The organism is Paenibacillus sp. FSL L8-0470 (assembly GCF_038008625.1).
Lineage (GTDB): Bacteria > Bacillota > Bacilli > Paenibacillales > Paenibacillaceae > Paenibacillus_AQ.
This window is the reverse complement of the sequence record NZ_JBBOZM010000001.1, coordinates 6,958,997-7,016,667: the sequence shown is the minus strand read 5'-3', so window position 1 is coordinate 7,016,667 and position 57,671 is coordinate 6,958,997. Positions and strand designations below refer to the sequence as shown.

The window sequence follows — 57,671 nt, the reverse complement described above, 5'->3', positions numbered from 1 at the left end:
GATGGCTGCATATGCAGTAGCAAGGGTTGATTTCTACGGGAAACGGCTGTATGTGATCATTCAGTCCTGCACCCTGTTTATCTCCATCGGTGCTGTCGTGCTGCGTCCCCAGTTTGATCTTATGGTATCGCTTCATCTGCAAAAATCGCTCTGGGGCGTCATCATCATTCTGATTAGTGCCCATGCGACTGCATTTTTTATGCTGATCGGTTTTGTGCGGGCGATCCCGAAGGAACTTGACGAGGCGGCGTTTATTGACGGCTGCAACTTTTATAGCGTATACTTTCGTGTTATCTTGCCGCTCCTGACGCCCGCACTGGGGGTGACTGCACTCTGGACCTTCCGCGGCGCATGGAATGAATATATTCTGCCGCTGGTATTTACCATGACGCAGCCTGCCCTGCAGACGCTGACCGTAGGTTTAGCCGGGCTGAAATACGGTATCGGGGATGCGGCGCAGCCCCAGCTAATGCTTGCCGGCGCATGCTTGTCCATGCTGCCGATGATTATTGTCTACATTTTTGCCAACAAATCATTTATGCAGATGACGGCTGGCTCTGTAAAGGGCTGAGGCTAACGCAGCGATTCTCCGGGCGGCCGGTCAACAAAGGATGTGGAACCATGCTGAAGGCCTGGCTTTACCGGACCTCGCTGAAGAAAAGAATATGGCTGTCGTTTACCGCACTGACGGTCTTTTGCATCTCTATTACCGGCCTGTGGGCCTACTCGATTGCTTCGCGGGCTATGGAGCGCAACTCCATCGACCTGAACCGCAATGTGCTGAACCAGTCGGTCAACGTGCTGGACCAGAAGCTGAAGCAGATTATTGTGGCTTCCTCCACCATGATGCTGAGTGAAGCGTACAAGCAGACCATAAGGGACATACAAGCGCATAACACAGACCGGTTTTTCGCCAATTTCTCCTTGCTGCAAGGCCCCTTTACACAGGCGGAGCTAACGGAGAACTCCATTGAATCTATACTGATCAGTACGCCGGACGGGGATTTCTATTCCGCCGGCAATCTGCGCAGAACAGCGACTCCATTTATGGAGTCTTTGCTGTATAAGCGGATCAAGGACAATCCGGAATCCAACTGGGTGGAGAGCCATCAGGACGAGCTGTTCGCCGGAAAACATCAGGTCATTTCCCTGCTGCTTCAGCCGCTTACGGAGAATTATGTGCCGGATGTCTTTTTGACCGTCAATGTAAAGGAGGACATCCTGGAGGATACGGTCAGCGGGGGCGCGAGCCTCGGCAGCGCAAAGTTTCTGCTGATCAACAAGACGGGGGCAAGTGTCTTCGGAGACAAGGAACGGCCGGAATGGTCACGCTCGGCGGCATTTATGGACAAGCTGCTTGAAGCAAAAAGCGGCAATTTCGAGTATTCCGCCGGCGGCGGGCCGATGCTGGTCAGCTATGCCGAATCACGGTATGCAGACGACTGGCTGCTGGTCAGCTACCAGTCGAAGAAGGAGCTGCTCCAGCCTGTGCGCAGCATCCAGTGGCTGGTGCTGATGATCATGGCTGTCTGTATTGTGATCGCGCTGCTGCTGGCGAGATACTTGTCGGCACTGCTGCTTGGGCCGCTGCTGAAGCTGCAGAAGACGATGTCGCGGGTGGAGCAGGAGGATCTCGGCGCCCGTTTCCAGAGTCCGTTTCAGGATGAGATCGGGGAAGCAGGCCGCAAATTCAACCAGATGCTGGACCGGATCGGTGAGCTGATTCTTGAAGTCAAGGATACAGAAAAAGAAAAGCGGAAAGCGGAGATCAAGGCGTTGCAGGCGCAGATTGAGCCCCATTTTTTATATAACACACTGAATACAATCTTCTGGAAATGTGAAATGGATGAATATGAGGATGTGAAGCAGATGGTGATTTCTCTGTCCGCCCTGTTCCGGCTGGGGCTGAACAACGGGCAGGAAATTACGACTCTGGGCAGGGAGCTGGAGCATGTCCGCCAGTACCTGAACCTCCAGCAGCAATGCTACGAGGGACTGTTCGAATATACGATAACCGCAGGGCCGGAGCTGCTGGAGCTTCCCGTGCTGAAGATTATCATTCAGCCCCTCGTGGAGAATTCGATTCTTCATGGGCTGAAGGAGCTGCGGAACGGGGGGAGGATTCGGATCTCCGTGGCAGCGGAGGCGCACAATCTTGTAATCCGGGTAACCGACAACGGGGCGGGCATGGATGCGGAGAAGCTGAATGCCCGGCTGAAGGAGCCTGTCGGCAGCGGAGGGTACGCCCTGTCCAATATTTGCAGCCGGTTGCAGCTGTATTACGGCAAGGAGGCCGGATTAACCTTCTGCAGCCGTCCGCTTATCGAAACCGAAGCGGTTCTCTCATTTCCAATGGAAGGTGGAGTTTATCCTGAACCACACTGAGCCTATTAAAATATGTATTGTTGACGATATCCCGGCCGTTGTCCGGGGCTTGTCGCAGCGAATCCCCTGGGAGGAGCACGGCATTGTAGTTGCAGCAACAGCGGCTAACGGAGAAGAAGGGCTAATGCAGATCCGCAAGCACCGGCCTGATATTGTGTTGACCGACATCCGCATGCCGTTTACCGATGGACTGGAGATGATGCGGATTATTCAGGCGGAGCAGCCGGACATCAAACTGATCTTCCTGACGGGCTACTCCGATTTCACATATGCCCAGGAAGCGGTGAAGCTCGGGGCCTTTGACCTGATCGTCAAGCCTTTTACCAAGCCTCAGGTGCTTGAATCGGTTCTGAAGGCCAAAGAGATGCTGGAGCGGGAACGCTCCCAGGCCGAACAGATGCGGGGGATGGAGCAGAAGCTGCGGGAGAGCATGCCTTATTTGCGCCAGGAGTACATGCGTCTGCTGATCCGCTATGGCAGCAGGCAGCAGCACCTCAGCCAGCAGTGGGATTTCTATGCCATTACAATGAACAGCCGCGACTTTTGTGTGCTGGTGGCGGAAATAGACTTTTTTGCAGAGCGCACGGCCGCCCTGCCAGTATCTGAAGTAGAGCTGATCCGTTTTGCGGTGCAGAATATTCTGGAAGAGACGGTTGCTGCCTATACGCAAGGCCTCGTCTTCCGCGAACATGTCAATCAATTCGTCATCGTCATGAATCCCCCGGCGGAGCTGGATGCGGAGCAGCTCGCGGAGAAATGCCGGGAGAACGTATGCCGTCATACATACCAGACGGTGTCGATCGGACTCGGCGGGGAGGTCGAAGAGGCCGGCCAGCTGTCCGTATCCTACGCCCAGGCGTTGTCTGCGCTGGCAAACACGTTTCTGACCGGCGGGAACAGCGTATACCGTTATGTGGAATCACTGGAGGGGGATGCCGCCCTGCCCCGGTACTCTTACGACAAAGAGAAGGAGCTGCTCTACTGCCTGCGTTCGGCCAATCTGGCCAAAGCGGAGGAGCAGCTAGGCGACATCTGGAATGAATGGCTGAGCGCTCCCGCCCTGCCCGGTCCGGCTATCGTCAAGACGATGTGTCTTGAACTGGCCCATTCCATCCACCGGGTCTTTTCCGACAAGGCTTCGGACTCGGAGGTCAAGACGCTGGAGAAAAAGCTGGCCGACATGAACGGAGCCGCCTCCTTTGAGGAGCTGCGCAGGCAGATCCGGGAATTTTGCCGCCAGGGCTGTGCGTACGTGCAAATCCGCCAGTCCAGCGATGCGCGTGTACTGGTGGAGCGGGCCATCGCCCATATCAATGGAAATCTGCACCGCAACCTTTCCGTAGCTGATTGTGCCAGAGAGGTTCATCTCAGCCCGAGTTATTTCTCCAATCTGTTCAAAAAGGAGATAGGAATGACGCTCGCCCAATACATTATCAGCCGCAGAATGGAAAAGGCCAAGGAACTGGTGCTGGAAGGCATGCAGGTTCAGGATATCGCCGTCTCGCTGGGCTATGAGGACCGCCCCTATTTTACTGAACTCTTCAAAAAATATACCGGCATGACCCCTACCGACTTCCGCTCCAAATACGCTTCGGTCACGCAGCGCGGAAACAGTGATTTCGTCTCCCATGAATAGTTGTTTTCTCCTTCACTTAGAATCGGGCGGACATTCTATAATTTTTATATGAAATGAATGCGATTACAAAAAGAAAAGGGAGGCAATTTAGATGAAAAGAAATAAGTGGATGCTGACTGGAGTTTCGCTGCTGCTGGCCGGTTCGCTGGCCGCGTGCTCCTCGTCCAATACAAATACGGAGGCGGAGGGCAACAATACAGCCGCTGAGAAAACAAAGCTGGTCTACTGGACCATCGACCGTCATGATTCTGACTTTATAGAGCAGAAAATCAGTGAGTATGAGGGCCTCAATCCCGATGTCGATATTGAAATGAAAGTGATGGCCGAGAACTACGCCCAGTCGGTGGATATTGCCTTCTCCAGTAAACAAGCACCGGATATTCTGCGTGTGGATACGGGGAACGTGCCAACCTGGGTGAAGAAAGGCTACCTGGAGTCCTTCGACAGTTATATTACACCGGAAATGAAAAGCCGGTTCGAGAAGGTGCTCATTAATGAGAAGAATACCGTGGACGGCAAAATCTACACCCTGCCGAATATCGGCCAGTTCTGGCGCCTGATCTATAACGTAGATCTGTTCGAGAAGGCCGGCATTACCGAGCCGCCGACCACGCTGGCGGAAATGGTGGAGGATGCCAAGAAGATTACAGAGGTGGGTAAAGCCAGCGGTGCTTATGGCTTCGCCGGAAATTTCAAAAGCGCAAGCGGCTTTGAACGTATCGCTTATCCGATCACGACCCTCAGCAAAACTGCAGGTACAGAGGGCTTCAATTTCCAGACTGGCCAGTTCGACTTCAGCATGTATAAGGAAGCACTTGAAGCCCTGCGGCAGATCACGATGGACGGAAGCATGATGCCGGGTTCGGAATCGCTGGATATTGACCCGCTGCGCGCGCAATTCGCCCAGGGTAAAATCGGGATGTATTTCAACCATTCTGTCGAACCTAGCGTCTACAAAACCCAGTTCCCGACCGATATCCGCTGGGCCGCAGCGCTTCCTCCGACAGTGGACGGCAAGCAAAACGGTGCCAGTCAGGTTATCTCCGGCAGCTACCTGGCGATGAGCAAGGATTCGGAGCAGAAGGAAGCGGCATGGAAATTCATCGAGTGGATGTACAGCGATGAGGTACAGATTGCCTATCAGGAAGGCGGATACGGGGTTTCGGTTATTCCTTCCGTTGCTGCTGCAGCCAAAGCTCCGGATATTCCGGGAATCGAGAACTTCCTGCCAACGAAATTTGATGCCATCTATCCGGCAACTCCGCTGGTAACTACCGAAGGACGCCTGGAAGGAACGAAGAAAGTCGATGTCTTCAACAAATATATTTTTGACGGCGGAGATTTGGACAAGGAGCTTCAGGATCTGAATACCCGCTATAATGCAGCACTGGAAAAAGCCAAAGCAGCGGGTGACACCACGATTGAAGCGCAGCCGGACTTCAGCGCAGCCAGCCTGCAGGGAAGCCTGTCCAGCAAATAAAACGCATACGCAGCATACAGACCGCAGGCCGAGCCTGCGGTCTGTATGCGTACATAGGGAATATGGTCCCGATGCGCCTGCCGGTGATGTGCGGCCCCCGGGTGTTTTGTAGTATGATATTAAAGAACGAAAGGGGGCCGCATACCTTGGCGACGGATATTAAAGACCGTATCAATCTGAAGGAAATCAACTGCGAGAAGGAGCTTACGCTTGCCGTTATCGGCGGTAAATGGAAGCTGATCATCTTATGGCACTTGGGCCTAGAAGGAACCAAACGTTTCAGTGAGCTGAAGAAGCTTATTCCTCATATTACGCAAAAAATGCTGACCAATCAGCTTCGTGAGCTGGAGGAAGACCAGCTTGTGCTGAGAAAGGTGTATGCTGAGGTCCCGCCGAGAGTAGAATACTCTTTGACGGAATACGGGCAAAGCCTGCTGCCTGTACTGCGTATGATGTACGATTGGGGCAAAAACTACGGAAATAATGTCATCTGGAAGGATATACCTGAGGAAGATAGATAACGTTCGTTAGCAATAGATCGCAGACTGCGGTCCAAGCTGCAAGTGTGGAGCCAGTAGCGCTAAGTATATAACGGAGGGAAATCAAAGATGTCTACAGATTATAGTCCACTGCTGGAATCCTACCGGTTCGAAAATGGGATTTCATTAAAAAATCGTGTCATTATGGCACCGATGACCAACTTTTCTTCTAATGAGGACGGTACGGTATCCGGACCGGAATTGCAATATTATGCCCGCCGCTCCAAAGGTGCGGGACTGGTGATTACGGCCTGTGTATATGTGACGCGGGGCGGTAAAGGATTTGCCGGCGAATTCGGTGCAGACCGTGATGAACTGATTCCAAGCCTCCGCGAGTTGGCTGAAGCAATCAAGGGTGCAGGCGCGAAGGCAGTTCTGCAGATCTTCCACGGTGGCCGCCAGTGTCCTCCTGAGCTGCTTCCGGATGGCCAGGCGGTCAGCGCGAGCAATGTTCCGGCTGAGCTGCCTCGGGGCGGTCATGGTCCTGTTCCTCGTGCGCTGAGCGAAGAAGAAATTACCGGTATTATTGCCGACTTCGGCGCGGCTACACGCCGGGCCATCGAGGCCGGCTTCGACGGCGTGGAGATTCATGGCGCGAACGGCTATTTATTGCAGCAATTCTTCTCCCCGCATTCCAACACACGCGAAGACCGCTGGGGCGGCAGCCTGGAGAACCGGCTGGCTTTCCCGCTCGCCGTGCTGCGTGAGGTCAAACATGCGGTGAAGGAGCATGCTTCGTCGCCGTTTCTGGTCGGCTACCGCTTCTCACCCGAGGAGCCGGAAACACCGGGAATTACGATGGCCGAGACCTTTGCGCTGATTGATGCGCTGAAGGAGGAGGGGCTGGACTATCTGCATGTTTCGCAGCAGGATCTGTGGTCCAAGCCTCACCGCGGCACGGACGACAGCCGTCCACGGATTGAGCAGATTGTGGACCGTGCAGGAGATGATGTTCCGGTTATTGGTGTCGGCTCCCTGTATAAGGCCGATGATGCGCTGAAGAGCCTGGAGACCGGAATCAGCCTGGTAGCCCTGGGCCGCCCGCTGCTGATTGATCCGGACTGGGTGCAGAAGGTTGCCGAAGGGCGAGCTGCTGGCATTAAGACGGAGCTTGATCCTTCAGCCCAGGCGGAGCTTGTAATACCGGACCCGCTATGGGGCGCATTAATCCATACGCCGGGCTGGATGCCGATCAAAGCCTAAATCCGATCCAGCGGAGCGTTGGCGCGGTAAAACTTCCGCCTGCGGATTAATTGGGGCAGCCGCCGCTCCGTTTGGTTTGGTTCGTCTCAGACGGAGCCGTTACAGCTAAGTTAGAGGTGTTGCCACGGCCGCGGACCGGGGAGACCTTATTTTCTCTATAGAGTGCATTTTGCGGGACTAACGGACCGTAGCGCACTTATTACCGTTTCGGCAGCCGGATTTCAGGCCAATACCCGTGCATAAGTGCATTGGAGTCCGATAGCTTGCCGGAATGATGCTCCAGTCGAAAATAAGAGCTGCTGGGTCCGTTGCGTGCCCGGGGTCTTTTCTGACAGCGGGGGAACGATTTCCAGAAAATCCGCGTCCCATACTGATTGCTGTCCGGCTGCCGCCGGAAGCTCTCACCAAGCAAAAACCCTCTGACTCCCGTATTGCGGCGGTCAGAGGGTTTTTATTTCTGCACAGTTTGCGCAGATAATAAAATCGGACAAGCCGCAGGAGCTTCACTACCTGCGCAAAGAGGCCTGCCCGGTCAGAGCAATTGCTCTTGACCGGGCAGGCCGAATTGTTGCAGCGGGTTGTGCAGCCGCAAGGGGAAACCCTCGGCTATGCCTTTTGCTCAAACAGCTTGGCAATCTCAACGATAACCTGGACGGACTTCAGCATAACATCTACAGAAGCGTACTCGAATTTGCCGTGGAAATTTTCGCCCCCGGTAAAAATGTTCGGAGTCGGGAGTCCCATGTAGGAGAGCTGTGAACCGTCTGTCCCGCCGCGGATCGGGCGAATGACCGGTGTTATGCCGAGGTTCTCCATCGCTTCGTGGGCAATATCGACGATATGGCGGACCGGCTCGATTTTTTCACGCATATTATAATATTGGTCATTCAATTCCAGCACAATGTTCTCATCGCCATAAGTGGATTTGAATTCATCTACAATCGCAGAAATATTCGCTTTGCGGTTCTCGAACTGGGTGCGGTCAAAGTCGCGGATAATGTAATGCAGCTTGCTGTGCTCCGCCGATCCCTGCATGGAGATTAAATGGTAGAACCCTTCATAGCCGTCCGTAAATTCAGGAGCCTCGCCGGATGGCAGCCGGAGGTGGAAGGCCATGGCGATTTTGGACGAATGGATCATTTTGCCTTTTGCAGTGCCGGGATGCACGTTGACGCCTTTGAAGCTGATTTTGGCGGCAGCAGCATTAAAGCTCTCATATTCCAGTTCTCCCAGAGGCCCTCCATCAACGGTGTAAGCATAGGAAGCGCCGAAGGCGGCGACATCGAATTTATGCGGCCCGCGTCCGATTTCCTCATCGGGGGTGAAGGCGACTCGAATCTTGCCATGCTTAATTTCCGGATGCTCCAGAAGATACGCCATCGCGGTCATAATCTCGGCGATTCCGGCCTTGTTGTCTGCTCCCAGCAGCGTTGTGCCGTCTGTCGTAATCAGGGTATGTCCCTTATACCCGGGCAGCTCAGGGAAACTCTCCGTGGAGAGGACCACATTCAGCGCCTTGTTCAGCACAATGTCGTTCCCGTCATAATTCTCGACAATTTGCGGTTTCACACCGGAGCCGGTGAAATCTGTCGCGGTATCCAAATGCGCGAGGAAGCCGATCGTCGGAACCTCCTTGTCGCTGTTGGCGGGAAGGGTAGCCATGACATAACCATGCTCGTCCACCGTAACCTCGGCAAGTCCTAGTTCGCCGAGCTCATCAACGAGCTTGCGGGCCAGCACCATTTGCCCCGGAGTGGAAGGACAGGTGTCACTGTCTTCATCCGATTGGGTATCCATCTCAGCATAAGACACAAAACGTTTGATCAGCTCTTCTTTCAAAATGGTTCAGCTCCTCTTTTTCTTCCAGTCGTATGTCTATATTATCACTTTCTATACAAGGTCTCATCCTTTGGTGGTGGCGTGCATATGTTATTCCGCTTCATGGGACAGCGGCTCCTGCCGGAGCAATGACGCTGAGAGCAGGTAACGTTCAGGCGCCGAACCGACGTAGGAGAAAGGATAGCAGGTGATCAAGGTGAGCACCGGTGTATCACTCTGCTTAATCGCCCCCCGTTCATCGCCGTCTACAATGAGACTGCCGGTAACTTCATAAATGAATTTTCCTTCGGCGGTCTCCAGCTCGATCAGATCATGGACTTCCAGATTGCCAAGGCCGCGAAACACTGTATCGCGATGGCCGGCCAGCACGCTGTTGCCGATGGCGCCAATCGCTGCGCTCCCTTCATAATGCCCTGCGCCTTTTTTTAATTGGGGGCGCCCGGTTCCTTCCAGAATCGCTACCCGTTTATCGAGCCTCGGAAAATAAATCTCTCCAATAACCTCGCCCCCGGTATAATCGGTTCTGGCAATGTTTTTCTCTCCAGAGAGGTTGACCATTCCTGCGGGCAGCGGAGTTTCTTCTTCCGGCACCTGGAGACTGACGGCTTCCTCCCTCTTTTTGTCCCAATCGTTTAGGGCATGCCGGGCTTCAGCGGGTGCTTTTAAGATCTGCACTACGGAATAGATCAGCACACACAAAGAGAGTATGAAGAATAGCTTCACGGCAATGGATAGCCCGGAACGCTTCTTCATACTCTCACCTCCAACCTTTGGCTTAATCAGCTTATTTTTTCGAATTCAGTCTGCGAAGTACGATAATACTGAGTATGGCAACGGCCAAACTGATCAGAATCAGGTTATACCAAGGTTCTGCTGTATCCGGCAATTTGTCGCCCTCTCCCGGTCCGGAGAGCGGAATCTCATCATCATCTATAATGACGTCGTCGCTTGGTGCCGGAGACGGTGTCGGCGTGGCCGAGACTTGCGGTGTTCCATTGTCGGTGCCGCCCATTGGCACAGGTTCATCCGTTACAGTCACTACAGCGGTTCCCGCTGAAGCTGTCACGGCTGGTGATCCGGTTGGAGCCGACGAAGTTCCCGGTGTGGCAGTAATGCCTGGGGACGTTGTCGGCCCGCTGCTAGGTGCGCTTGTAGGATTACCCGACGGCTCCGTTGAAGCGGAGGCGGCTGGTGTCGCGCCAGGATCAGTGGTTGGACCCGGTGTCACGGTAGCACTTGCTGTCGGACTAGGATTACTGGTTGGACCCGGTGTCGCGGTAGCGGCCGGTGTTGCGCTAGGTTCAGCTGTTGGATCTGGTGAGGCTGAAGCGGAGAAGATGAAGTCGATGCTTGTTGTCTTCCCCTGATATTCATTTCCCGCTCCCAGCGGAAAGGACACATCCATCTGGAGCACTTCCTGTGAGCCTCCGGTAAGTGTACCTATGGCTACCCTGCCTTCTGCCTCGCTCATCACTCCTGAATAGAGGATTACTCCCTCTTTTTGCAGGGTCATTTGCAGTATATTGTACAATTCCTCGTCTCCGGAGGTGAATTTAAAATCAACAAAATAATTAAACCGTTCATGACCCTCATTGATCACCGTATAATCTGAGGTCGTTGCGTCGCCCGGCTGCATATTGCTCATAATCTCGGTGCTCGTCGTATGGGAATTGACCCGGAGCTTAATCGTCTCTTCTGCGCTTACACCCCCGGCATGCCAGATGACACCTGCCAGAATGATCAGAATGTAGGCGCCTATAAAGCCGGCCTGAACTCTCTTCTTCACTTTCCACGCTCCTTTCTACCGGAAAGTAATCCTGCCCTCAGCGTCCTCTCGACAAATCCTTACTTTAACCCTGATGTTTCTTCAACTTTTGTCATAAAAAGTGGTTTTATGGAGAACTACTACATAATAAGGCGACAGTGTCCTGAAAACAGTGATCAGAGTTTTATAGCCATATGTATGTTCGTTATAACGAATATCTACAGTATAATTAAAATTGTAAATAAAGAAAAACGAAATAAAACATATTTATTGGCTAAAATCATTCAATTCAAGGATAAAATAACCGGTTATCGTTTAATTACTTCGATTTACTCATTATTTATCCATATTATTGTTAATGATAGCGTTTTATAAAGAACGATTCGTGATGAGTATACAAAAAAACAAGGCGGTTACAAGGAAGGGAAGCCGATGCTTTCCTTCCTAATAATCGCCTTGCTTAGTTATGTGCCGGATTGCGGGATTTAGTTCTCCTTAAAAAGCTGGGCTATTAGCTCATAGGAATGCAACTGGGCCGAATGGTCGAAAATTTGCGATGCGATGATGAACTCATCGGCATCGGTCTCTTCAACAATCTGCAGAAGCCGTTCTTGCAGAGCAGAGGGATCACCCGCTATAGAGTAATTCTGCTTGTTCTGCAGAATGGCTTTTTCCTGCATGGACCAGAGGCCATCCATGCTGTCTACCGGAGGCTGGAGCATGCCGGTGCGTCCACGGATGATGTTCAGGAATTGCTGCTGCTGAGAGGTGGCAAGTCTTCGGGCTTCCACTAGAGTGTCAGCGGCGGTAGCTCCAAGCCCGACCATAACATGAGGCTTGGATAGGGCAGCCGATGGCTTGAAGCTGCTGCGGTACAGTTGCAGGGCAGGCAGCAGATAATCCGGTGCAAAGTGGCTGGCAAAAGCGAAGGGCAAGCCTAGCTGCCCCGCCAGTTGGGCGCTGAAGCCGCTCGAACCCAGCAGCCAGATCGGAATGTTCAGGCCTTCGCCGGGAACAGCGCGCACTCCGAGTGGCCGCGAGCCTGCGCCGTTTGGATCAAAGTAAGCCCGGAGCTCGCTCAGCTGCTCTGGGAATTCGCTGCCGTCGCTGCCCAGGCCGCGCCGCAGCGCTCTGGAGGCTGCCTGGTCAGAGCCCGGAGCTCTTCCCAGCCCCAGATCTATGCGCCCAGGATACAGGGACTCCAGTGTGCCGAATTGCTCCGCAATCATGAGCGGCGCATGGTTAGAGAGCATGATGCCTCCAGAGCCCACGCGGATACTGCGTGTACCAGCGGCCACATGACTGATAACAAGCGAAGTGGCGGAGCTGGCGATGCCAGTCATATTATGATGTTCCGCCAGCCAGTAGCGTTTATAGCCCCACTCTTCGGCATGACGGGCCAAATCCAGTGTGTTATGAAATGAATCCGCTGCTGTACTGCCCTCTTTGATCGGAGCGAGATCCAGCACGGAGATGGGAATGTCCCGCAGTTGCTTCACTTTAATCCCTCCAGTAATGATGCTTTAAGCATCTTATAGCAGTATTTACAGCTATGAAATGAACTACCCGATAATTATAACATGAAATAATATTATTTACACACTTTAAGTAAGCGTTGAAGCAAGCAAACTAAAGTGAGAATGGATGGTCTGGGCTCTGATGGAACTGCAAAAACGGCTGTAGCCTATGGGCACAGCCGTTTCTGCAGTGTTGTACTGATTCGGGGATGAGCTTAATGAGCCTGCGCCGCTGCTGCGGCCAATTTATCAATGTCTGCAGCAGGGACTTCCATGAATGAAGAGACAATGGTCCGCTGATCCTCAAGCGCCGGTACGCCGGTGAATCCCACTTTGTAGATTATGCCTTCATCCTGCCAGAAATAACTGAGGAAATCCGGCTCGGTAGGCTTGCTGAGCTCTCCGTCGATTTTGTAAGGTTCCGTAACCAGCACCTCTTGTCCATTTACATGAGCGGCGGTAAGGGGAACGGCAAACTTTTCTCCGTCAATCCGGTAAAAAAAGACTTGTCCTTCCTGTTTGAAGGTTTCATATAAGCCTTGATTCTGCATTTGCAAAAAGGTGACATCAGGATTGGAGTATGCTGTCCAAAACACTGTTCGGGACATTCCCAGTCCGTCTAGAGGATAACTGAATTCAATGCTTGAGGTGAGCGTGGCCGTATGCATGGCAAAGCCGGACTCTTCCATAGGGAACTTGGGCACAAAGCCCATAATATCGGCAGCCATCCGTAAATCCTTCACATCAATGACATCTACATTAAAAAACTTTTTATTCACGAAGCTGCGTTTCATTTGTTCATCCGGATATTTGATGGAGGCCAGGAGTGATGCGATTTCTTGCTGTGATAGGGTACCGCTGCCTATATATAGTTTATAAACAATCCCATCCCGCTCCCAAATATAGAATAATTTCTGTACATGCTGATTGACATGCACATTGACATAGATTGTGTCTATTCCGCCAATGGTAGTGGGTTTCCGGTCAACCGGAAGAGGTGTCCCGCCGTCGCCGCGCGAGGATTCACTAAGTTCAACAGCCGTATAAATCTGCTCAACGCTGCTATCCTTGTAAGCTTCCAGCGAAAATTGCCCGGTGTGGGTATCCCCGTCGTACCGTACATAAGTGAGAGTAACTTGTTCAATCTCGTTATCCTCTGAGTTCGCAGTAGCAGCTTGAGGCGGAGTGACCGCAAGGTAAGCCCTCTCCAGAATGAAATCCGGGGGCAGCACGGACGGAGCCTGGAAGGCAAAACCCGCTTCCTCCACGGCTCTGTCCAAGCGATTATAATTTCTATTCTTGTACAGATTGATTAAATCATCGTTAACGGCTGTGTCGTTATTTTTTGAATCGCTGGAGGCATTCGTTAGTGTCACCACGCTCAGCAGAACCAGGAGCAGCACGGCTGCCGCTGATATCCGGTACGAGCCTTTTTTAAATGAGCGGATCATAGAAACCCTCCTTGTAATCTGCTGACGGTGCTGCGATCCGAAGAAATAAAGCACTTCGCGGTCGGTCCGTCCTTTAGAAAACTGCTTGAGAAATTCAACGAGCGTTAATCCGTATGCCGCAGCTTCTTCTTCTCCCAGCACATCCAATACGTGTGCGTCACAGGCCAGCTCCCGGTCGGTTTTCATTTTGTACAGTCCTAGCCAAGCTAAAGGATTGGGCCAATGAATAGCCGCGGCCGCACTGCCCAGCAGATTCCACAGGGTATCGCGGCGTTTATAGTGAGCAAGCTCATGGGCCAGAATGTGCAGCAGCTGCGGTGACGTTAACTCCTGAAGCGCCAGTTCCGGGACGTATATCCAAGGACGGAACACGCCGCTCAGGAAAGGGCTTTTGGCCGAGGAGCCGGTGTAGAGCGGGATCTTTCTTTTCACTCTGAACCGGTTCAGAGCGTCCTCAAGCACCGCAATTGGCCGGGGATCAGTAACCCGTCTCAGCCGCTTCCGCCCGCGGAGCTGCCTGCTCATGATGCCAAGTCCGTTCAGGAAAAGAAAGACTGCACCGCCGAACCAGATTATTGCAGCGGCCTTCAGCCAGGGAGAGTAGATACCTGCCGCACTGGAATGTCGGACTCCCGGCGCCTGCCCGTCTGCTTGTTGTAGGTGTCCTGCATTAATGGTGTCTCCGGTTCCGGTAGTGCCTGATTGCGGATCAGAATCAGAGTCCAGCCCCTGATTGCTTGGAGCAGCAGCTTGCAGATTCGGCAATGGATCAGCGGCCTGTCCCGTGAGCGCGCTCTTTATTCCTTCTCCATACTGAAGCACATGGAACATGCTGAGCGGACTGTCCGGGATCACCGGAAGCAGCATTCGGATAATGACCAGCAGCCACAGCAGGTAACGGACCCTGGCGCTGATGACCTTTTGCAGGATGGCATGAATTGCGATTACAACCAGAATCACCAGGCTCGCGGCTAATGTATCATCCAGGAAATCGACAAACAGGCTGTAGATCACATTCATTCCTGTGTACCTGAATCTTTGTGTGCTCCTTGTGCTTTCTTCTCCTGGAGCAACCGTTCCAACTGCTCAATTTCCTGGGCGGATAACGTAACCTCTTCCAAGAAGTTGGTGACCATCAGGTTGGCGGCTCCCCCGAAGACCCGCTTCAGAAAAGACTGGCTTTCTGCTTGTACACATTCCCGCTCGGAGAGCAGCGGATAATAAAGATAACTACGCCCGGATTTCTCGAAGCCAATGGCTTTCTTCTTAAGCAGCCGTGTGATAAAGGTGCGTACCGTCTGATCGCTCCATTCAATAGACCCCGGCAGGTGCTGGACAATTTGTTCAGCTGTAACCGGATGGTTGCCCCAGATGACTTTCATGATCTCCCATTCAGCCTCTGAAATTTTGGGGATGCTCTTCATATAATCGACTCCTCGCAGTTTCATGAATATTCAATCTACAAATGTAGTTTTAATCTCCTGGTTGATATTACACTTGTAGATCTAAATTGTCAAACGCAGAAAACCCCCGTTCTGCTTGCTTACAGCAGAGCGGGGGTTAGCGTTTGGCAGGTGCCGTAAATTACATTGCATCCTGATCGCGGAAGATTATCCGCGGGGTAGTTGCAATTTGTACAACTAAAAATTCATTGCTTTGGATTTTACGCATACTCAAGTTGTAGCGCCTTCCTCCAGCTCAACCGGCAATATGTATTCTGCGCGGACGGCACCGCCGTGGACCTGCTGAATGATCAAATCAACGGCAAGTTTGCCCATATCTTCAATGGGCTGGCGGATGGTGCTGAGCGGCAGAGCCAGCAGGCTTCGCAGGGCAATGCCGTCATATCCTACAATCCGCACATCCTCAGGCACCCGCAATCCCCGCTCCCGGCAAGCCTTAAGCGCATAAGCTGCAATCAAATCGCTGCCTGCAAAGATGCCGTCCACATCGGGCTGTTCGTTGAACAGCTGCACAAGCAGCCGCTCATAAGCTCCGACATCAAAGCTGTTGTTATCCGTATGCAGCAAGGTGTGCGGGAGGTTATGCTGCCGGGCGGTATCCGCAAAGGCCTCGGATCTTAGCACAGACAGGATATTTAGCTCAGGATGCCCACCGATATGGGCGAGCCTGCGGCAGCCTTTATTAATCAATAAGGTAGTAGCCAGCACCCCGCCCCGATAGTTATCGGAGCAGACATAAGGGATTTCCGGCGATATTCTGCGGTCAAAGGTGACGAGCGGCAGATTCATTTGCCGGTAGGCTTCAACTTCCAGGGTGTGGCTGCCCATAATAATGCCGTCGACCCGGCTTGCGCGAAGCATATCAATATATTCGAGTTCTTTATGTTTGTCCTGCTGCGAGTTGCAGAGCAGCAGCTTATAGCCGTTCCGGTAGGCATGCTCCTCGATATGGCTGGTCAATTCCCCGAAGAACGGATGAGAGACATGAGGGATGATCAGCCCGATAATATTTGATTTGGAGCGGCTGAGCGAGCGGGCGAGTTCGTTTGGCCGGTAATTGAGGTCATTCATCGCGCTGTAGACCTTTTTCTTCAGATCCTCGCTTAAGTACCCCCTGTTGTTCAGCACCCGGGAGACGGTTGTCACCGAAACGCCTGCCCTCAGCGCAACGTCTTTAATTGTAGGCATGTGGAACCTCCTGTCTTGGCGGGTCTTTGCACACTCATTCTAACTTGGATGCAAGGGACTGTCCATGAAGGGATGAACCTTCTATTTATGTTTCAAAAATTAGACTTTCCCCATATAATAAGAAGAAAAACGTCATAAATTGTAATTAATTTTATTTACTATATAGATTGAACTTGAGAATGTACATTTAGGGAAAAGTGGCGGAGGGGAATTTTGGAACTGGAGGAGCGATAGCGTCCGCCTTTAGGTTTGGATTTCTACCGCAGTTTGCGGTTGAATTCAGGAAATCCAAACCTAACAGCGGCCGGAAGTCCAAACATTCTCTGTAGTCACGGCCAATCCCAAAATAGAAGAATTATAAGTTCAGTCTATATATTTACTCTATTAAGCTTATAAGTAAATAGCAAAGCCCAATCATGATGGTTCCATACGCTTTTAATAGAAATTGTCGAATTTACCCGTTTCTGATTTTGGGAACTTTGGGATAGATGAATGGGAGTGTGCTAATGGGCAAGGGGAAAATTCAGCGCAGGTTACGGTATGGCTTGTTTTTGCTTTTATTTATGATGCTCAGCACGGCACTGTATCAGCCGGTGTCCGCCAGCAGCGAAGAACGGCGCCCTCAGAATGTGCTTGTCCTGCATTCCTATCAGAAGGGCTTTGCCTGGACGGATGACCAGGGTGCAGGCATTGAAGAGCAGCTCAAAGGAGCAGCCGATCCGCCGGTTATCTACACCGAGTATTTGGACTGGAAACGATTCCCCAGCAATGACAACCTCGAGCACTTCTACCAGATGATCAAGTTCAAATACCAAGCTCTTCATATCGATGCGATTATCGTTACGGATGATGCCGCTTTGAACTTCGCCATTCAGTACCGCAAGGAAATCCTGAGCGATGCACCCATCATATTCAGCGGCATTAATCAGTTAGGTATGGACAGTATAGCGGACAAGCGCAACATCACCGGAGTCATCGAAGAGATCGATTCTACAGAAACGATACGAATGGCGCTGGAGATCAATCCATCGATCCGTAAGGTGTACATTGTATTCGACAATTCTGAAAGCGGGCTCTCCACTGGTAAAATGGTCAGTGACCAGATTCTGTCTCTGGAGCGGGGACTCCAGATCATCCCGATGAACAGTCTCTCCAATGAACAAATCATAGATCAAGTATCCACCCTTTCATCAGACAGCATGGTTCTCATGACTACATACTACAGTGATACAACGGGAAGAATTACTGAATTTGACCGGTTCTCAAGCGAGCTTAGCGAGAGCAGCAGTGTGCCGGTATATCATATTTATGATTTTAGCCTGAATCACGGGGCCTTTGGCGGAAATCTGATTAGCGGCAAAATCCAGGGACAAACTGCAGCCAGCCTGGCTCTGCGGATTCTGGAAGGAGAAAATGCGGGAGAGATCCCTATTGTCTCGGACAGCTCCGTGCGAAAGGTTGTTGACTATAAGGAATTGCAGCGTTTCAACGTTTCCCTGAAGCAGCTGCCGGAAGGCAGCGAAGTCATCAACAAGCCCTTTTCCTTCTATCAATCCTATAAAAAGCTTGTACTGAGCATTGTCGCGGCATTCGCTGTTCTGCTGGCCTTTATTCTTATCCTCCTATTCTACGTGCAATTGGTCAAGCGAATCCGAAGCAACCTGGAAAAAAGCAATGAACGCTTCAGTTTGGCTGCCTATGGTTCGGATGCGGTAATCTGGGATGTGGACATGACCACGATGATCTACTACTTCTCGGACAGCTGGTATGAGCTGCTCGGCTATGAACTGGAAGAAGTGGACGAGAGCCATGGAGGGTGGAGAACTCTTATCCATCCAGAGGACGCAGAACATGAGAACCGCCTGCGCACTGAGCATCTGCAAGGCAAAAGTTCCTACTATTACTGCGAATACCGGATGCGGAGCAAATCAGGCGAATATAAATGGTTTCAGGCCCGGGGCAAGATGCTGCGCAACGCAGACGGAGGTTTTGTCCGTTTTGCCGGCTCCATGGTTGATGTTACGGACCTCAAAGGCTATGAGAGCAAGCTCCAAATGAGCTACCAGGAACTGGAGTCGACCTATGAGGAGCTTACGGCACTGCAGGATGAGCTGCTGGAGCAATATAACAAATTGGTCGAGAATCAGGCACTGCTGCAGACCAGCGAAGAGAAATACCGGCTGCTGGCCTATAACGATGTCTTAAGCGGTCTGCCGAACCGGCTGTCCCTTTCTGAGGAACTGCAGAAGTTTATCAAAGAACACGCTGGAGGGCACGCAGCCTTGTTCTTTCTGGATATTGATAATTTCAAATATATTAATGATACGATGGGCCACACCTTTGGCGACGAGCTGCTGGTCAAGGTCGGCGAACGGCTGCTGGGCTTATCGGACGGACGCAGCAAGCATTTCCGTTTCGGGGGCGACGAGTTTGTGATTCTGTTCGAGAATATCGAGGGATCGGATGAGGTCATCTCCTATGCACAAGCGCTTGTGCAGGGTTTCAAGGAGCCCTTCCAGCTGAATGCCAGCGTTGTTCACATCTCAACTAGTATTGGTATTGCCCAGTATCCGGAGAATGGGATCAATGCTGAAGAGCTTTTGAAAAATGCCGATATTGCCATGTATAAAGCGAAGGAAGCCGGCAAAGGAACGTATGTATTATACGGACAGGCGATGCAGCAGCATTTTGACGAACGGATGATCATTGAGAAGCATTTGAGAAATGCTATCTCCAATAATGAGCTTTCGCTTCATTATCAGCCCCTGGTGGACACCGCCTCAGGCGGAATCTGGGGCTTCGAGGCTCTGATCCGCTGGAACAGTCCGGTGCTTGGTTTTGTATCGCCGCTTTCGTTCATCAAAATCGCTGAAGACTGCCGGTTGATTGTCCCGATAGGTGAATGGGTGCTGCGGGCGGCCTGCCGGTTCATTAAAGAGCTCCATGCAGAAGGTTATGAGGGCTATCATATCTCGGTGAATATTTCGGTGATCCAGCTGATGCTGGATGATTTCACCGATATGGTGCTGGGCATTCTCAAGGAGACCGGATTGCCGCCGGAATATTTGGAGCTGGAGATTACCGAGTCGATCTTCATGGAATCCTTCGAAGCGATCAGTTCCAAGCTGGAATCGCTGAAAACACGGGGAATCGGCATTGCCCTGGATGACTTCGGAACAGGATATTCCTCGCTTAGCTATTTGAAGCAGCTGCCGATCACTACGCTGAAGATTGATAAGTCGTTTATTGACAGCATTGATACACCGAACAATATGTCACTGGCCCGGTCCATCGTAACCATCGGTCATGATATGGGGCTGAAGGTGACCGCAGAAGGGGTGGAAACCCGGGAGCAGCTGGCCTTTCTGGAGCGTACAAGCTGTGACAAGATCCAGGGCTACTTCATCAGCAGACCCATACCGGAAAAAGAGGTGGCCAGTTGGGTGGAGGGCAGGAGGGCGGGATAATGGAGCGAAGGATACCGGTCCCCGAACAGGGCGGTATCCTTTTCTGCTGTCTTTTGCTAATCGCTGCACTCTATTTCAGCAATCTCCGTGCCAGCTTAACCTTATTGCCGTATGGCGGATAGACAACCCCGAGGTCAAGCTTGGTCCCTCTTTTCACAATGCTCTTGCTGTGGGAAAAGAGATCAAAGCTATGCCTGCCGTGATATCCGCCGATGCCGGAGCCTCCCACTCCTCCAAATGGCAGATGTGCGCTGGCTACATGGGTAATCGTATCATTGATGCAGCCTCCGCCGAATGAAACTCTGGCCAGCACCTCCTGTTCCGCCTGTTTGTCTTCGGTGAACAGATAGAGGGCGAGCGGTTTGGGGCGCTCATTGATGCTGCGGATGGCTTCGTCCAGCCGGGTATATTCCATAATGGGAAGTACAGGCCCAAAAATCTCGTCCTCCATGGCCGCATCCTTCCAATCCGCAGGATAGAGCAGTGTAGGTTCTATGTATAGATCCTCCGGCACAACGGTGCCGCCCATAATGACCTTCGATTGGTCCCGCTGAATCATTCCGGCAATTCTGCGCAGCTGGCGTTCATTCACAATCCGCCCGTAATCCGGATTCTGCTGCGCATCCTGGCCGTAGAACTCTTGAATATAACGTTTCATTAAGGAGATCAGCTGGGATGCCACATCGCTGTGGACAAGCAGATAATCCGGGGCAATACAGGTCTGGCCCACATTGATGAGCTTACCCCAGACAATCCGTTTCGCTGCTATCTCCAGATTGGCGCTTTTATCGACAATGACCGGACTTTTACCGCCCAGCTCCAGTGTTACCGGCACCAGATTTTTGGCCGCGGCTTCCATGACTATTTTGCCGACAGGGACACTTCCGGTGAAGAAAATATAATCGAATTTGGCATGAATCAGCAGATTGGTGGCTTCTTTCTCACCCTGAATTACACGGATATAGGACGATTCGAAGGTTTCCCTGATCATATCCTCAATCACGGCGGTAATGGCCGGGGTACTCTCCGAGGGCTTCAGTACGGCGCAGTTGCCGGCGGCAATTGCCCCGATGAGCGGCTCGATCAGCAGCTGAAACGGATAATTAAAGGGGCCGATAATGAGCACGGTTCCGTATGGCTCGCTGAGGATCCGGCTTTTGGCCGGAAATATATGCAGCGGGGATTTGACCTTCACCGGCTTCATCCAACGCTTCAGATGCTTCATCATATATCCAATGCTGTCCAGTGTGAAGCCGATTTCCGTCGCATAGGCTTCAAATTCGCTCTTGCGCAGATCCTGATGCAAGGCCGCGATAATTTTCGACTCATTGCGGCGGATGGCATCTTTCAGCTTCTGCAGCTGGCGAAGCCGGAAGGCGGGCTCCTTCGTAGCCCCGCTGTGAAACCACTCACTGTGCTCGGCCAGCATCTGTTCAACGCTTTGGGCTGTCAACTCCGACATAAGTGAACCCTCCAATATATGATGTGTAGATATAGATGTGTTCGTGTATCCCCGAGAACAGCTTCCGGCAGGAATTACTTGTCCTGGCCGGGAGCCGAAGGGACGGTGCGGATGTAGTCGTTCATAGCCATCATATTCAGCAGCGTAATGCTGCTGCCTTTGAACTGAATCCAGCCGATATCGCGCAGATAACCCATTTCACGGGATAGTGACGGGCGGGCCGTATTCAAATGCTCCGCCCATTCTTTTCTGCTGAAGGGCAGCCGGATGACCTCGGAGGCTTGCTGAGCCGCTTGTTCCAGTAAAAAGCTGATCACCCGCCGCCGGAGAGGGCCGGCTGACAATATTTCGATCTTCCGGTTGACCAGCACCAGGCGCTCCGACAGATTCTCAATAAAACGTGTGAGCATGTCCGTGTCTGTGGTGAACAACCGGAGCAGCTCCTGCTTGCCGATAAACATGACGGAGCAGGGGCCTGTGGCTGTAACTGTAGCCGGAACTATATTTTCTCTGCGGAACAACACCGCTTCGCCAATGGTCTGTCCCTGATTTAGATGGGCAATGGTTACACTGCTGCCGGTAGGATGGGTTTTCTGAACCTCAATCCGTCCTTCCAGCACAATGCCGAGTTTGTCTGCAGTATCACCTTCCGCCAAGATCAGTGAATTCTTATGAAAGCTGCTTACGGTATATGTTATTTTTTGCAGCACCGCTTCGATTTCCTTTACGGTTTTCCCGCGGAACAGCAGGCAGGATTGCAGTACAGCGGGCTCCGGTTTCATAGCATTTCCTCCAAATTTATAGCATCTGGTAACATCCGTTACCGATTGTATGGCGAAAGTCTACTACAATTAGCCTTAACTGTAAAGGCGGGGCGAACGGAGTCCTGTATTGGTAGCCTATACCTATTAAAGGAGTGAACGTGCAATGAGTAATATGTTTTGTTTTCAATGTCAGGAAGCGGCTAAAGGATCGGGCTGTACGATTCAGGGAGTCTGCGGGAAAACTAGCGATGTGGCAAATCTTCAGGATCTGCTGATCTATACGCTGAAGGGTATTTCCATCTTTGCACGCCGGGGCCGGGAGCTTGGAATGACCGACTCTACCACGGAGAAATTTATTATAGAGGGTATGTTCGCTACAATAACCAATGCTAATTTCATGCCTGAAGCTTTCATTGCCAGAATCAAAGAGGGGTTGATCCTACGCGGCCAGTGGAGCAGTAAATTGCAGGCAGCCGGAGTAGAGGTTCCTTACGCCGGGCATGATGCGGCTCTTTGGACGGCAGACACCGATGAGGCACTGCAGGCGAAGGCGGAGACGGTAGGAGTTCTGTCCACGGAGAACGAGGATATCCGTTCCCTGCGTGAACTGCTGACCTACGGGCTGAAGGGAATGGCAGCGTATATGGAGCATGCCGCAGTGCTGGGCTATTACGAAGAAGGCGCACATGCTTTTATGGAAAAAGGTCTGGTGGCGACTCTGGATGATACACTCACGGCGGATGAACTGACTGCACTTGTGATGGAATGCGGCAAGCTGGGTGTAGATGTGATGGCTTTGCTCGACCGGGCCAATACAACAACTTACGGCAACCCGGAAATCACCAAGGTGAATATCGGTGTAGGGCAGAATCCGGGGATTCTGATCAGCGGGCATGACCTGAAGGATATGGAAGCGCTGCTGAAGCAGACCGAGGGCACCGGAGTGGATGTGTATACACACAGCGAGATGCTGCCGGCGCATTATTATCCTGCTTTTAAGAAATACAGCCATTTCGTGGGCAACTACGGCAATGCCTGGTGGAAGCAGGCGGAGGAATTTGAAAGCTTTAACGGACCGATTCTCATGACGACGAACTGCATTGTGCCGCCGAAGGAGAGTTATATCGGCCGTTTGTATACTACGGGCAATACCGGTTTCCCGGGAGTGCAGCATATTTCGGCGGATGCCAATGGAGCGAAGGACTTCTCGGCTATCATTGAACAGGCCAAAGGCTGTGCGGTTCCGGAAGAGATCGAAACCGGCGAGATTGTCGGCGGATTTGCCCACGCGGCCGTAATGAACGTAGCCGATCAGGTGGTTGAGGCCGTTCAGACCGGAGCTATCAAGCAGTTCTTCGTAATGGCCGGCTGTGACGGCCGGATGAAGAGCCGCAATTATTATACCGATTTCGCTGCCGAACTGCCGGGAGACACAGTGATTCTTACGGCAGGCTGTGCGAAGTACAAATATAATAAGCTTGCGCTTGGCGACATCGGCGGGATTCCGCGTGTGCTGGATGCCGGCCAATGCAATGATTCCTATTCGCTTGTCGTGATTGCCCTGAAGCTCAAGGAAGTATTCGGACTTGAGGATATTAACGATCTGCCTATCTCCTACAATATTGCCTGGTATGAGCAGAAGGCAGTAATTGTACTCTTGGCACTGCTGTATCTGGGTGTGAAGGATATTCACCTAGGACCTACGCTTCCGGCCTTCCTGTCGCCGAATGTTGCCAAGGTGCTGGTCGATACCTTCGGTATCAGCGGTATTACAACCGTACAAGAAGATATGGAGAAATTTATCGCAGCTGTATAACTGAATGGCCATTGTGCCATATAAAATAGGGGTACTTCTCATTGCTATGAGAAGTACCCCTATTCAGTTTATTATTCGAATACCTCCTATGGCAGGCGGTACACCGCGAACGGCTCGCCGCTGCGGAAGGTGCCGCTGGCCTGATCCAGCTTGTCCATGAGCTCAGCATCCGGCTGCAGGGCAACGCTTTGCAGATTCTGCTGCACCTGCTCCACGCGGGTGGCTCCGACAATCACCGTGGATACAGCCGGTTTGTTCATCAGCCAGGCCAGGGACAGCGCAGCCATAGAGGCGCCGGTTTCTTCGGCAATCCGCCCGACCCGGTTCCCCAGCTCAATCCGGCCGGGGGTAAGGAAGCGGCCGAAGTTTGGATCGGTTTCGGCTCTGGAGCCTTCCGGCGGTGCGCCGTCACCAGCATATTTGCCGGTAAGAATACCTCCGGCAAGCGGGAAGTAGGGGATAATCCCGAGCCCTTGATCCAGGCAGAGTGGAACCAGCTCGGCCTCCGGCGTCCGGTCAGCCAGAGAGTAGCTGCACTGAATCGAGGTATACTTGACCAGATTCCGCGCCTCGCTGATGCCCAGCGCCTTCATTAACTCCCAGGCCGCATAATTGGAGGCCCCGATATAGCGGACTTTACCCGCCGATACCATATCATCCAGGGTCCGCAGCGTCTCCTCCAGCGGTGTATAGGGATCAAAGGTATGGATCTGATATAAGTCTACATAATCGGTCTTCAGGCGGCGCAGGCTGCCTTCCAGCTCCAGCATCAGGTGATGGCGGGAAGAGCCGCTGCCGTTAGGGCCTTCGTGTCTCGGAAGACCTGCTTTCGTAGCAAGAACTGCACTTTGGCGTCTGCCCTCCAGCGCCAGTCCGATGATCCGCTCCGATTCGGTGCCGGCATAAATATTAGCGGTATCGATAAAATTAATGCCCTGATCGAGCGCGGCATGGACGATATCAATGGAGGTCTCCTGATCGGCTCTTTTGCCAAAGGAATTGGTCCCCAGACCCAGTGCGGAGACCTGCAGCCCGCTGTTACCCAAACGGTGATATTTCAAGTGGTTCACTCCTCTTGTTCAGCATAGTGGTGTATTTCGTCAAAGCACAGACAGATCTGCCCCGGAGAACAGCTGCAGTGCAGTGTCCATAAATAAGCGGACGGCAATCGAGGTCTCCTCCAGTGTATGGACGGCGAGATGGATATCCCGGTAAGCATCGGGGGCCAGCTCCTTTATGATCACATTCGGCGGTGGAGACAGCAGGGACAGCTGCGACATGACACCAATAGCCAGCCCCTCCTTAACCATATTGAGTGCGGTCATGTAGCTGTTCACTTCGTATTTCACATTTAGCTTGCTGCCTCCCCGATGGAACAAATCAACGACCGGAGGCTCATAACCTGCCCGGCAGATCAGCATCGGCTCGTCTTCCAGATCCTTGACACAGATGACATGCTTCTCACGGAGCGGATGGCCGCCAGGAAGCACTGCGTACAGTTTCTCCCGGTAGAGCGGAATCGTGGCAAATTCTTCTTGCGGCGGAATAATGAAGCCGACATCAATAAGCCGGGTCTCCAGCCATTCTTTAACCTCAGCAACCGAACCTTCATAGAGAACAATCTCAATCTCGGGATATTTCTCGGTAATGGAACGGATGATTTTGGGGACAAAATAAGCAGACGCCACCGGAAAGGCCCCAATGCGGATGAGTCCCTTCTCCAGGCCCTTCTCAGCGGAGATTTCCTGCTCAACCTTGTCAAACCCGTTTAGAATTTCCCGAAAAATAATCAGAACACGCTTACCGATATCAGTGAGCATCAGCCCGCTGCGCCGGTCGCGCAGCAGCAGCTTCACTGCAAGCTCAGACTCTAGCGCGGAGATGGCCCGGCTGACTGCAGGCTGGGTCATGTTCAGCGCCAGACCGGCTTTAGTGAAGCTGCCGCTCTCGGCAATTTTGACGAATAGGCGAATTTGATTGTTGTTCATATCGAATCTGGTATGCCCCTCATGAATATAATTCATTTCAATTATGACTGTGCTTATTGTATCATTTGGAATGAAAATAGAACAAGGGGTGATGAGATGCAGCAGCGGAAGAAAAACATTGCTTTGCTTATATTTCTGGTTATAGTCTGGGGGATCAATTGGCCGCTGTCCAAGATTGCTCTAGCCTACGCTCCGCCCTTGTTGTTTGCCGGAATCCGTACGGTTATTGCCGGAGTGATCCTCATTGTTGCTGCGCTTCCTAAAAGGAAGGCCCTTCAGTTCAGCAAGCTATGGCCGGTCTATCTGACCTCGGCCTTTCTCAGCATCGTTTTCTATTACGGGTTCCAGACGATCGGCCTGCAGTATATGCCCTCAGGGCTGTTCTCGGCCATTGTCTTTCTGCAGCCTGTGCTGCTCGGTATCTTTGCCTGGATCTGGCTGGGAGAGCGTATGTACGGAATGAAGATGTTCGGCTTGCTGCTTGGTTTTCTCGGGGTAGCTGCGCTCAGCATTGGCGGATTTACCGGAAGTATCTCCGCCTTGGGTGTAGGGCTTGCCCTGGCCAGCGCACTCAGCTGGGCCTTGGCGACCGTGTACACGAAACGAAATGCGGTGCGGGTAGATATGCTGTGGATGACGGCAATGCAGATCATGATCGGGGGCGTCATCTTGCTGGCTGCCGGTTCGGCTGTGGAGAGCTGGTCTGATATTACGTGGAACAGCGCCTTTATCGTGAACACGTTGTTCATTGCGGTGTTCGTCATTGCGCTGGGGTGGATGGTTTATTTCAAGCTGATCAATGAGGGAGAGGCCAGCAAGGTCGGTTCATTCACCTTCCTGATTCCGCTGATCTCGATCGGGTCAAGTGTAGTATTATTAAATGAGCGGATTACGCTGAATCTGGTAGTGGGTATGCTGCTGATCGTATGCAGCATTATTCTGGTGAATGTTAAGATAGGCCGGGCCGCACGGCGGCTGACAGGTTAAGACAGGGGGATAAGCATGTATATTCAGACGGATGGGCAAACGGCGCATGATAATTATAAGCTGCTGATCGGCAGCATTGTGCCCAGGCCGATTGCCTTTGTAACCTCGGTGGATGAAGCGGGAATCGTGAATGCCGCTCCGTTCAGCTTTTTTAATATTGTAAATGATGATCCGCCTATGGTCATGTTCTCCTGTGTCCGCAAAGCAGGCGGAGAAATGAAGCATACGCCGCGCAATATAGCGGCGAATAAGGAATTTGTGGTCCATATCGTCGATGAGGATAATATCGCTGCAGTCAACCATACCTCAATCAATGCACCCGGCGGAATCAGCGAACTTGAGCTGGCCGGGCTGACGGCGGTACCCGGACAAGCCGTCAAGGTCCCGCGCGTACAGGAATGTAAGATTGCGATGGAATGCCGGCTGGTGCAGCTTGTGGAGCTCGGACATTGCGATATGGTTATCGGCGAAGTGCTAGGCTTTCATGTAGAGGATGAGCTGGTTCATAACGGCCGAATTGATGTCGGCAAGCTGAAGCCGGTCAGCCGTCTGGCCGGCGCGTCTTATGCAGCAATTGGCCGGACGTTCGAGCTGGACAGACCTCAGTATGAATCTGTCACGGCCAATCCCAAAATAGAAGAATTATAAGTTCAATCTATATAGATCAGATATTTTAGGCAGAGGAAGGCTACTGCGCCTGATTTCTTAACCGCAGGCTTTGGGCAGTGAAGACAAGTTCTTCATCTGTCCCGCTGATCTTGGCGGTGTATTCTCCAATCGTAACTTCGCTGTTGCAGATTTTGCGGACTGTAATATTTTTGCCGGCGGTAAGCACTGATTTCTCGGAGGACTGCTTCCCTACAGTCTGTGCGCTGATGGAGCCTGCCGCCTCGACTGTGGAGTCCGTGCATTCCGCTTCGTTCATTACGAAACGGACATTGCCGGAAGAGAACAGCTGGCTGTGCAGAATACCCTCCTTATGAACATGGAGATCTCCGCCGGATTTAATAATGCTATGCTGTGACGAGGCGATGTCGATCCGTGTATTCTCCTCCTGCATCCCGGATATGGCGTCATGCAAATCCTTCAACAGCTTCAGAAAGGTGCTTAGTACAGCATCCGTGAAAAAATCGGTGAACTGCCCCGGGTGCAGGAATACCTCCAGCATATGTCTCAATTGCTTGGTGTCGATAGGATAATCGGGATTCATCCCGGCAATAACCTCCTGGAGATCACTGATCAGGCCGGGGAGATGGTCATATTTGCTTTCCAGCAGCAGCATAACGACCAGACCGTATTTTACGGTTTGCTGGCGTGATTGGACGGTATTCGCCAACTGCTGCGACGCTTTTCTCAGACTGGTCATTTCCTCCATCAAGAGAGCGGAGTACATGCAGAGGCGGTTATGTCTCGCTCCATAATGACCGGAGTACAATTGGCTGCTGACAACCTTGCCCTGGACAAAAATGCTTCCGGTAGCAGTGATTGTCGCATGTGTAACGTCGCCGTATATGTATACATTTCCCAAAGCCTCAAGGATGGTCTGGTTTCCGATATCATTGGTGGCGACCACATCACCCGGGAACATCATTTTGGCGGCTTCGGGGTCCATGTCCCCGGGAACAAGATATGTCTGGGGAAAATCAAAAACCTTGCGGTTCAGACCAGATCCCGTTAAGCGGGGCCTTCCCTGGCGGAGGGAGGCGATCCCGCCGTCCGCCAGCAGGGTTGTACATTCTTTAGTGACCAGCTGAATATCTTGCGGCGGCGGGGAGGGAATAATTCCGCCATACACGTCGATGCCGGGCACTCCCTCTTCTGCAGGCAGCTTACGGGCAATGACCTCTCCCTCCTGGACAAAGGGAACCCTTGGATGGTTCAGGGAATCTGCAGGATCGGCAGTCCGAATGAATTCATATTCCCTGTCCTCGGCAAATAACAGCTCCAGCCGGGCATTTTTGCCGGGAATAGGGGCTTTACCCTCTGCGATGCAGACCGGGAGATAGGTAGGGTTGTTCAGCTCTGCATAAAGAGCCGGAATATTGAGCTCGCGCATAATGGAGCTTTTCTTGAAGCCGGCGATAATCTGGTCCACCGTGAGGGTGGACAGCAGCAGGCCGCAATTTGGTTCCGCCCGGACCGTGACATCTGCTGCAGCCGGGGAGCTGGCGAGCTTCCAGGCGTACTTTTCTGCACGGTAGAGCGTGAAGTAGGCCTTCAGTCTATCTTCGGATACAGTGATCTGATACTGCGGCTTCTCGCAAATCTCCCAGGTGATACGGTCCGTGGGGGTTACCTCCGTAGGATCTGTCACCGTCTTCCGGTTAATATTCAACACCACAGGGTGAACGGAGGAAATGACAGCGGGTTTGCCGCCGGGCAGAGGAGGAGTAATAAATATTTGGTTGTTCTGTACGATAATACGTCCGTTCTTATCCTCATCTCCCTCACGGAGCGGCTTAACCTGCACTGAGGGCAGAGCCAGAAGATCGGGGTTACCGATTGGCGTTGTGGTATGAAATACATGCCCGAATTTTTTCTCGATGATATGCTGTGGCATTACTCTAACCTCGCTTCTTCGTATAATCAATGGTATCTGTACAGAAAAGAGCATCATGGACTATGATAGATTGTCTTCACCTACCGGTACCCAAGTCACATCTCAATTGGCAGCCTGGCGACCATGAATGGATAGTCTCACATTCTTAGGCCCATCGCTTTGCGTCCTGCCCTTTCGGGAAGTTTGCCTTTAAAAAAATAGATCAATGATATACATTCAGCATGAGGTCATTTAATCGACTCAAATCGACAGGGAATGTTCAATACTGGGTTGGTTGCCAATATAATTCTACAAACAAGCTTAATTCTAGTACTTTAGTATTAATTTTTCAACTTAATAATAATAAATCTCTCTGGTATCCCTTTAAAAGGGACGGCTTTGAGTCCAAGCGATATTACAAGCAAAAACGACCCTGCCTTCATCTCAAAGGACAGGGTCGTTTCTGCAAAAAAAGGACGCTCCCAAGCTTATAGCTTGTGGGAGAGCCCTCTTTTGACAAGATGTACGGCGCGCGCGCTTCCGGACCGGACGGAGGCTGGTGCCGGTATAACTGTAGCTGCATAATCGGCCCGTTCAATTTCCTCCAGCACCCGGTTCAGATGGGAGAAGACGGCTCCGAGATCGCGGACTGCTGTCAGCGAGCATTGACCCTGCAGCTCGGAGAACCAGGCAAACTGCAGATCCCGGGCGCGGCGCAGCGCTTCGGGGAGCGAACGGGTGCATTCGGCATCGGATAAAGTTTTGGTTCCATACAGGGCGATGCAGTCTGCGGTTGCCGTTACGACCTCTGTCATCCAGTCAGCTGCCGCATAATGTGCAGGCAGGAGGGAAATCTCCTCAGCGATCTCCTTGACGTAGCGGTGAACCTTCTGCAGATGCGAGGTTGCCTGTGTCAATGACCGCAATCCGCTGCGGCATTGATAATGGGATAACGTATAGTGCAGCTCTTTCTGCTGCTTGTCGCTCTTCGCCAGCAGTTGTCCGGAACGCACCAGCCTCTCCGGAGCCTGCTTAGAACTGCTGCTCTCTGCGGCGAGTCCGGTCAAGGCATCGGCCAGCAGCAGGGTCCCTTCCAGTGCCAGGCGTTTCACCTTGACGAACCCCCCGGGGGGGACGATAATCATATTTATTATTAAGGCAATCAGTACGCCGATTAAGGTCTCCGCGACTCTCCACACGATATAAGGGTCCTGATAAAAGGTCAATGCCAGCACGGAGGTCACACCGACCTGGGAAACGGCTTGAATGTTAATCCGGCAGGCGGTGGCCACACCGATGCCGATCAACAGCATCAGCAGAATAGACAGTGCCCCCACGTCGAAGAAATGGCCCACGAGCAGGCTGACAATTCCACCGAGCACAACGCCCATCAGACGGTAAATCCCTTTTTCCAGTGAAGCCTTGACGCTTCCTTGGGTGATAAGAATTGCGGCAAGCGGTGCAAAGTATAAATAACTGTCGCCATGCAAGCTGTGAACCGCAAGCCAGGAGAGTGAAGCAGCAATCGTAACGCGTATCATATATAGAGATAATCCGAATTTTTCAAGGCGGTCCTGCAACCCCTCGTTCATGTTAGTCATCTTCTTTCACATCAATAAGAGAACATTTTTAGGTTTTCAGCAATTTTCATTATAGCACTCAAAAACAACAATAACGGGGCATAGTTTTTACGAACTTGTTAAGTTTCTGCGCTGCATTTAACATTGTAAGCTATCGCATATATTGCATTAATCCTATATGCTATATATATTGAAGTGTGTCGAAGGAAGGGAGGAATTGTCGCTTATCAGCGCTGAGCATGCCACTTTAGATTGTTCCCTGCGAGAAGCGGGTAAAATAGGTTGTACTACATAAGGTAAGGGAGGTCGTTAGCCATAACTACCCTGGAAGACACTATTATTTCTTTTGACCAGGTTACCAAACAATACGACGATGAAGAAGCCGTGTTAAAAGGAGTCAGCTTCGAGATCGAACGCGGCAAATTCTATACACTGCTGGGACCCTCGGGCTGCGGAAAGACGACAATCCTGCGTCTGATCGCCGGGTTCGCTGAACCAACGGAAGGTTCCATTTATTTGAACGGCAAAATCATCAACCACATTCCCGCCAACGAACGGCAGGTCAATACGGTATTTCAGGACTATGCCTTGTTTCCGCACCTGAACGTATTTGAGAATGTGGCCTTTGGACTGCGGATCAAGAAGCTTAAGAAAGAGGTCATCACGCAAAAGGTGCAGGAGGCGCTGCGCTTCGTCAACCTTGTAGGCTACGATCAGCGGGCCATTAATGAAATGTCCGGCGGACAGAGGCAGCGTGTAGCGATTGCCCGGGCCATCGTCAATGAACCGCAGGTGCTGCTGCTCGATGAGCCTCTTTCGGCACTTGATCTGAAGCTGCGCACGGAAATGCAGTACATTCTGCGGGAAATGCAGCAGCGGCTGGGCATCACCTTTATCTTCGTTACCCATGACCAGGAGGAAGCGCTGGCCATGTCCGACTGGATTTTTGTCATGAACGGCGGACGTATTGAGCAGAGCGGAACGCCTAACGATATTTATGATGAGCCGATCAACCGCTTCGTGGCTGATTTCATCGGCGAGTCGAACATTGTGCCCGGTATGATGATTGAGGATTATATTGTTGAATTTAACGGCCACCGCTTTGAATGTGTGGATGCGGGGCTGAAGCCGAATGAAGCGGTGGAGATCGTGATCCGTCCGGAGGATCTGGAGATTGCTGCCGTTGAACAAGGCAAACTGCGCGTCCGCGTGGATTCTCAGCTGTTCCGCGGCGTGCATTACGAGATCAGCTGCTACGACGGGTCCGGCCACGAATGGCTGGTCCATTCCACGCGCAAGGCGGAGGTCGGCAGCGAGATCGGGCTGTATTTCGATCCGGAAGCGATTCATGTTATGCGTTTCGGGGAAACGGAGGAAGAATTCGACAGACGTCTGGAAGCTTACGGCGAGGTGGAGAGCCATGAAGAGTAAGGGCCGGTCGTATTTCCTCATCCCTTATTACTTATGGATCGCCCTGTTCGTCATAGCGCCGGTGCTGCTGGTTGTCTACTACTCCCTGTTTGATCTGGACGGGCATCTTACACTGGACAACTACGTGAACTTCTTTACACCGGTATATATGAAAATGATGCTCAACTCCTTCTGGTACGCGATCCTGATTACGCTGTTCTCGCTGCTGGTGGCTTATCCGGCGGCGTATCTGCTGACCCGGACGAAACATAAGCAGCTGTGGCTGCTGCTGATCATCCTGCCGACATGGATTAATCTGCTGCTGAAGACGTATGCCTTTATTGGTATCTTTGGGACCTTCGGGCCGGTCAACAATGTCTTCGACCTGCTGGGCATCGGAGAGCAGCAAATCCTCTTTACAGGTTTCAGCTTTGTCTTTGTTTCGGTATATATCTTTATCCCGTTCATGATCCTGCCGATCTTCAGCGCTCTGGACGAGTTGAACCTGTCCCTTGTAGATGCGGCCCGTGATCTGGGTGCCTCCGGGTGGACGACGTTCCGGCGGGTCATTTTCCCGCTGACCATCTCCGGGGTGCGCTCCGGCTGCATGGCGGTATTCATTCCGGCGTTATCGCTGTTTATGATTACCCGCCTTATCGCCGGCAACCGGGTCATTACGCTGGGCACCGCCATTGAGCAGCATTTTCTGGTCACTCAGGACTGGGGCATGGGCTCTACAGTTGCTGTCTTCCTGATTGTTATCATGGCGCTGTTCATGATTCTGTCGGGCAGCTCGCGGAAAGGGGTGCGGCATGAGAAGTAATAAGAATGGGATTTCAAATCTGTACCTGGTGCTGGTCTTTGCCGTGCTGTACGCACCGATCTTCTACCTGATGTACTATTCCTTCAACAGCGGCGGGACGATGCATGGCTTCGAGGGCTTCACGCTGGATTATTACCGTGAGGTTGTGCAGGATACGCGGCTGATGATTATTATGATTAACACTTTGGTGATTGCCCTGCTGTCTTCGGCGATTGCTACGCTGATTGCGATCATCGGGGCGCTGGCCATTCAGCGCATCCGCAGCCGGAGGGCCAAGAATACACTTCTCTCACTGAACAATGTGCTGATTGTCAGTCCCGATGTCATTATCGGCGCGTCTTTCCTGATCCTGTTCACGATTGCCGGAATCAAGCTCGGCTTCGTGTCGGTCCTGCTCTCGCATGTTGCATTCAGCGTGCCGATTGCCGTGCTGATGATCCTGCCGCATCTGCAGGACATGAGCCCGACGCTGACCGATGCTGCGCGTGATCTCGGGGCCAGCCGCCGCGATGTGCTGACCAAGGTGATTCTGCCGATCATTAAACCCGGGATCTTCAGCGGCTTCTTTATGGCCCTTACCTATTCACTGGATGATTTCGCGGTGACATTCTTCGTAACAGGCAACGGATATTCGACGCTTTCAGTGGAAATCTATTCACGGGCGCGGCAAGGTGTATCGCTGTCGATTAACGCGTTGTCCACGCTGATCTTCCTCTTCACTATCTTGCTTGTCGTCGGTTATTATTTCCTGAACCGCCGGAAGCAACGCCCGGCGGTTCATATCGCAGAGCCGGCCGCTGAAGTGGGGGTGCCTAGATGAAACAGCTGGTGAATGCTTTTCTGGCGATTCTTATCGTCGCATTTGGGCTGATGTTCCTGGCTTCTAGGCTGAATTCGGCTGAAGGCTATACGGGCGGCAATACGCTGACCATCTATAACTGGGGCGATTATATCGAACCTGAACTGTTGAAGCAGTTCGAGCAAGAGACCGGGATTACGGTCATTTACCAGACCTTTGATTCCAATGAGGCGATGCTGACCAAGGTCGAGCAGGGCGGGACAACCTTCGATGTTGTTGTGCCTTCAGACTATGCTATCGCCAAGATGCGGGAAGAGAAGCTGCTGCTTCCGCTGAATCACAGCAAGATTCCGAATCTGGCCAATATTGATCCGCAGTTCATGGATCTTTCCTTCGATCCGGGAAATCTGTATTCGGTGCCGTATTTCTGGGGAACAGTAGGCATTATCTACAACCCGGAAATGACGGAGGGGATTGATTTCAGCAGCTGGGATTCCCTGTGGGACAGCAGGCTGAACAATAGTATCTTCCTGGTTGACGGTGCCCGTGAGGTCATGGGGATGGCGCTGAACAGCCTGCATTATTCCGTCAATGACCGGAATGAGGATCACCTGCAGGAAGCGCTGGCCAAGCTGAACAAGCTGTCTCCCAATGTGAAGGCTATTGTCGGTGACGAGGTCAAAATGCTGCTGGCGAACGAAGAAGCAGCCGTCGGGATCGTATGGTCCGGCGACGCCTCGGAAATTATGGATGAGAACGACAAGCTCGATTATGTGGTGCCGGAGGAAGGTTCGAACAAATGGTTCGATAACATGGTCATTCCGCGCACGGCGGCCAATGTGGAGGGGGCGCATAAGTTCATTGACTTTATGCTCCGTCCCGATGTGGCGGCGAAGAATGCAGAGTATGTAGGTTATTCCACACCTAACGTTCCGGGACTTGCGCTGCTGCCGGAGGATATTTCCGGAGACACCCGCTTCTATCCGCCTGCTGAAATTACCGACCGGCTGGAGGTTTACGACAACCTCGGCAAGCGGATGCTCGCCCATTACAACGAGCTGTTCCTGAAGTTCAAGATGAACAAGAAATAAGCTGGTGCATAATATGCCAGTTAGTCAGTCATAGCCAGTAGAAAGCGCCCAAATGCGGAGTTTCCGTATTTGGGCGCTTTTTTTGTTGGGGTGGTGAAAAGATGGGAGACTTAAATTGAAGAGAAAATGCACTCTCATAAAACCAGAAATCAGTTTTTGGGTTCTATATATAACAGATAGCCGTTCCAAGCATTATTTGATCCCGACTCTCATCCGGTAGCTGATGTGTACCGGCAGGGTGCGGCCCTGAAAATACTGCTCCACCGCTACAGAGAAATCGGAAATAAGCTGCTCCAGTGCGGAAGAGCCGAGCTTCAGAACGGTTTGAATGCCGCCTTGACTGAGTGCCAGCCCGACATAACGTTCGGCATCACATTCTTCTGTATTATGAAAAACAATTTCCCGCGCAAAGGAGAAGCAGCCGCTGGCCTCTATCCGCCCCAGATGTCCTTCTTTATCCCATTTATGCGCCTGTTCGGCAGATGGCTGGAGTACATCAAGCAGTTTATCGGCGGCGGATATCAGCTGTTTGTAGCGGGTTTCAATATCCGCCTGTAGTACGAGTGGCCAATCGCAGTCATAAGCGGCGAACACCCCGCCTTGGCGCAGGCAGCGGGAGATTTCCTGCAGCGTGCTTATCGGCTCCATCCAGTGGAATGACTGGGAGCAGGTAATGATATCAACACTGCCAGAGTCAAAGGGCAGCTGGTTGGAGTATCCTTGGACAAAGGACAGGGATTGTTGCTGTCCTTGCCGGGCAAGCTTGTCAAGCGCTTTGGCCAGCATGTCGGGGTTAGGTTCTATGCCGACTATGGAGTCGGCACTCTCTCTCCACAGAAAGGTGGACAGTCCTGTTCCGCAGCCTATGTCGGCCACGAGGGCAGGGCGGCAGCCCAGGTAATTCGTCAACAATTCAGTAACCAATTGCGGGGCTTCCGGACGGTAACGGTCGTATTCGTCCTGAAATCCCAAGAAGCGGTCGATGTTTTGCTTGCTGTTGCCTGCAGGAATCATTGAATCCTCTCCCATCACTGATCTTTAGCTTTATTGTAAAGTTAAAAGCTTCCGAAGTCATCTGTTTCAAGCTCTAACGAAGCAGCTCAGGAGCAACGGCAGGCACGAGACCCTCGGCCGCGGCGCGGTTCAGCAGAGCAGAGATTGCAGCGTAGCCATCCTCTCCGAGATTCATCGAGAATTCATTCACGTAAAGATCAATATGTGATTTGGCGACTTCTGGAGCCAGCTCCTGGGCGTGGCTCAGGACATAATCTCTGCTTGCTGTAGGATGATCCCAGGCGTATTGCAGCGAACTGCGTATCCAGCCGGAGATGGCTTCGCTGTCCAGATCGCGGCGGGCGATAATTGCCCCAAGCGGTATAGGCAGTCCGGTATCGCTTTCCCACCAGCTGCCAAGATCAGTCAGCATATGGAGGCTATAGGAGGGATAAGTGAACCGGGCTTCGTGAATCACCAGTCCGGCATCAATCTGCCCGTCACGCACGGCAGGCATAATCTCATCGAAAGGCATAACGACGATTTCGGCTGGACCGCCCGGCACCTGCTGCGCAGCCCAAAGGCGAAAGAGCAGGTAGGCGGTGGAGCGCTCGCTGGGTACGGCGATTCTGCGGCCCGACAGCTCCTTGGGATGCTTGATGGCGCCCGGCCCTTTGCGGGTCAGCACCAGCGGGCCGCAGCCCCGGCCAAGTGCGCCGCCGCAAGACAGCAGCTTGTACCGCTCCAGCACCCAGGGAAGGGCAGCATAGGAAATTTTGAGCACCTCAGGCCCGGCGCCATCAGCAGCCAGACCGTTCGTAATATCAATATCTGCATAGGTAACATTCAGCTTGGGTACATCCTCTACTAGCCCGTGCGCCCAGGCATGGAACACAAAGGTGTCATTGGGGCAAGGGGAAAAGGCGATATTCAGCTCGGTTGTCATTACAGCACCTCCAGTAGTATAACAGCCGCGGCCTCCAGGGCCTCCAGGGCTTCATTGATCTTCCACGCCGCCCGGTCGCGCGGGCCGACCGGGTTCGAGATCGCGCGCAGCTCCAGCGCCGCGATCCCGAAGTGCCGGGCGGCCACGGCAACCCCGTGGCCTTCCATCGCCTCCGCGACGGCACCGGGATGCCGCGCCGCCAGAGCGGCGGCCGTCTCTGCGGTGCCGGTCGCCGTTGACACGGTAAGCACAGGACCTGTGCTTACCGTAAGCCCGGCCGCTGCGAGCGCGGCCGCAACGGCCTGCACCGTGCCGGAGCGGGCCGGCACGGACACGCGGCCGAAGCCGAGCTCGGCCGCGCTGCGGAAGCCCTCCGGCGTCTCCGCCCCGAGGTCGGCGGCAATCATCTCGCTGGCGAGCGCGAGCGAGCCTACGGGCGCCCGCCCGGGGAAGCCGCCGCCGATCCCGGCGCTGATAACGCAGCCGTAGCTTCCGGCTGCCAGTGCTGCTGCGGTGCCCGCCGCTGCTGCTGCGGTACCGGCACCTGCAGCGATGACGTGGAACCTGCTGCTGCCCCTCAGGCCGCGCAGGACCGCCTCCCGCTCGGCTTCGACAGCGGTTACGATCAGCACGCGCGGCAGAGCTTCCTCTGCGGCTTTGCCGGTAGAAGTTGGAGTAGAATCTGATTTCATTTTTCAGCCTCCTCCTATTAATATAGCTCGTAATGCAGCTTGGTAATAAAGGCCAATATTCGCTAGGAAAAGGATACGCCGTTTTGCAGTCAAGGTCAAACTGGGGAACTTCTGTAGAGGTTAACAATGCAGATTGACGAACTCTATCAATGGGAGTATTCTAAAATAAGGAATAAAATTACAGTATATTCCTGTATTAAGAAGCTTGCGGTAGGGTTACATTTCATCTAGAGTTTAGCTTCTACATCTATTCATTGTAAAAATGCCCTGAAGGGAGGCGTTCATAAGTAGGCTTAATATACCGTGAGCAACGAACCATTTTAGTCACGTCAAACAAAATCGGGAGAGGATGTTTTTGATGATTAGAAAATGGATAGTTTCTCTTATGGTCTTGGCTTTATTTATGATTCCGGCTGCTGCTTCAGCTGCACCTGCGCCTGCTTTAACCAATCTCCAATATACAGGAATTACATCTGACGGCAACAACTTCATTTGGGAGAACATTAGTCCTAACCAGACAGTTGCCAATGTAACACTGACAGGTACGAAGGGGTATATTTCCGTATATGCTCAAGGGACTATGCAAGCACCTAATTATCCGGTTCTCCGCCAAAACGGTTCAATGATACCTACAACCCAATCGGCACCCAATCAGTTTATTACAGGTCCGGGCAATATTGTTGTGGGTACCGTCTATTATCGTTCTTTTGATTTAAACGATGTGCATACAGGTAACATTTCAGTTACAGCTAATAATTATTTACCTCCATACCGGACGTTCACAGATACTTTATATATCACTGTTCAGTGATAATAAAACTCCTAACATTTACCAATCCCTAAGCCGATACATAAATTATTAATGCGTAAAGGGGAGAGGTATCTTGACGATTCAAGCAGTGGGAGCCGATGGGAAATTCACAGCTGAGTTTGCCGCCTATACAAATTTGGTAGTGGTGAATCGCTTGAAACAAACGCTTAGGGGTAACGAGGCAGAGAAGAATAATTCCATGACATTCCAGCAATTTATGGATGCAGTTCGCAAGGAAGAGGGTGTGCACCAAAGCAATTCGCGGGCAGTATCCAAAGAAGAGCTTGCTGACAACCAGGTTTATGAGACCCAGAATGGTTTAAGTGCCTTTGTGTCTCAGCGGTTTGCTACCATCCAGAAAGCCTACGAACTGGGTTTGGTTGATCAGTACGGTGTTCTGCTCTCTAACTAAGAAGCAAAAGCATAAAAGGTAAAGCTCCTGCAAAATTGCCGGAGCTTTACCTTTTATAGACAGTCATAATTAAATCTATCGAGAAACAAGCAGAGATGATTCATCCTGGGATCTGATGTTGCCGTATAAAGGCGGTGAGCAGACTTTGCTTGAATTGTGCAAAAACTGTTGACAAATTTCCCGCACAGGATTATAGTTATCTTAACTTAAAGATAATTAACTTAAAGATAAATACAGATAGCATTGGAGGTGTACAATATGAGCGACTACAATGAGCTGATCAGCAAGACGGCTGGCGCATCGGATCAGGAGCAGGCTGCTTCATCACTGAAATTGTTCGTGGTCTTATCCAAGGCCTATAAGAGCCTGATGGATCTGGCGGTAAAGGACATGAAGAGCCATGGTTTAGCTTCTGCCGAGTTTATGATCCTTGAGGTGCTCTATCATAGAACGCGGATTCCGCTGCAGCAGATCGGAGAGAAGATACTCGTTACCAGCGGGAGCATCACTTACAACATCGACAAGCTGGAGAAGAGAGGACTGCTGAAGCGTGTTCCCTGCAGCGATGACCGGCGTGTAACTTATGCGGAGATTACCGAAGCAGGCCGCGGGCTGTTTGACGATATTTTCCCCCGCCATGTTTCTTCTATTCACGGGATGATGGGCGGTCTGAATCAGGAAGAGAAGGAACAGGCAATAGAATTGCTAAAGAAGCTTGGTAAAGGCATTTAGGCCAGCAACATTCTCCTAAGAACGGGGCGGGAAGCTTGCTTATCAGCGTTTACCAGGCTAGCAAAGTACAAGGTTCGACTAATTTTTTTTAGCTAATATCTTAAGGTTAAGATAATTAAATTAAAGAGAATGGAGAGGGTATAAAATGGTTAGTGTAGGGTTGTTATTGGTAAGATTGGTGATCGGGATTGCTTTTATCGGGCATGGGGCACAGAAGCTGTTTGGCTGGTTCGGAGGATATGGTCCAAAGGGTACGGGCGGCTGGATGGAATCCATCGGTATTAAGCCGGGTGTCGCGATGGCGGTGCTGGCAGGAATGCTGGAGCTTGCCGGAGGCTTGCTGTTCGCAGCCGGACTCCTGACTCCTGTGGCTGCAGTATTAATTGCCGCAACGATGCTCGGAGCGATTATCAAGGTTCATGCTCCGAACGGCTTCTGGTCGACGGCCAACGGAATCGAGTTTCCATTAACGGTGCTTGTAGTCGCAGTAGGTGTGGCTTTGACCGGAGCAGGTTCGATTTCGCTGGATGCCCTGTTTTTTAACTAAATCGGATTATACGCCAGATGTTCATCTATTCAAACTTATCATCTAAAAAAAATCTTAGGGAGATGACTTATAATGACACTTCAAACTGCAGGGATTCACCATATTACAGCTTTTGTCGGAGATGCTCAGCGCAATGCCGATTTCTATGCCGGGATTCTCGGCCTGCGGCTTGTAAAAAAGACAATCAACTTTGACGCCCCCGAGGTTTACCACCTCTATTTCGGGAATGAGCAGGGTGCACCGGGCACCATTATTACCTTCTTTCCTTGGTCGACAGGGCGCAAAGGCCGGATTGGCGGCGGGCAGGTTGGCGTAACCACTTATGCGATTCCGGTTGGTTCGATGGCTTTCTGGGAGCAGCGGCTTGCCGCATATCAGATTCCGGTTACCCATGTAACCCGGATCTCTGAGTCTTACCTGTCTTTCAGCGATTACGATGGACTGCGGATTGAGCTGGTGGAACGCGAAGCGGGTCCGCAGAGTACCTGGTCCTTTGCCGGAGTGACTGCGGAGCATGCTATTAAAGGTTTTGGCGGGGCTGTGCTCTACAGTACGAATCCCGAAAAAACGGCCGATACGCTTACCCGTACACTCGGAATGGAGCTGATCGCCAAGGGAGACGGTTATATCCGTTACGGCTCTACTGCCGATCTCGGCAATATTATAGATCTTAAAGACTCGCCGGTGCCGCAAGGAGCCGGAGGCTCGGGAACCGTTCATCATATCGCCTGGCGCGCTAAAGATGATGCCGAGCAGCTGGAATGGGGACGTCATGTGCAAGGTCACGGCTACCAGCCCACTCCGGTACAGGACCGCCAATATTTCAACGCCATCTACTTCCGTGAAGAAGGCGGAATCCTGTTCGAGATTGCTACCGATCCTCCAGGCTTCGCCAATGACGAGGCTCCGGATGCGCTGGGCCAGAAGTTGATGCTTCCGGCATGGTTTGAACCGCATCGTGCTGTGATCGAAGAGAATTTGAGCCCATTTGAAATCCGTGAAATTGAGGTGAAGCAGGGATGATTCATGTCTATCACAAAGGAACAGACGCCAATCAACCAACACTAGTATTATTTCATGGCACAGGCGGAAACGAGCAGGATCTGCTGCCGCTGGCGGAGCTGCTGGCTCCCGGCGCTTCTGTACTGGGTATCCGGGGAAATGTGCTGGAGAACGGCATGCCGCGTTACTTCCGCCGTCTGGCTGAAGGTGTCTTTGATGAAGAGGACCTGATCTTCCGCACCCATGAGCTGAAGCAGTTCATGGATGTAGCGGCGGTGCAGTACGGCTTCGATCCAAACAATCTCGTAGCTGTCGGCTACTCCAATGGAGCGAATATCGCCGGCAGCCTGTTATTTCATTACGGAAACCTGTTCCGTTCGGCAGTGCTGCTGCATCCGATGGTGCCGCTCCGGGGGCTTGCGATCCCTTCGCTTAACGGCGTTTCGGTCTTTATCGGTGCAGGCAGCAATGACCCGCTGATCCGGGCAGAAGAAACGCGGGAGCTGGAGCAGCTGCTGCAGGGGGCGGGGGCTGAAGTTACCGCCCACTGGGGTAATCAGGGACACCGCCTGAGCGCGGCCGAGGCTGAAGCAGCCCGTGATTGGCTGAACCGGAACAGCAAGTGATTTCAGGAAAGCTACAACTACAACCGCCTGCGGGGCCGCTGATAAGTGACGTAATGTTGCTTAGAAGCTCCTGCGGGCGGTTTTTGCTGTCATGATAATGCGCAGCCAGCCTTTTTTTGCAGATAACCATGGGGTATAGCAAATTCCTCCGGTTTTTGGTACCATGGACTTTAATCGTAATTGTTACTATTTAATATTATGAATGTAAGGAGTCTACCCCACGTGAACAGCAGCAAAAAGAACAGCAACCCCGCCCGGCTACCCCGGGCCAAGGGCTTGGACATGGCAACCGTATATACACCAAAGGAATGTGGACGCAAGGTGCGGCGCATCATTCTGAATGGGGTCAACCGGACCATTGTGGATGAATTTATTACGATCCAGGGCATGAAAGAAAGATTTGAGGCGGAGGATGTGCCTATGCCGAGCAAAATGGTGATGTTCGGTCCTCCCGGCACCGGCAAAACGCTGACCGCATTTTATATCGCGCACCGTCTGGAGCTGCCGCTTGTTCTGGTCCGCCTGGATACCATTATTCACAGCCATCTTGGTGAGACCGGGAGCAATGTGCGGAAGGTATTTGACTATGCCAATGCTGCACCTTGTGTGCTGTTTCTGGACGAATTCGATGTGCTGGGCCGAATGCGTGATTCCGGCGATGAGGTGAAGGAGATGGCACGGGTGGTCAACACGCTGCTGCAATGCCTGGATGAGTTTCATGGCGAAAGTATTTTTGTTGCCGCAACCAACCTGGAGGAAGAGCTCGACCCTGCGGTGTGGCGGCGGTTTGATACGAAAATGACGTATTCGCTGCCGACGGAGGAAGACCGGCTTCAGTATATTGGGCTGTTTGTCGGTTCTGAACCGGAGGCGCAGGAGCTGTCCCGCCGGATGGCTGAACTGCTAGCGGGCTGCAGCCTTGCTGATATCGAGCAAATTATACTGAAAGCCAAACGCAAAGCGATCATCGAGGATGCCCCGCTGGATTACAGACACATCGCCGGAGCCTATGCCGAATACAACCCGCACCGGAAAGCCGTTGCTTCTGAGGTACATAAATAGGAAAAAACATTGAACATCATGTCCCGCATCAGGTAGTATGAAGGATACAAAAAACTGGCCTGAGGCCTGCTGCGGAAAGGTTGACGAAAATTTACCATGATCAAAATACAAAACGATAAGAATTCGCTGGCCGCAGAAGGCCCAACGCGGAAACAGCGGCTTCAGCTTGCTGTGATTCTGGGGGCTATTGCCACCATTGGTCCGCTGTCCATCGATATGTATTTGCCTGCGCTTCCCGCGCTTGGCGAACATTTCGGCACCAGCGCAGCGCTGGTTCAGCTTAGCCTGACCTTCTTTTTGCTGGGGCTGGCCTTGGGGCAGCTTGTGGCAGGGCCTCTGAGTGATGTCCACGGGCGCCGCCGTCCGCTGCTCATCGGCATGCTGATTTATGCGGTATCCTCGCTGCTCTGCGCCTTCAGCCCCTCGATCGGGCTGTTGGTCGGGCTGCGCTTTATCCAGGGCCTGGCCGGCTCGGTAGGGGTGGTCATCTCCCGGGCGGCGGTCCGCGATCTGTACAGCGGCTCCGAACTCACGAAGTTTTTTTCGCTGCTGATGATCGTCAATGGTCTGGGGCCTATATTCGCTCCCGTTATCGGCGGGCAGCTGCTGAGAATAACGACCTGGCAGGGCGTATTCATTGTATTATTTGCAGCCGGGCTGCTCTTTTGCGCCACCATTCTGCTGCGGCTGCCGGAGACGCTGCCGAAGGAGCGGCGCGTAAAAAGCGGGCTGCTAGGCACGCTGCGCACCTTCCGTGATCTGCTCCGCAACAGGAAGTTTATAGGTTATGCGCTCTCTCAAGGGTTTGTTACAGCGGCGATGTTCGCTTATATTTCCGGCTCTTCGTTTGTGCTGCAAAATATTTTTGGAGTGTCTCCGCAAATGTACAGTCTGATCTTTGCCGTTAACGGGCTGGGGATTATTATGTCCGGCCAGCTTGCCGGAAGATTGTCCGGACGGCTGGGCGAAGCGAAGCTGCTGGCCAGCGGCCTCCTGCTCTGCACACTGGGAGGTGCTGTGCTGCTGATCACTATTCTGGCCGGAGGCGGTCTCCTTCCCATCCTGATCTGCCTGTTCGCTGTGGTTTCCAGTGTGGGAATGGTGGGCACAACCAGCTTCTCGCTGGCGATGCAGGATCAGGGAGAAACCGCAGGCAGCGCTTCAGCGCTGCTGGGTCTGCTGCCGCTGCTGCTTGGCGGCTGTGTCGCTCCGCTGGTCGGCCTTGGGGGTGACGATACGGCGCTGCCGATGGCGATCGTGATCGCGGGTGCCGGGGTTTGTTCTATCCTGTCCTATCTGCTGCTCTGCAAGAGAGGGGAGAGGAAATGAGCCGTAAGGATTATTCCATTCTATTACTGTTGGCCTTTTCCTGGGGCGCTTCCTTTCTGTTTATGAGAATTGCCTCTCCCGAATTGGGGCCTGTTGTTACGACAGAGCTGCGCGTTACGCTGGCAGCTGCAACCTTGCTGCTCTTTGCAGCGGTCACCAAGCGGAAGCTGAGGATCTGGCAGCATTGGAAGCAGTTCCTTGTGCTGGGCTCCATTAATGCCGCGCTGCCCTTCACGCTGATCTGCATGGCCGAGCTGCATCTTAGCGCTTCGCTGGCAGCCATCCTCAATGCCACCACACCGATGTTTGCGGCACTAGCAGCTTGGGGAACACAACAGGAGAAGCCGGGACTGTCCAAGTCTATAGGACTCGTGATCGGCTTGCTCGGCGTAGCTGTGCTGGTCGGATGGAGTCCGGTGCCGCTCTCCGGCAAGGTTCTGTTGTCCGTGTTTTTCTCACTAGGAGCTGCACTTGCCTACGGCTTCGGGGGGTTATACGCTGCGCGCGTGGGCCGTGGCCTTGCGCCATTGGCGCTTGCTGCAGGCCAGCAGCTCGGGGCGGCTGTAGTGCTGCTGCCGCTGGCGGTAATTTTTGCCCCCCGGGAGCTGCCGTCTTCGGCAGCGGTTTTTTCCGTACTCGGTTTGTCATTCATTTGCACTTCCGTGGCGTATCTCTTGTATTTTCACCTGATCCAAAGTGTTGGCGCGGTCAAGACCGTCAGTGTTACCTTCCTGGTCCCCGTGTTCGGGCTGATATGGGGTGTAATCTTCCTGAATGAACCGGTTTATGCCAATACGCTTGCCGGTCTGGCGATTATTCTGCTTAGCGTAACGCTGGTCAACCGCAAAACCCGGCCAAAAACGTCTCAGGCAGTGGATGAGAGTGGTCAGAGCAAGGTCTAATCCAATTCATAGCTTCGAATACTTTCAGCAAACTTTCAGCGCATTTTAACGTTCCTTTCGGGTGGAAGGATTATAGTGTAGAGGTGAAAGGAGGAACGTGAATGAATATTTCATCCGCATCATCTACATCTTCCGCTTCCTATACTGCTTCCAGTGCTACCGATACAAGTGCGCTGGAGAAGCAAAAAGCGAAGCTGCAAGCCGATCTGGAGAAGATCGGGGCCAGCAAGGACGACGAGAAGACAAAGGAAACCAAGACCAAACAAATTGAGCAGCAGATCAAGCAGATCGATGCGCAAATTGCCCAGAAATCGCAGAACAGCTCCGCTTCCGCCAACAGCAGCAGCACACCGCCCGAGAAACCTGCAAACAGCAATACGCTTGCCGCGGCAAGCGCGCAGGAGATCGCTGCTGCCACTACGGACAGCCAAGGAAGATTTGACATCCGCGTATAAGTAAGCACCCGAAGCCAAGTAAACAGCAAACCCTAAAGAGGACATCCTTTGCCGTGAGGGAGTCCTCTTTTTGGGTGCAGAAGTAGCCGTCACCAGTGTATTGAAAATCCCCCTAAGGTGGGCTCGGCGTCTATACAGCATGGTCTATAGATGTTAATATTAGTATGTGAAAAAAATAACTAAATAACTTTTGCTCTTATTAAGATCTTACTAAGATCGCACAATAAGCAATCATAAGTATCCATCATCACTTGGATGGCTCCTGTTTCCGCAGGCGCCATCTTTTTTAAAATAATGAAGGGGAGGGACATCAGATGGGAATTCCGGTTATGGATATTATCGAGAAGCGTAAATCTGTACGGACTTATGAAGCCACACCGATCGGGGAGGCCGTCCATGCTTCCATAATGGATTATCTGAGCCAGGAGGACAACCTGCACGGGCCGTTTGGCGGAAAGCCGGGAATTGAGTGGGTCTGGGCCAAAAGCGGGACAGAGGACGGAAAGAACGTGAAGCTGGGGGCTTACGGTATCATTCAGAATCCGCAGGCCTATCTGGTCGGCAAGGTTAGGAACGACAAACTGGCGCTGCTGGAATTCGGGTATGTATTTCATAGGCTGATTCTCTATGCCACCAGCCTGGGACTTGGCACCTGCTGGCTTGGCGGAACGTTCAACCGCAAGACCTTTGCCCGCGAAATCGAGCTTGCCCCGGACGAGATTATTCCTTGCATCACGCCGCTGGGGTATGCACGGGAGAAGCAGCGGCTGCTGGATGCCACGATGCGCTATGTCGTCAAAGCTGATCAGAAGAAGCCTTGGCGGGAGCTGTTCTACGACACCGAATTTGGCAATATGCTCGCTCCCGAGTCAGCCGGGAAGCTTGCGCCCCCGCTGGAAATGGTCCGGCTCGGCCCATCTGCTTCAAATAAACAGCCTTGGAGAGTGGTAGTCTCTCCAGACCGGAAGCAGGCCCATTTCTACCTGCAGCATACGCCGAATTACAGCGGCAACAAGCTGGGCTTTGAGATGCAGCGGATTGATATCGGGATTGCCGCCTGCAATTTCGGGCTTGCCTGCCGTGAACTGGACATTGCGGGGGAATGGACCGTTAATGATCCGCAGCTTGATCTTGACGGACCGCTTACAGAATATATGCTGAGCTATAAACTCAGTTGAACCGGAACGTCAACGTTATAGCAAAGAGGTGAACTAACGGCTGCCGGTACGGCGCGTAGTTCACCTCTTTTATTGAATAAATGCTTTATGCCGGATCGGGTTCCTTGTCGCCGTTATCGGGCAGAGCCCAGACAGAGACACTTCCGCCGTTTACCGGGAAAACCGCCCAGCCATCCTCACCGATGGTTATATTGTCCTCACGGTTATGGGTGAAATCCTCCCAAACTTCGCCTGCGCGTTCCTCGCCGAGGAACATCCGTTTCTCCCCCTGATCTCCATTGGAGATGACTACGGCACAGCCGGAGCCTTCGATTTCTTCCACACCTCGCCGCACCCAGCCAATCGTATTGGGGTGGTCGAAATAATCATCCTGCTCTCCGTATGCCTTATGGTACCGGGTGTAGAGCAGCGGATCAATGGCAGCTTTCTTGCCTTCCACCGGAGTCGGTCCGCCGATGCCATAATAATCACCATAGAAGACAACCGGGTATCCGTCACGCCGCAGCAGGATCAGCGCATAGGCACTTTGCTTGAACCAGTCGCCGATCCAGGATTCCAGCGCTTCATGGGGCTGCGAATCATGATTGTCAACAAAAGTTACGGCATTGCCGGGGTGGGTCTGGACGAGCGTATCGTTAAAGATTTGGGTCAGATCAAAGTCCCTGCCCCCCAGTGCAGCCGAATACAGCTTGTAGTGAAGCGATACATCGAACAGGTCGATTTGATAATCCACCGTGTTGAGGAATTCCCGGCAGGCCTCGAGATTCGAGTTCCAGAATTCGCCGACAATGTAGAAGTCCTCACCGCGCTTTTTAGCCATTTCGGCAGCGAATTCTTTGATGAACTCATGATTGATATGCTTGATGGCGTCCAGCCGGTATCCGCTGCACTGCAGCGTGTCGACCAGCCACTTGCCCCATTCCAGCATCTCATGCTTAACTTCCTCATGGCTGTAGTCGATGTTGGCGAACATCAGATAATCATAGTTGCCGAACTCGTCATCCACATTCGGGTTCCAGCTCTTGTTGTCGGAGGCAAGCTTGAATACGCCGGTCCGGCTTTCCTTGGCATCGAAATCGGTGCCGTTAAAATGAGTGTGGTTCCATTTAAAGGCGGAGTACTGGTCTCCACGTCCGGGAAAGGTGAATTTGGTCCAGCCTTCAATCTCGAACGGTTTGGAAATCTCCTTGTTGCGGTCGTTCGGATCAACCTCGATCACCTGGAACACTTCGGTCTCGTCGGCGCCCGCTTTATGATTCATCACCAGATCCACATAAACAGCGATGCCGTTCTTTTGGCATTCGGCAATCGCCTCCACCAGCTCCAGCTTGGTGCCGTATTTGGTCCGGATGGTCCCCTTCTGGTCGAATTCGCCCAGATCGTATAGATCATAGACACCATAGCCTGTATCCTCGCCAGAGACGGCCTTGGTTACCGGCGGTACCCAGACAGAATCAATATAGGCGGCCTTCAGCTCGGTGGCAGCATCAGCCAGCCGTTTCCAGTGCTTCCCGTCCGCGGCGACATGCCATTCGAAAAACTGCATCATCGTATGGTTTCTCTTCATTTCCGTTTGGCCTCCTTTAAAATTATGATAGGAATGGATAAATGCGATTGGTGTCGTAATTCAGTAAGGAGCAGAAGAGAGGATATGTACACATCTGGTGCTCATGAAAATAAGTCCAGCTGGCGCGGGGCCAGTCCGCCGTCGATTCCGAGCAGCGTTTGCAGCTCTTTGGCGTTATCGGTGGCGTCACCACCGGAGTTATTGTTGAAGACCACGTACAGCTCCCGGCAGGACTGCTCCAGCGCAAGCAGCCGGTCCCGCCACTCGGTCAGCTCCTCTATGCTGTAGCGGTACAAGTAGCGCAGGCTCCGCCAATTCGGATGGCTGCTCTGGCTCCAGCCTTGGGCGTTGCGGCCATGCAGCCGCACGTAGGTGATATCCGGTGATGTGGCCACCGGCACAATCGGAACCGAGCCTGATCCTGCCTGGGGTTCATCGGCCACTGTATGAATCCAGCCCTCCTGCTCCAGAAACTGCAGGGTTTTGGCCTGCATTTCCGGACTGTACCAGGAGTCATTGCGGAATTCGATGGCGGAAGGCACATCCAGCATCCGCTGCTTGGCCTCACGCAGAAACTGCACGTTCTCTTTGGTGCAATCGAACCACGGCGGAAACTGGAAGAGGGCCATCGCAAGCTTCCCGGCTGCCCGGACTGGCTCAATAGAGGTATGGAAGGCCTGATACATTTCCTCCGGAGTGTCATAATAATTCTTTTTCTCGCGTAAATGGCCAGTCATTCCCTGATAGGCTTTAACGATAAACCGGAAGGCATCCGGCGTCTGGCTCACCCATTTGGCGTAATTTCTGACTGGCTGCACGGCATAAAAGGAGCTGTCAATCTCCACAATCGGAAAATGCGCGCTATAGGTAGGGAGCCGGTCAGCGGGCTTGATTTTGCCGTAAAGCTCTTCATGGTCACCGAAGCCGGTTAGCCCGATCTTAATCATGGAATCTCCTCCTTGTCAGTATATCCGTACCTGACCCGAACAGATCAGCTAACTCTTATTAAACTTAAAACCCTCTAGAGCAAACAAGGGCTGTTGATTAATGTCCGTAATTGAGGCAACATGAAGATTAAAGATGGCCTGAAATGAACGAGGCCGGAAATACCGCTATGGGTGCTGTTATCACCAAAAGAACGTCCGGATATACTTTGTTGTCCGGCCTATTTTCAGTCTGATGTATATTGCAAGGGGGAGCACGAGATGGAGCACAAGTTCGAACAGCTTAGCCGTCACATTCTGATTATGCATCCGGAGCATGACACGGATCGTCCGGTACTGGCAGCAATTACAGGGGAACGGCGTACACTTCTGATGGATGCCGGCAATTCGCCGGCCCATGCAGCGCTGTTCCGGGAAGAACTGGCCAGACGCGGCTGCAGGCAGCCAGACATGCTGGTTCTGACCCATTGGCACTGGGATCACACCTTCGGGCTCTCATCCTGGTTGTCTCCAGCTATTGCCCATGAAGAGACGGCGAAAGTGCTGGAGAGCCTGACCGGGCGGAACTGGGGAGAAGAGGGCTTGGAGAAGCTTGTAAAGAGTGGCACGATCAGTGAAGAAAGCGCGGAACATATCCGTCTGGAGTACGGCGGGGCAAGAGAGGTAACTGTCGTCAAGCCGGATATTGTGTTTACCGGCAGCCTCACGGTCGATTTGGGCGGAGTTATCTGTGAAGTGGTCCATGTAGGCGGCGACCATTCGCCGGACTCCTGCGTGCTTTACGTTAAGGAAGACAAGGTGCTTTTTCTGGGCGATGCTCTAGGCCCTTCTGTATATGGCGGACCGCGCCAATACAGCAGCACCGGGTTCTTAAAATTGCTGGACATTGCTTACCGCTATGACGCGGACTGGTATGTGGAGTCGCATGGGCTGCCGATGACCAGGCAGGAGTTCCGGGAGGATCTGGCTCCCTGGGAACGGCTGGCCCGGATCGTCGATGTGTTCGGACACAACCGGGAACGGGTGGTGCTGGAGCTGAAGACCTATCTTCAGCTTGAAGAGCTGCCTGGGGATTTGCTGCAGGGTGTGGAATATTTCATGGCGGGCGCGAAGCGGCGTTAACTGCAATATTCATAATTTCTACTGACTATATTCAGACCCTGCCACGCACTGGCGGGGTCATTGTGTTGCAGAATGATGAGATAACAGCCCTGTTCTCTAATCGGCTTCGTGCCGGAGAACAGGGCTGTTCGTTTAAACAGGTGTAAAGGGGGTGATCGAACCTCCGCTAGATAAATGTACGGTATTGCGTCCGTTGCGTTTGGAGCTGTAGAGCGCATGATCCGCTTCGGAGAGCAGCTCTTCAAGCGAAATAGGTTCTCTGAACGCCTCCGCCACCCCGAAGCTTGCCGTTACATGGATTGGACCGGACGAGGTGTAGACTTCGCTGTGCTCAATGCTGTCACGGATAGCTTCGGAGAGCAGAGCCGCCTGCTTCAAGGAAGTGTCAGGCAGACAAATGACGAATTCTTCGCCTCCGTAACGCCCGAAGATATCCCCTTCGCGCACATGTTTGCTGCATACGCTGACAATATGCTGGAGCGCTATATCGCCATATTGATGTCCGTACCGGTCATTGATGCTTTTGAAAAAGTCGATATCGAGCAGGATGATGGACAAGGGGCGCTTGCTGCCGACTGCTTCCTCCAGCAGAGACCGGCTCTGCTCCATGAAGTGCGTACGGTTATAGATACCGGTCAGGCTGTCGACAGTGGCAAGCTGCAGCAGCTTGGCCTGAAGCAGTGTCCGCTCTGTCACATCAATCAGCATAATCATCCGCCCGGCCAGGTGACCGTCATGCTTCTGCACCGGAGAGGATCTGACCTGGTAGTAGCTGGTCTCCCCGTTGATATTCCAGGCCAGCTCGCGTTCCTCGCTGAGCAGAGGGTCGGAATTCATTACATAATCTACAGCGTCTTTGCCCGCAGGCAGGAACAGCTGGGCGAGCGGTCTGCCGATGGCTGATGAATCCAGGCCCTCCAGCATTTCCGTGGCAGCACGGTTATAGTCGACAAGCGTATCTTTGCGGTCCGTGACCAGCACTCCGTCACGCATGCTCTCGAATAAATTCTCCCGGGCGATGGGTGCCGCGGTCAGCATGCCCCTGGAAAGAATCGCCCAAATATAGAGGGTCGAAGTCACGCTCATAATCACCGGCACAGGGTCCATTCCATAAGGGGTCATGTTCATTAAATAGAGGAAGGCTCCCAGAGCCGGGAGGAACTGCCCGATGAAGATCGTCATCATCTGCCGGCGGTAGACCCGCTTCATCCGGTTCCACTGCCAGAGAATGAGACACATTCCGGCAAGCATGCAGCCGAAGGTCAAACTGCCCTGCACGATATACCAAGGCCCCATCACGATGTCGATCAGCGGGGTGGGGGCACCTTCCCGGAAATGCATTGAATGATAGAACAGATGGTGATAATCGTTGGTCCATACGAGCACGGTAGAGATTAAGGGGATGGAGTACAGCGCGGTCAGCAGCCCTTTCTTAACCAGCCGGTCCAGGCCGACGAAATGCATGATCATAATCAGGCTGGAAGGAGCGATATAGGGCATACCCAGATACTCCACCTTGACCCAAAAGCCAATCTCCTGCATAGTGCTGCCCGACAATTCCAGCGCGAAGCCAAAGGTATAGATCGCGGAAGTGATGGAGCTGAGGATGAAGGCATTGATTCCGGAGAAATCCGTTCTTCTGTAATAGGCGAACAGCGCGAGAAGTGCGCTCAGCACACCGGAGATGGAGACAATGATAATATAATTCGAGATCATAGCTTCCATCGGCTGGGCCTCCAGGTAGTGTGGGCTGCCGAGGCTGGCCATGGGAGCAGGGACAACGGGGCATATAGCCATGAGGCGTTATTATAAGCATTAAACATCACGTATTGTCTCCTGTTTCAGCAAGAATATAGATAAATAGTACCACATATCTTCATGGATAACATTCGGGATTGAACGCAGTGAAGCGTGAATACCGCTACCTTCTTTTATCGGCATATTTCTTCATTATTAACAATGAAAGCGCCACTCCTAGACAAAGTGACGGAATTTCACAGATGCAATTTTACTATTTGTCTAGTGAGTGTACCGGGAGCAGAGTGTACCATGTTAGTTAATACTACATTTCAAAAAGAAATTCAGCGTTTCATAAGAATTTACGTTAAGTTAATTAACATTTAACGAATGGATTCAGGGATGAAGGGGGAGCTGGGAATGTCATTAGTAGCGGCAAGAATTCCTGAAATACAGCTGGAAAACGTTGAAATGCGTTATGTGGCGGAGACTGCGGATGTGCTTGCATTGCATCAGGTGAGCCTTGATATTGCCAAAGGAGAATTCGTCTCCCTGCTGGGTCCATCGGGATGCGGCAAAACCACACTGCTGAGATTGATGGCAGATCTTATTACACCAACCGGCGGAAACATAACGGTGGCTGGCAAAAGCGCCAAGGAAGCCAGACTGGCCCAAAAGTACGGCATAGTTTTCCAGAGTCCGGTACTTTATGACTGGCGCAAGGTGAAACACAACATTACCCTGCCGCTGGAGCTGATGGGCGTCAAGAAGTCGATCCGTGAGGACAAGGCGCTGGAGCTGCTGGATCTCGTCGGGCTGCAAGGCTTCGCGGACAAATATCCCTGGCAGCTCAGCGGCGGCATGCAGCAGCGGGTTGCGATTGCCAGAGCGCTGTCGATGGAACCGGAGATACTGCTCATGGATGAACCGTTCTCCGCGCTGGATGAGTTTACCCGTGAGCGCCTGAATGAAGAGCTGCTGGCTGTCTGGAGCAAGGTGCAGAGCACCATTGTTTTTGTCACCCACAGCATTCCTGAATCTATTTTTCTGTCTGACCGCGTATTCGTGCTTTCTCCGCATCCGGGAAGGCTGTCGGCCATTGTTGATATTCCGCTGCCGCGTCCGCGTACGGCGGAAATGAGAAACAGCCCGCAGTTTTTTGAACTGATCGCCACGATCCGCGACAGCTTTGAAGGGGTGTAACGATGAAGGGGAACAGTGCGTTTATGCGCAGCCGCGTGCTGCCGCTGTCCGTCTGGCTCCTTGGGCTGCTGATGGTGTGGGAGGCTGGCTCCTGGATGCTGCTCCATGTGGCACAAACGCCGCTGGCCCAGTCGAAGCTGCCTTATGTTCATGAAGTGGCGGCTACCTTATGGAAGTACAGCGGCACGCTGGTTAAGGAGGGGGGAGCTACCTTTGGCAATGCAGGAGTCGGGTTTCTGATCGGGGCCTCTGCGGGTGTGGTTCTCGCTGTGCTGATGAGTCTGTCAAAGACGATCGAGCAGCTTGCCTTTCCGTATGCCATAGCCTCGCAGATGATCCCGATTCTGGGGCTTGCGCCCATTATTTACGGTATTGTACGTGATGAGCAGGTGTCCCGGATCATTATTTCCGGATACATTACCTTTTTCCCGGTTGCGCTCAACATGCTGCGCGGTCTGCGCAGCGTCGATCTGCCGGCGCTGGAGCTGATGCATTCTTATGCCGCCAAACCTTGGGCGGTGTACTGGAAGCTGCGCCTTCCGGCTGCACTGCCGGCACTGTTCAGCGGCCTCAAGGTCGCAGCCCCGCTTGCCGTGACCGGTGCGATTCTGGTAGAGCTTATGGGGGCGCAGCATGGCATAGGTGTGATCATGCTGCGCAATCTCTATTATGGTCCTTCCCATACGTATATGTTCTGGTCCACGGTAATTGTCGGCGCTCTGCTGGGAGTGGCGAGCTACGGACTGATGAGCCTCGCCGAACGCCTGGTTGCGCCATGGCAGCCTGAATTCCGCCCGAAGGGGGGGCGCCGCTAATGGAGGGGAATACTGTGCGTGAAGCAACGTTGATAGCCTCTGCAGGGAATGAGGGATCTACACCATCTCGTATAACAACGAAGGAAGACGTATTTACTGGACGGAGCAAGCGGAAGTTTGGCCGCCGCTCTGTGAGCTGGCTGAACGCTGGCGTGATTCTGCCTCTGCTGGCCGGTGTGCTTTTTCTGGTTCTCTGGGAAGCACAAATATTCCACAAGCTGTTCGATCTGAAAAAATACCAGCTGCCGCTGCCTTCGGCCATAGCGGAGGCGATAAGGGATAATTTCAGCCTGCTCTTGTCCTATACCGGCTATACACTGACTGAGGCTGTGGCGGGAATGCTGATCGGTTCGGCCTGCGGCTTCCTGATCGCCCTGGTCGCAACGGCCTGGCCCCGCTGGGGCGGTGGCAGCCTGACACTGGTCGCTGCATTGAATGCTGTGCCGATTGTTGCGCTGGCACCGATTATGAATCTGTGGTTCGGCGACGGGATCGGCTCGCGTGCCGCAATCGTTACGGCGACGACCATGGCGGCGATGGCTATCAATGCCTATAAAGGGATGGTATCAGTTGATCCGCTGGCGCTGGATTTAATGCATTCCTACGCAGCCGGCAAGCCGGCGGTATTCCGCTATCTGCGGATTCAGAACAGTCTGCCGTATGTGTTCACCGCGCTGAAGATCAATGCTACCGCAAGTATGATCGGAGCGATTGTCGGAGAGTTTTTCTTCTCCTCCAGAGGGCTTGGCTACCTGCTATCCAACTCGATCAAGGTGGCCAAGATGCCGCTGGGCTGGTCCTGCATCGTACTTGCAGCTATAGCCGGAGTCATCTTCTATCTGGTAGTGGAGCGGCTGGAGAAGGTATTCATCAAGTGGCATTCCTCCCAGCGGGCGTCATCTTAAATCTGTTACACCAGACTACAAACTCAAATGGGTAGGGGGAGCTGCGTGATGAAAGGGAATAAAGGCAAATTTCACGGTGGGCTGTTGATGGCGGTAATGATCATGGCAATCTCTTTGCTGGCAGGTTGTGGAGGTAATAACAATAATAATGCTCCGGCGGCTGAAGCGACGGCAGGCACGGGGGCTTCGGCTTCACCGGAAAAGGCCACAGAACCGGCTGCGGAACCGGTGACGGTCAAGCTCCAGCTGAAATGGGTGCCCCAGGCCCAATTTGCCGGATACTTCCTGGCCCAGGACAAGGGGTACTATGCTGAAGAAGGTCTTAATGTAGAGATCCTGCCCGGCGGCCCGGATATAGTACCTGAACAACAGGTCGCGGGCGGCTCCGCCGATATCGGCGTGGATTGGGTGGCGAGTCTGCTGACCAGCCAGGAACAGGAAATGCCGCTGGTGCAGATTGCGCAAATCTACCAGAAGAGCGGACTGGTGCTGGTGTCCAAGAAGGAGGCAGGAATCAGCAGTGCAGCGGATCTGAAAGGCAAAAAAGTCGGCAACTGGATGGGTGGTAACGAGTTTGAAATCCTTGCGCTTTTTGATAAATACAAGCTGGATTCCAATAAGGACCTGAACTTCACAAAGCAGGGCTTCACGATGGACCAATTCCTTGGCGGCGAAATCGACGCGGCTTCGGCGATGACGTATAACGAATATCAGGTTGTGCTGGAATCGGGCATCAAGGCCGAAGCGCTGAATGTGATTGATATGAATGATGAAGGCGTAGCGATGCTCGAAGACAATCTGTTCGCCAATAAAGAGTGGCTTGCAGACAATAAGGAGACAGCGGCCAAATTCGTCCGCGCTTCCTTGAAGGGCTGGAAAGATGCCATCGCCGATCCTGAGGCGGCTGTAGATAGTGTAATGAAGCTCGCTGAAGAAGGCAGCACTTCAAGAGAGCATCAGCTCACGATGATGACGGAGGTTGCCAAGCTGATCCAGCCGCAGGGCTTTGACGTTTCCAAGCTGGGGTATACCGATGCAGCTGCATTCCAGCAGACGGCAGACATCGCGCTCAAATTCGGTGTAATCAAAGAGGCGGCCAACGTGAAAGAAGCCTATACGAACGAGATTGTTGAAATGGCAGCGAAATAAGCGGTTTCCCTCATATTGATAGTAGATGGCCGCCCGTTCTGGCGGTCATCTGTTATCATCGGCATCCACAAACAGTGAAAGAGGTGCAGGCTATGTCTCTGCTGGCGAAGCAGACTGAAAAGGTCAGGAATTATATAAACGGGGTTTGGGTGGCGTCATCATCCGGGCGGGAGGAGGAAGTGTTCAACCCGGCAACCGGAGAAGTGATTGCTTATGTGCCGATTTCCAGCCGCGAAGAGCTGGATACTGCGGTACAAGCTGCGGCAGAGGCATTTCATTCATGGAAGAGGGTTGCCGTTCCGCGGAGGGCCCGCTATTTCTTCCAGTACCAGCAGCTGCTGGTGCAGCACTGGAATGAGCTGGCTGAGCTGATTACGCTGGAGAACGGCAAAAGCCTGGAGGAAGCGCTGGGCGAAGTGCAGCGCGGTATTGAATGTGTGGAGTTTGCCTCCGGCATCCCCACACTGATGATGGGCAGCCAGCTGCCGGATATTGCCACCGGAATTGAATCGGGCATGTACCGCTACCCCCTGGGGGTGATCGGCGGGATCGCGCCCTTTAACTTCCCGATGATGGTGCCCTGCTGGATGTTTCCGCTGGCAGTGGCCTGCGGCAATACCTTTGTGCTGAAGCCTTCCGAACGGACACCGCTGCTGATGAACCGGCTGGCGGAGCTGTTTGCGGAAGCGGGGTTTCCGCCGGGTGTGCTGAATGTGGTGCATGGATCGCATGATGTAGTGGGTGGATTACTTGAACACGACGAGGTGAAGGCGATTTCCTTTGTTGGTTCACAGCCGGTAGCGGAATATGTGTATAAGCAAGGGACTGCACATGGCAAGCGGGTGCAGGCACTGGCCGGAGCCAAAAACCATTCGATTGTGCTTCAAGATGCCGATCTGGACCATACGGTGAAGAATATTATCGCTGCGGCCTTCGGGTCGGCGGGCGAGCGTTGTATGGCCTGCTCGGTGGTCGTCGTGGAGGAGACGGTTGCCGATGAACTGGTGCGCCGTCTCCTTGAGGCGGCCGACGGGCTGAAGATCGGCGACGGCAGGGACGCTGGAGTATTTCTCGGGCCGGTCATCCGCCAGTCGAACAAGGACCGTACGCTGGCTTATATTGAGGCAGGTGTACAGGAGAAGGCGGAACTGGTACGGGACGGCCGGAAAGATGCAGCGGCGGGAGGAAAGGGCTACTTTCTCGGGCCGACCATCTTCGACCGTGTAGAGCCGGGAATGACGATCTGGCGCGATGAGATTTTCGCTCCGCTGCTGTCTGTGGTGCGTGTCAAGGATCTGGCGGAGGCGATAAACGTAACGAATCAGTCCCCATTTGCCAATGGAGCCTGCA

51 protein-coding genes and 1 riboswitch (2 of these 52 running past the window's edge) are annotated in these 57,671 nt (G+C 52.7%); of the genes, 31 read left to right on the top strand and 20 right to left on the bottom strand.

Features of this window, described 5'->3' with window-relative positions; genetic code table 11:
* The 6 genes from NST99_RS31945 to NST99_RS31920 form a co-directional block, all read left to right on the top strand.
* Positions 1-571 carry the 3' portion of a carbohydrate ABC transporter permease gene (locus NST99_RS31945; RefSeq protein ID WP_341097815.1) on the top strand. It extends 293 nt beyond the left edge of the window, so the window shows 571 of its 864 coding nt (coding positions 294-864); its start codon lies beyond the left edge, outside the window; the stop codon is at positions 569-571.
* A gap of 50 nt (positions 572-621) precedes the next feature.
* On the top strand, positions 622-2,385 hold the full coding sequence (locus tag NST99_RS31940) for a cache domain-containing sensor histidine kinase (RefSeq protein ID WP_341097059.1): 1,764 nt from the start codon (positions 622-624) through the stop codon (positions 2,383-2,385).
* On the top strand, positions 2,360-4,021 hold the full coding sequence (locus tag NST99_RS31935) for a response regulator (RefSeq protein ID WP_341097057.1): 1,662 nt from the start codon (positions 2,360-2,362) through the stop codon (positions 4,019-4,021). The genes NST99_RS31940 and NST99_RS31935 overlap by 26 nt, the downstream gene beginning before the upstream one ends.
* A gap of 91 nt (positions 4,022-4,112) precedes the next feature.
* The gene (locus NST99_RS31930) at positions 4,113-5,501 is read left to right on the top strand and encodes an ABC transporter substrate-binding protein (protein WP_341097055.1); all 1,389 of its coding nucleotides are present in this window, start codon (positions 4,113-4,115) and stop codon (positions 5,499-5,501) included.
* A gap of 146 nt (positions 5,502-5,647) precedes the next feature.
* Positions 5,648-6,022, top strand: coding sequence for a winged helix-turn-helix transcriptional regulator (locus NST99_RS31925; RefSeq protein ID WP_341097054.1), 375 nt, complete (start codon positions 5,648-5,650; stop codon positions 6,020-6,022).
* A gap of 87 nt (positions 6,023-6,109) precedes the next feature.
* Positions 6,110-7,243 (top strand): NADH-dependent flavin oxidoreductase, encoded by a 1,134-nt coding sequence (locus NST99_RS31920; protein ID WP_341097053.1) that lies wholly within the window; start codon positions 6,110-6,112, stop codon positions 7,241-7,243.
* Between the two features lie 199 nt (positions 7,244-7,442).
* Here the strand turns inward: NST99_RS31920 and NST99_RS31915 are convergent, their stop codons facing one another.
* From NST99_RS31915 to NST99_RS31880, 8 genes are all read right to left on the bottom strand, one after another.
* On the bottom strand, positions 7,443-7,655 hold the full coding sequence (locus NST99_RS31915; protein ID WP_341097051.1) for a hypothetical protein: 213 nt from the start codon (positions 7,653-7,655) through the stop codon (positions 7,443-7,445).
* A gap of 194 nt (positions 7,656-7,849) precedes the next feature.
* The gene (gene pepT, locus NST99_RS31910) at positions 7,850-9,082 is read right to left on the bottom strand and encodes a peptidase T (RefSeq protein WP_341097049.1); all 1,233 of its coding nucleotides are present in this window, start codon (positions 9,080-9,082) and stop codon (positions 7,850-7,852) included.
* A 90-nt stretch (positions 9,083-9,172) separates the two neighbouring features.
* Positions 9,173-9,835, bottom strand: coding sequence for a class D sortase (locus NST99_RS31905; protein ID WP_341097048.1), 663 nt, complete (start codon positions 9,833-9,835; stop codon positions 9,173-9,175).
* A 31-nt stretch (positions 9,836-9,866) separates the two neighbouring features.
* The gene (locus NST99_RS31900) at positions 9,867-10,868 is read right to left on the bottom strand and encodes a hypothetical protein (RefSeq protein WP_341097047.1); all 1,002 of its coding nucleotides are present in this window, start codon (positions 10,866-10,868) and stop codon (positions 9,867-9,869) included.
* 464 nt (positions 10,869-11,332) lie between these two features.
* Complete coding sequence (locus NST99_RS31895; protein WP_081966042.1) at positions 11,333-12,346, bottom strand: LLM class flavin-dependent oxidoreductase; 1,014 nt, start codon at positions 12,344-12,346, stop codon at positions 11,333-11,335.
* 233 nt (positions 12,347-12,579) lie between these two features.
* Complete coding sequence (locus NST99_RS31890; protein WP_341097045.1) at positions 12,580-14,835, bottom strand: M56 family metallopeptidase; 2,256 nt, start codon at positions 14,833-14,835, stop codon at positions 12,580-12,582.
* Positions 14,832-15,239: a BlaI/MecI/CopY family transcriptional regulator gene (locus NST99_RS31885; RefSeq protein WP_341097814.1), complete on the bottom strand. Its 408-nt coding sequence runs from the start codon at positions 15,237-15,239 to the stop codon at positions 14,832-14,834. Before NST99_RS31885 ends, NST99_RS31890 begins: the two co-directional genes overlap by 4 nt.
* Positions 15,240-15,488: 249 nt before the next feature.
* Positions 15,489-16,466 carry a LacI family DNA-binding transcriptional regulator gene (locus NST99_RS31880; RefSeq protein WP_341097042.1) on the bottom strand — a complete coding sequence of 326 codons (978 nt, stop codon included), beginning with the start codon at positions 16,464-16,466 and terminating at the stop codon, positions 15,489-15,491.
* 506 nt (positions 16,467-16,972) lie between these two features.
* Here NST99_RS31880 and NST99_RS31875 point away from each other — a divergent pair.
* Positions 16,973-19,933: an ABC transporter substrate binding protein gene (locus NST99_RS31875; RefSeq protein ID WP_341097040.1), complete on the top strand. Its 2,961-nt coding sequence runs from the start codon at positions 16,973-16,975 to the stop codon at positions 19,931-19,933.
* A gap of 70 nt (positions 19,934-20,003) precedes the next feature.
* Here NST99_RS31875 and NST99_RS31870 read toward each other — a convergent pair whose 3' ends face one another.
* The gene (locus tag NST99_RS31870; RefSeq protein ID WP_341097039.1) at positions 20,004-21,395 is read right to left on the bottom strand and encodes an aldehyde dehydrogenase; all 1,392 of its coding nucleotides are present in this window, start codon (positions 21,393-21,395) and stop codon (positions 20,004-20,006) included.
* Positions 21,396-21,469: 74 nt separating this feature from the next.
* Positions 21,470-22,177 carry a Crp/Fnr family transcriptional regulator gene (locus NST99_RS31865; RefSeq protein WP_341097036.1) on the bottom strand — a complete coding sequence of 236 codons (708 nt, stop codon included), beginning with the start codon at positions 22,175-22,177 and terminating at the stop codon, positions 21,470-21,472.
* A 145-nt stretch (positions 22,178-22,322) separates the two neighbouring features.
* Here NST99_RS31865 and hcp point away from each other — a divergent pair, with 145 nt between their 5' ends.
* Positions 22,323-23,975: a hydroxylamine reductase gene (gene hcp / locus NST99_RS31860; RefSeq protein ID WP_341097033.1), complete on the top strand. Its 1,653-nt coding sequence runs from the start codon at positions 22,323-22,325 to the stop codon at positions 23,973-23,975.
* Between the two features lie 86 nt (positions 23,976-24,061).
* On the opposite strand, the gene NST99_RS31855 is transcribed toward hcp, so the two are convergent.
* Positions 24,062-25,036: an aldo/keto reductase gene (locus NST99_RS31855; RefSeq protein ID WP_341097031.1), complete on the bottom strand. Its 975-nt coding sequence runs from the start codon at positions 25,034-25,036 to the stop codon at positions 24,062-24,064.
* 39 nt (positions 25,037-25,075) lie between these two features.
* A complete protein-coding gene (locus tag NST99_RS31850; protein WP_341097029.1) occupies positions 25,076-25,999 on the bottom strand; it encodes a LysR family transcriptional regulator in 924 nt (307 codons plus the stop codon).
* Between the two features lie 60 nt (positions 26,000-26,059).
* Between NST99_RS31850 and NST99_RS31845 the strand changes: the two genes are divergently transcribed.
* On the top strand, positions 26,060-26,950 hold the full coding sequence (locus tag NST99_RS31845; protein WP_341097027.1) for a DMT family transporter: 891 nt from the start codon (positions 26,060-26,062) through the stop codon (positions 26,948-26,950).
* Between the two features lie 15 nt (positions 26,951-26,965).
* Complete coding sequence (locus NST99_RS31840; RefSeq protein ID WP_341097025.1) at positions 26,966-27,598, top strand: flavin reductase family protein; 633 nt, start codon at positions 26,966-26,968, stop codon at positions 27,596-27,598.
* A 40-nt stretch (positions 27,599-27,638) separates the two neighbouring features.
* On the opposite strand, the gene NST99_RS31835 is transcribed toward NST99_RS31840, so the two are convergent.
* Both NST99_RS31835 and NST99_RS31830 read right to left on the bottom strand, forming a co-directional pair.
* Positions 27,639-29,510, bottom strand: coding sequence for a FapA family protein (locus NST99_RS31835; protein ID WP_341097024.1), 1,872 nt, complete (start codon positions 29,508-29,510; stop codon positions 27,639-27,641).
* Between the two features lie 105 nt (positions 29,511-29,615).
* Positions 29,616-29,708, bottom strand: a riboswitch (cyclic di-GMP riboswitch).
* Between the two features lie 269 nt (positions 29,709-29,977).
* Positions 29,978-31,081 carry an FUSC family protein gene (locus tag NST99_RS31830; protein WP_341097022.1) on the bottom strand — a complete coding sequence of 368 codons (1,104 nt, stop codon included), beginning with the start codon at positions 31,079-31,081 and terminating at the stop codon, positions 29,978-29,980.
* Positions 31,082-31,393: 312 nt separating this feature from the next.
* On the opposite strand from NST99_RS31830, the gene NST99_RS31825 reads away from it, so the two are divergent.
* Genes NST99_RS31825 through NST99_RS31810 form a run of 4 tightly spaced genes read left to right on the top strand, consistent with a single transcriptional unit; the run spans position 31,394 to position 35,192 of the window.
* Positions 31,394-32,500 carry an ABC transporter ATP-binding protein gene (locus NST99_RS31825; protein WP_341097813.1) on the top strand — a complete coding sequence of 369 codons (1,107 nt, stop codon included), beginning with the start codon at positions 31,394-31,396 and terminating at the stop codon, positions 32,498-32,500.
* Positions 32,490-33,302, top strand: a complete 813-nt coding sequence (locus NST99_RS31820) for an ABC transporter permease (RefSeq protein ID WP_038597729.1) — start codon at positions 32,490-32,492, stop codon at positions 33,300-33,302. Before NST99_RS31825 ends, NST99_RS31820 begins: the two co-directional genes overlap by 11 nt.
* Positions 33,292-34,122: an ABC transporter permease gene (locus tag NST99_RS31815; RefSeq protein WP_038597726.1), complete on the top strand. Its 831-nt coding sequence runs from the start codon at positions 33,292-33,294 to the stop codon at positions 34,120-34,122. The genes NST99_RS31820 and NST99_RS31815 overlap by 11 nt, the downstream gene beginning before the upstream one ends.
* Positions 34,119-35,192 (top strand): ABC transporter substrate-binding protein, encoded by a 1,074-nt coding sequence (locus tag NST99_RS31810; RefSeq protein ID WP_341097019.1) that lies wholly within the window; start codon positions 34,119-34,121, stop codon positions 35,190-35,192. The genes NST99_RS31815 and NST99_RS31810 overlap by 4 nt, the downstream gene beginning before the upstream one ends.
* A gap of 192 nt (positions 35,193-35,384) precedes the next feature.
* Here the strand turns inward: NST99_RS31810 and NST99_RS31805 are convergent, their stop codons facing one another.
* The 3 genes from NST99_RS31805 to NST99_RS31795 all read right to left on the bottom strand — a co-directional run bounded on the left by NST99_RS31805 (position 35,385) and on the right by NST99_RS31795 (position 37,823).
* Positions 35,385-36,206 carry a class I SAM-dependent methyltransferase gene (locus NST99_RS31805; protein WP_341097016.1) on the bottom strand — a complete coding sequence of 274 codons (822 nt, stop codon included), beginning with the start codon at positions 36,204-36,206 and terminating at the stop codon, positions 35,385-35,387.
* A gap of 73 nt (positions 36,207-36,279) precedes the next feature.
* The gene (locus tag NST99_RS31800) at positions 36,280-37,119 is read right to left on the bottom strand and encodes a 1,4-dihydroxy-6-naphthoate synthase (RefSeq protein WP_341097812.1); all 840 of its coding nucleotides are present in this window, start codon (positions 37,117-37,119) and stop codon (positions 36,280-36,282) included.
* A gap of 11 nt (positions 37,120-37,130) precedes the next feature.
* Positions 37,131-37,823 (bottom strand): futalosine hydrolase, encoded by a 693-nt coding sequence (locus NST99_RS31795; RefSeq protein WP_341097015.1) that lies wholly within the window; start codon positions 37,821-37,823, stop codon positions 37,131-37,133.
* A gap of 358 nt (positions 37,824-38,181) precedes the next feature.
* Between NST99_RS31795 and NST99_RS31790 the strand changes: the two genes are divergently transcribed.
* The 11 genes from NST99_RS31790 to NST99_RS31740 all read left to right on the top strand — a co-directional run bounded on the left by NST99_RS31790 (position 38,182) and on the right by NST99_RS31740 (position 46,879).
* Complete coding sequence (locus NST99_RS31790; RefSeq protein WP_341097013.1) at positions 38,182-38,634, top strand: DUF4879 domain-containing protein; 453 nt, start codon at positions 38,182-38,184, stop codon at positions 38,632-38,634.
* 73 nt (positions 38,635-38,707) lie between these two features.
* Positions 38,708-39,046 carry a hypothetical protein gene (locus tag NST99_RS31785; RefSeq protein WP_341097012.1) on the top strand — a complete coding sequence of 113 codons (339 nt, stop codon included), beginning with the start codon at positions 38,708-38,710 and terminating at the stop codon, positions 39,044-39,046.
* Positions 39,047-39,304: 258 nt separating this feature from the next.
* On the top strand, positions 39,305-39,778 hold the full coding sequence (locus NST99_RS31780) for a MarR family winged helix-turn-helix transcriptional regulator (protein ID WP_341097010.1): 474 nt from the start codon (positions 39,305-39,307) through the stop codon (positions 39,776-39,778).
* Positions 39,779-39,923: 145 nt separating this feature from the next.
* Complete coding sequence (locus tag NST99_RS31775) at positions 39,924-40,325, top strand: DoxX family protein (RefSeq protein WP_341097009.1); 402 nt, start codon at positions 39,924-39,926, stop codon at positions 40,323-40,325.
* Between the two features lie 72 nt (positions 40,326-40,397).
* Positions 40,398-41,348, top strand: coding sequence for a ring-cleaving dioxygenase (locus NST99_RS31770; protein WP_341097007.1), 951 nt, complete (start codon positions 40,398-40,400; stop codon positions 41,346-41,348).
* Positions 41,345-41,953, top strand: a complete 609-nt coding sequence (locus NST99_RS31765) for an alpha/beta hydrolase (RefSeq protein WP_341097005.1) — start codon at positions 41,345-41,347, stop codon at positions 41,951-41,953. The genes NST99_RS31770 and NST99_RS31765 overlap by 4 nt, the downstream gene beginning before the upstream one ends.
* A gap of 282 nt (positions 41,954-42,235) precedes the next feature.
* The gene (locus NST99_RS31760; protein ID WP_445745057.1) at positions 42,236-43,015 is read left to right on the top strand and encodes an AAA family ATPase; all 780 of its coding nucleotides are present in this window, start codon (positions 42,236-42,238) and stop codon (positions 43,013-43,015) included.
* A 96-nt stretch (positions 43,016-43,111) separates the two neighbouring features.
* Positions 43,112-44,344: a multidrug effflux MFS transporter gene (locus NST99_RS31755; RefSeq protein WP_341097001.1), complete on the top strand. Its 1,233-nt coding sequence runs from the start codon at positions 43,112-43,114 to the stop codon at positions 44,342-44,344.
* Positions 44,341-45,246: a DMT family transporter gene (locus tag NST99_RS31750; RefSeq protein WP_341096998.1), complete on the top strand. Its 906-nt coding sequence runs from the start codon at positions 44,341-44,343 to the stop codon at positions 45,244-45,246. Before NST99_RS31755 ends, NST99_RS31750 begins: the two co-directional genes overlap by 4 nt.
* A gap of 101 nt (positions 45,247-45,347) precedes the next feature.
* Positions 45,348-45,701 (top strand): FlxA-like family protein, encoded by a 354-nt coding sequence (locus NST99_RS31745; RefSeq protein ID WP_341096997.1) that lies wholly within the window; start codon positions 45,348-45,350, stop codon positions 45,699-45,701.
* 314 nt (positions 45,702-46,015) lie between these two features.
* The gene (locus NST99_RS31740) at positions 46,016-46,879 is read left to right on the top strand and encodes a nitroreductase family protein (protein WP_341096995.1); all 864 of its coding nucleotides are present in this window, start codon (positions 46,016-46,018) and stop codon (positions 46,877-46,879) included.
* 85 nt (positions 46,880-46,964) lie between these two features.
* On the opposite strand, the gene NST99_RS31735 is transcribed toward NST99_RS31740, so the two are convergent.
* Both NST99_RS31735 and NST99_RS31730 read right to left on the bottom strand, forming a co-directional pair.
* The gene (locus NST99_RS31735; RefSeq protein WP_341096992.1) at positions 46,965-48,446 is read right to left on the bottom strand and encodes an alpha-amylase; all 1,482 of its coding nucleotides are present in this window, start codon (positions 48,444-48,446) and stop codon (positions 46,965-46,967) included.
* Positions 48,447-48,547: 101 nt separating this feature from the next.
* Positions 48,548-49,393 carry a DUF72 domain-containing protein gene (locus NST99_RS31730; RefSeq protein ID WP_341096991.1) on the bottom strand — a complete coding sequence of 282 codons (846 nt, stop codon included), beginning with the start codon at positions 49,391-49,393 and terminating at the stop codon, positions 48,548-48,550.
* Between the two features lie 258 nt (positions 49,394-49,651).
* Here NST99_RS31730 and NST99_RS31725 point away from each other — a divergent pair, with 258 nt between their 5' ends.
* Entirely contained in the window at positions 49,652-50,512 is an 861-nt protein-coding gene (locus tag NST99_RS31725) for an MBL fold metallo-hydrolase (protein WP_341096989.1), read from the top strand.
* 132 nt (positions 50,513-50,644) lie between these two features.
* Here the strand turns inward: NST99_RS31725 and NST99_RS31720 are convergent, their stop codons facing one another.
* A complete protein-coding gene (locus NST99_RS31720) occupies positions 50,645-52,237 on the bottom strand; it encodes a histidine kinase N-terminal 7TM domain-containing protein (protein ID WP_341096987.1) in 1,593 nt (530 codons plus the stop codon).
* Between the two features lie 432 nt (positions 52,238-52,669).
* Here NST99_RS31720 and NST99_RS31715 point away from each other — a divergent pair, with 432 nt between their 5' ends.
* The 5 genes from NST99_RS31715 to NST99_RS31695 form a co-directional block, all read left to right on the top strand.
* Positions 52,670-53,452, top strand: a complete 783-nt coding sequence (locus NST99_RS31715; protein WP_341096985.1) for an ABC transporter ATP-binding protein — start codon at positions 52,670-52,672, stop codon at positions 53,450-53,452.
* A 2-nt stretch (positions 53,453-53,454) separates the two neighbouring features.
* The gene (locus NST99_RS31710; RefSeq protein ID WP_341096983.1) at positions 53,455-54,267 is read left to right on the top strand and encodes an ABC transporter permease; all 813 of its coding nucleotides are present in this window, start codon (positions 53,455-53,457) and stop codon (positions 54,265-54,267) included.
* Entirely contained in the window at positions 54,267-55,172 is a 906-nt protein-coding gene (locus NST99_RS31705; RefSeq protein ID WP_341096982.1) for an ABC transporter permease, read from the top strand. Before NST99_RS31710 ends, NST99_RS31705 begins: the two co-directional genes overlap by 1 nt.
* Positions 55,173-55,220: 48 nt before the next feature.
* On the top strand, positions 55,221-56,321 hold the full coding sequence (locus NST99_RS31700; protein ID WP_341096981.1) for an ABC transporter substrate-binding protein: 1,101 nt from the start codon (positions 55,221-55,223) through the stop codon (positions 56,319-56,321).
* A gap of 92 nt (positions 56,322-56,413) precedes the next feature.
* A protein-coding gene (locus tag NST99_RS31695; RefSeq protein WP_341097811.1) for a CoA-acylating methylmalonate-semialdehyde dehydrogenase crosses the window boundary here: on the top strand, positions 56,414-57,671 show its 5' portion. 206 nt of this gene lie beyond the right edge of the window; 1,258 of the gene's 1,464 nt are visible here — the first part of the coding sequence; its start codon is at positions 56,414-56,416; its stop codon lies off the right edge, out of view.

Excerpts from the sequence above, each read along its gene's own strand:
- NST99_RS31930 (WP_341097055.1), top strand. The coding sequence starts at position 4,113 with ATGAAAAGAAATAAGTGGATGCTGACTGGAGTTTCGCTGCTGCTGGCC.
- NST99_RS31880 (WP_341097042.1), bottom strand. The coding sequence starts at position 16,466 with ATGCCTACAATTAAAGACGTTGCGCTGAGGGCAGGCGTTTCGGTGACA.
- NST99_RS31745 (WP_341096997.1), top strand. The coding sequence starts at position 45,348 with ATGAATATTTCATCCGCATCATCTACATCTTCCGCTTCCTATACTGCT.
- NST99_RS31750 (WP_341096998.1), top strand. The coding sequence starts at position 44,341 with ATGAGCCGTAAGGATTATTCCATTCTATTACTGTTGGCCTTTTCCTGG.
- NST99_RS31740 (WP_341096995.1), top strand. The coding sequence starts at position 46,016 with ATGGGAATTCCGGTTATGGATATTATCGAGAAGCGTAAATCTGTACGG.
- NST99_RS31865 (WP_341097036.1), bottom strand. The coding sequence starts at position 22,177 with ATGAAACCGGAGCCCGCTGTACTGCAATCCTGCCTGCTGTTCCGCGGG.
- NST99_RS31810 (WP_341097019.1), top strand. The coding sequence starts at position 34,119 with ATGAAACAGCTGGTGAATGCTTTTCTGGCGATTCTTATCGTCGCATTT.
- NST99_RS31700 (WP_341096981.1), top strand. The coding sequence starts at position 55,221 with ATGAAAGGGAATAAAGGCAAATTTCACGGTGGGCTGTTGATGGCGGTA.
- NST99_RS31730 (WP_341096991.1), bottom strand. The coding sequence starts at position 49,393 with ATGATTAAGATCGGGCTAACCGGCTTCGGTGACCATGAAGAGCTTTAC.
- NST99_RS31725 (WP_341096989.1), top strand. The coding sequence starts at position 49,652 with ATGGAGCACAAGTTCGAACAGCTTAGCCGTCACATTCTGATTATGCAT.
- NST99_RS31920 (WP_341097053.1), top strand. The coding sequence starts at position 6,110 with ATGTCTACAGATTATAGTCCACTGCTGGAATCCTACCGGTTCGAAAAT.
- NST99_RS31715 (WP_341096985.1), top strand. The coding sequence starts at position 52,670 with ATGTCATTAGTAGCGGCAAGAATTCCTGAAATACAGCTGGAAAACGTT.
- NST99_RS31905 (WP_341097048.1), bottom strand. The coding sequence starts at position 9,835 with ATGAAGAAGCGTTCCGGGCTATCCATTGCCGTGAAGCTATTCTTCATA.
- NST99_RS31765 (WP_341097005.1), top strand. The coding sequence starts at position 41,345 with ATGATTCATGTCTATCACAAAGGAACAGACGCCAATCAACCAACACTA.
- NST99_RS31790 (WP_341097013.1), top strand. The coding sequence starts at position 38,182 with ATGATTAGAAAATGGATAGTTTCTCTTATGGTCTTGGCTTTATTTATG.
- NST99_RS31755 (WP_341097001.1), top strand. The coding sequence starts at position 43,112 with ATGATCAAAATACAAAACGATAAGAATTCGCTGGCCGCAGAAGGCCCA.
- NST99_RS31845 (WP_341097027.1), top strand. The coding sequence starts at position 26,060 with ATGCAGCAGCGGAAGAAAAACATTGCTTTGCTTATATTTCTGGTTATA.
- NST99_RS31885 (WP_341097814.1), bottom strand. The coding sequence starts at position 15,239 with ATGAAGAGCATCCCCAAAATTTCAGAGGCTGAATGGGAGATCATGAAA.
- NST99_RS31780 (WP_341097010.1), top strand. The coding sequence starts at position 39,305 with ATGAGCGACTACAATGAGCTGATCAGCAAGACGGCTGGCGCATCGGAT.
- NST99_RS31710 (WP_341096983.1), top strand. The coding sequence starts at position 53,455 with ATGAAGGGGAACAGTGCGTTTATGCGCAGCCGCGTGCTGCCGCTGTCC.
- NST99_RS31890 (WP_341097045.1), bottom strand. The coding sequence starts at position 14,835 with ATGAATGTGATCTACAGCCTGTTTGTCGATTTCCTGGATGATACATTA.
- NST99_RS31830 (WP_341097022.1), bottom strand. The coding sequence starts at position 31,081 with ATGAACGAGGGGTTGCAGGACCGCCTTGAAAAATTCGGATTATCTCTA.
- NST99_RS31720 (WP_341096987.1), bottom strand. The coding sequence starts at position 52,237 with ATGGAAGCTATGATCTCGAATTATATTATCATTGTCTCCATCTCCGGT.
- NST99_RS31735 (WP_341096992.1), bottom strand. The coding sequence starts at position 48,446 with ATGAAGAGAAACCATACGATGATGCAGTTTTTCGAATGGCATGTCGCC.
- NST99_RS31940 (WP_341097059.1), top strand. The coding sequence starts at position 622 with ATGCTGAAGGCCTGGCTTTACCGGACCTCGCTGAAGAAAAGAATATGG.
- NST99_RS31805 (WP_341097016.1), bottom strand. The coding sequence starts at position 36,206 with ATGATTCCTGCAGGCAACAGCAAGCAAAACATCGACCGCTTCTTGGGA.
- NST99_RS31775 (WP_341097009.1), top strand. The coding sequence starts at position 39,924 with ATGGTTAGTGTAGGGTTGTTATTGGTAAGATTGGTGATCGGGATTGCT.
- NST99_RS31705 (WP_341096982.1), top strand. The coding sequence starts at position 54,267 with ATGGAGGGGAATACTGTGCGTGAAGCAACGTTGATAGCCTCTGCAGGG.
- NST99_RS31870 (WP_341097039.1), bottom strand. The coding sequence starts at position 21,395 with ATGTCGGAGTTGACAGCCCAAAGCGTTGAACAGATGCTGGCCGAGCAC.
- NST99_RS31770 (WP_341097007.1), top strand. The coding sequence starts at position 40,398 with ATGACACTTCAAACTGCAGGGATTCACCATATTACAGCTTTTGTCGGA.
- NST99_RS31875 (WP_341097040.1), top strand. The coding sequence starts at position 16,973 with ATGGGCAAGGGGAAAATTCAGCGCAGGTTACGGTATGGCTTGTTTTTG.
- NST99_RS31820 (WP_038597729.1), top strand. The coding sequence starts at position 32,490 with ATGAAGAGTAAGGGCCGGTCGTATTTCCTCATCCCTTATTACTTATGG.
- NST99_RS31760 (WP_445745057.1), top strand. The coding sequence starts at position 42,236 with ATGGCAACCGTATATACACCAAAGGAATGTGGACGCAAGGTGCGGCGC.
- NST99_RS31795 (WP_341097015.1), bottom strand. The coding sequence starts at position 37,823 with ATGAAATCAGATTCTACTCCAACTTCTACCGGCAAAGCCGCAGAGGAA.
- NST99_RS31850 (WP_341097029.1), bottom strand. The coding sequence starts at position 25,999 with ATGAATTATATTCATGAGGGGCATACCAGATTCGATATGAACAACAAT.
- hcp (WP_341097033.1), top strand. The coding sequence starts at position 22,323 with ATGAGTAATATGTTTTGTTTTCAATGTCAGGAAGCGGCTAAAGGATCG.
- NST99_RS31840 (WP_341097025.1), top strand. The coding sequence starts at position 26,966 with ATGTATATTCAGACGGATGGGCAAACGGCGCATGATAATTATAAGCTG.
- NST99_RS31815 (WP_038597726.1), top strand. The coding sequence starts at position 33,292 with ATGAGAAGTAATAAGAATGGGATTTCAAATCTGTACCTGGTGCTGGTC.
- NST99_RS31835 (WP_341097024.1), bottom strand. The coding sequence starts at position 29,510 with ATGCCACAGCATATCATCGAGAAAAAATTCGGGCATGTATTTCATACC.